Origin of the sequence: Achromobacter spanius, assembly GCF_039673305.1 — a bacterium.
In the GTDB taxonomy this organism is placed as follows: domain Bacteria; phylum Pseudomonadota; class Gammaproteobacteria; order Burkholderiales; family Burkholderiaceae_B; genus Achromobacter; species Achromobacter spanius_F.
In genome coordinates this window covers 111,677-156,215 of record NZ_JBDJLJ010000011.1, presented here as the reverse complement: position 1 = coordinate 156,215, position 44,539 = coordinate 111,677, and the positions used below count along the sequence as shown (strand labels likewise).

Annotated in this window: 41 protein-coding genes; 22 read left to right on the top strand and 19 right to left on the bottom strand. The window is 65.9% G+C overall.

The genetic code is table 11. The features are described 5' to 3' along the window. Positions 1–150 precede the first annotated feature (150 nt). Genes pgaA through pgaD form a run of 4 tightly spaced genes read left to right on the top strand, consistent with a single transcriptional unit; the run spans position 151 to position 6,452 of the window. The gene (gene pgaA / locus ABE485_RS12565; protein ID WP_346515625.1) at positions 151–2,622 is read left to right on the top strand and encodes a poly-beta-1,6 N-acetyl-D-glucosamine export porin PgaA; all 2,472 of its coding nucleotides are present in this window, start codon (positions 151–153) and stop codon (positions 2,620–2,622) included. A gap of 19 nt (positions 2,623–2,641) precedes the next feature. After that, on the top strand, positions 2,642–4,675 hold the full coding sequence (pgaB, locus tag ABE485_RS12560; protein WP_346515624.1) for a poly-beta-1,6-N-acetyl-D-glucosamine N-deacetylase PgaB: 2,034 nt from the start codon (positions 2,642–2,644) through the stop codon (positions 4,673–4,675). Then, the gene (gene pgaC, locus ABE485_RS12555; RefSeq protein WP_346515623.1) at positions 4,672–6,009 is read left to right on the top strand and encodes a poly-beta-1,6-N-acetyl-D-glucosamine synthase; all 1,338 of its coding nucleotides are present in this window, start codon (positions 4,672–4,674) and stop codon (positions 6,007–6,009) included. Before pgaB ends, pgaC begins: the two co-directional genes overlap by 4 nt. Next, a complete protein-coding gene (gene pgaD, locus ABE485_RS12550; RefSeq protein ID WP_346515622.1) occupies positions 6,006–6,452 on the top strand; it encodes a poly-beta-1,6-N-acetyl-D-glucosamine biosynthesis protein PgaD in 447 nt (148 codons plus the stop codon). Before pgaC ends, pgaD begins: the two co-directional genes overlap by 4 nt. On the opposite strand, the gene ABE485_RS12545 is transcribed toward pgaD, so the two are convergent. Beyond that, entirely contained in the window at positions 6,449–7,693 is a 1,245-nt protein-coding gene (locus tag ABE485_RS12545; RefSeq protein WP_346515621.1) for an MFS transporter, read from the bottom strand. The genes pgaD and ABE485_RS12545 overlap by 4 nt on opposite strands. Before the next feature lie 164 nt (positions 7,694–7,857). Between ABE485_RS12545 and ABE485_RS12540 the strand changes: the two genes are divergently transcribed. After that, a complete protein-coding gene (locus ABE485_RS12540) occupies positions 7,858–8,691 on the top strand; it encodes an AraC family transcriptional regulator (RefSeq protein ID WP_346515620.1) in 834 nt (277 codons plus the stop codon). 238 nt (positions 8,692–8,929) lie between these two features. Next, on the top strand, positions 8,930–11,521 hold the full coding sequence (locus ABE485_RS12535) for a penicillin-binding protein 1A (RefSeq protein WP_346515619.1): 2,592 nt from the start codon (positions 8,930–8,932) through the stop codon (positions 11,519–11,521). Positions 11,522–11,585: 64 nt separating this feature from the next. On the opposite strand, the gene ABE485_RS12530 is transcribed toward ABE485_RS12535, so the two are convergent. Further along, positions 11,586–12,299, bottom strand: a complete 714-nt coding sequence (locus tag ABE485_RS12530; protein WP_346515618.1) for a metallophosphoesterase — start codon at positions 12,297–12,299, stop codon at positions 11,586–11,588. Positions 12,300–12,486: 187 nt separating this feature from the next. On the opposite strand from ABE485_RS12530, the gene ABE485_RS12525 reads away from it, so the two are divergent. Together ABE485_RS12525 and ABE485_RS12520 are read left to right on the top strand one after the other, a co-directional pair. Beyond that, positions 12,487–13,662, top strand: coding sequence for a PepSY-associated TM helix domain-containing protein (locus ABE485_RS12525; protein ID WP_346515617.1), 1,176 nt, complete (start codon positions 12,487–12,489; stop codon positions 13,660–13,662). Next, entirely contained in the window at positions 13,659–13,856 is a 198-nt protein-coding gene (locus ABE485_RS12520) for a hypothetical protein (protein ID WP_346515616.1), read from the top strand. Before ABE485_RS12525 ends, ABE485_RS12520 begins: the two co-directional genes overlap by 4 nt. 57 nt (positions 13,857–13,913) lie before the next feature. Here the strand turns inward: ABE485_RS12520 and ABE485_RS12515 are convergent, their stop codons facing one another. Continuing rightward, positions 13,914–14,741, bottom strand: a complete 828-nt coding sequence (locus tag ABE485_RS12515; protein WP_346515615.1) for an aldo/keto reductase — start codon at positions 14,739–14,741, stop codon at positions 13,914–13,916. A 269-nt stretch (positions 14,742–15,010) separates the two neighbouring features. Here ABE485_RS12515 and ABE485_RS12510 point away from each other — a divergent pair, with 269 nt between their 5' ends. Together ABE485_RS12510 and ABE485_RS12505 are read left to right on the top strand one after the other, a co-directional pair. Next, positions 15,011–16,816 (top strand): ABCB family ABC transporter ATP-binding protein/permease, encoded by a 1,806-nt coding sequence (locus ABE485_RS12510; RefSeq protein WP_346515614.1) that lies wholly within the window; start codon positions 15,011–15,013, stop codon positions 16,814–16,816. 50 nt (positions 16,817–16,866) lie between these two features. Further along, the gene (locus ABE485_RS12505) at positions 16,867–17,250 is read left to right on the top strand and encodes a Rieske (2Fe-2S) protein (RefSeq protein ID WP_346515613.1); all 384 of its coding nucleotides are present in this window, start codon (positions 16,867–16,869) and stop codon (positions 17,248–17,250) included. A 19-nt stretch (positions 17,251–17,269) separates the two neighbouring features. Here ABE485_RS12505 and ABE485_RS12500 read toward each other — a convergent pair whose 3' ends face one another. Continuing rightward, positions 17,270–18,253 carry a bile acid:sodium symporter family protein gene (locus ABE485_RS12500; protein WP_346515612.1) on the bottom strand — a complete coding sequence of 328 codons (984 nt, stop codon included), beginning with the start codon at positions 18,251–18,253 and terminating at the stop codon, positions 17,270–17,272. Between the two features lie 110 nt (positions 18,254–18,363). On the opposite strand from ABE485_RS12500, the gene ABE485_RS12495 reads away from it, so the two are divergent. After that, positions 18,364–19,206 (top strand): LysR family transcriptional regulator, encoded by an 843-nt coding sequence (locus ABE485_RS12495; protein WP_346515611.1) that lies wholly within the window; start codon positions 18,364–18,366, stop codon positions 19,204–19,206. Positions 19,207–19,679: 473 nt separating this feature from the next. Continuing rightward, positions 19,680–21,986, top strand: a complete 2,307-nt coding sequence (locus ABE485_RS12490) for an autotransporter outer membrane beta-barrel domain-containing protein (RefSeq protein WP_346515610.1) — start codon at positions 19,680–19,682, stop codon at positions 21,984–21,986. 155 nt (positions 21,987–22,141) lie between these two features. Here ABE485_RS12490 and ABE485_RS12485 read toward each other — a convergent pair whose 3' ends face one another. The 3 genes from ABE485_RS12485 to ABE485_RS12475 all read right to left on the bottom strand — a co-directional run bounded on the left by ABE485_RS12485 (position 22,142) and on the right by ABE485_RS12475 (position 24,472). Continuing rightward, the gene (locus ABE485_RS12485; protein WP_346515609.1) at positions 22,142–22,441 is read right to left on the bottom strand and encodes a hypothetical protein; all 300 of its coding nucleotides are present in this window, start codon (positions 22,439–22,441) and stop codon (positions 22,142–22,144) included. A 160-nt stretch (positions 22,442–22,601) separates the two neighbouring features. Next, entirely contained in the window at positions 22,602–23,480 is an 879-nt protein-coding gene (locus ABE485_RS12480; RefSeq protein WP_346515608.1) for an N-formylglutamate amidohydrolase, read from the bottom strand. Positions 23,481–23,482: 2 nt separating this feature from the next. After that, positions 23,483–24,472, bottom strand: a complete 990-nt coding sequence (locus tag ABE485_RS12475; protein ID WP_346515607.1) for a Bug family tripartite tricarboxylate transporter substrate binding protein — start codon at positions 24,470–24,472, stop codon at positions 23,483–23,485. A gap of 112 nt (positions 24,473–24,584) precedes the next feature. Here ABE485_RS12475 and ABE485_RS12470 point away from each other — a divergent pair, with 112 nt between their 5' ends. After that, complete coding sequence (locus ABE485_RS12470; protein ID WP_346515606.1) at positions 24,585–25,520, top strand: LysR substrate-binding domain-containing protein; 936 nt, start codon at positions 24,585–24,587, stop codon at positions 25,518–25,520. A 93-nt stretch (positions 25,521–25,613) separates the two neighbouring features. Here the strand turns inward: ABE485_RS12470 and ABE485_RS12465 are convergent, their stop codons facing one another. The 6 genes from ABE485_RS12465 to ABE485_RS12440 all read right to left on the bottom strand — a co-directional run bounded on the left by ABE485_RS12465 (position 25,614) and on the right by ABE485_RS12440 (position 29,687). After that, a complete protein-coding gene (locus tag ABE485_RS12465) occupies positions 25,614–25,829 on the bottom strand; it encodes a hypothetical protein (RefSeq protein ID WP_006388022.1) in 216 nt (71 codons plus the stop codon). 99 nt (positions 25,830–25,928) lie between these two features. Continuing rightward, on the bottom strand, positions 25,929–27,035 hold the full coding sequence (locus ABE485_RS12460) for an AGE family epimerase/isomerase (RefSeq protein WP_346515626.1): 1,107 nt from the start codon (positions 27,033–27,035) through the stop codon (positions 25,929–25,931). A gap of 147 nt (positions 27,036–27,182) precedes the next feature. After that, positions 27,183–27,395, bottom strand: coding sequence for a hypothetical protein (locus tag ABE485_RS12455; protein WP_008159938.1), 213 nt, complete (start codon positions 27,393–27,395; stop codon positions 27,183–27,185). Between the two features lie 263 nt (positions 27,396–27,658). Then, positions 27,659–27,886, bottom strand: coding sequence for a hypothetical protein (locus ABE485_RS12450; protein ID WP_346515605.1), 228 nt, complete (start codon positions 27,884–27,886; stop codon positions 27,659–27,661). A 59-nt stretch (positions 27,887–27,945) separates the two neighbouring features. Then, positions 27,946–28,692: a sulfite exporter TauE/SafE family protein gene (locus ABE485_RS12445; RefSeq protein ID WP_346515604.1), complete on the bottom strand. Its 747-nt coding sequence runs from the start codon at positions 28,690–28,692 to the stop codon at positions 27,946–27,948. Positions 28,693–28,775: 83 nt separating this feature from the next. After that, positions 28,776–29,687 carry a DMT family transporter gene (locus tag ABE485_RS12440; protein WP_346515603.1) on the bottom strand — a complete coding sequence of 304 codons (912 nt, stop codon included), beginning with the start codon at positions 29,685–29,687 and terminating at the stop codon, positions 28,776–28,778. Between the two features lie 160 nt (positions 29,688–29,847). Here ABE485_RS12440 and ABE485_RS12435 point away from each other — a divergent pair, with 160 nt between their 5' ends. Together ABE485_RS12435 and ABE485_RS12430 are read left to right on the top strand one after the other, a co-directional pair. Continuing rightward, positions 29,848–30,318 (top strand): Lrp/AsnC family transcriptional regulator, encoded by a 471-nt coding sequence (locus tag ABE485_RS12435; RefSeq protein WP_006226939.1) that lies wholly within the window; start codon positions 29,848–29,850, stop codon positions 30,316–30,318. 120 nt (positions 30,319–30,438) lie between these two features. Next, positions 30,439–30,672, top strand: coding sequence for a hypothetical protein (locus tag ABE485_RS12430; protein ID WP_346515602.1), 234 nt, complete (start codon positions 30,439–30,441; stop codon positions 30,670–30,672). Between the two features lie 99 nt (positions 30,673–30,771). On the opposite strand, the gene ABE485_RS12425 is transcribed toward ABE485_RS12430, so the two are convergent. Then, complete coding sequence (locus ABE485_RS12425; RefSeq protein WP_346515601.1) at positions 30,772–31,368, bottom strand: BPSL1445 family SYLF domain-containing lipoprotein; 597 nt, start codon at positions 31,366–31,368, stop codon at positions 30,772–30,774. 139 nt (positions 31,369–31,507) lie between these two features. Then, positions 31,508–31,762, bottom strand: coding sequence for a hypothetical protein (locus ABE485_RS12420; protein ID WP_346515600.1), 255 nt, complete (start codon positions 31,760–31,762; stop codon positions 31,508–31,510). Between the two features lie 347 nt (positions 31,763–32,109). Between ABE485_RS12420 and ABE485_RS12415 the strand changes: the two genes are divergently transcribed. Next, positions 32,110–33,063 carry a succinylglutamate desuccinylase/aspartoacylase domain-containing protein gene (locus tag ABE485_RS12415; RefSeq protein ID WP_346515599.1) on the top strand — a complete coding sequence of 318 codons (954 nt, stop codon included), beginning with the start codon at positions 32,110–32,112 and terminating at the stop codon, positions 33,061–33,063. Positions 33,064–33,129: 66 nt separating this feature from the next. Here the strand turns inward: ABE485_RS12415 and ABE485_RS12410 are convergent, their stop codons facing one another. Together ABE485_RS12410 and ABE485_RS12405 are read right to left on the bottom strand one after the other, a co-directional pair. Next, entirely contained in the window at positions 33,130–33,564 is a 435-nt protein-coding gene (locus ABE485_RS12410; protein WP_346515598.1) for a GNAT family acetyltransferase, read from the bottom strand. A gap of 259 nt (positions 33,565–33,823) precedes the next feature. Next, positions 33,824–34,738 carry a PhzF family phenazine biosynthesis protein gene (locus ABE485_RS12405; RefSeq protein ID WP_346515597.1) on the bottom strand — a complete coding sequence of 305 codons (915 nt, stop codon included), beginning with the start codon at positions 34,736–34,738 and terminating at the stop codon, positions 33,824–33,826. Between the two features lie 251 nt (positions 34,739–34,989). Between ABE485_RS12405 and ABE485_RS12400 the strand changes: the two genes are divergently transcribed. From ABE485_RS12400 to ABE485_RS12380, 5 genes are all read left to right on the top strand, one after another. After that, positions 34,990–35,448: a type III secretion system chaperone gene (locus ABE485_RS12400; protein ID WP_346515596.1), complete on the top strand. Its 459-nt coding sequence runs from the start codon at positions 34,990–34,992 to the stop codon at positions 35,446–35,448. Between the two features lie 18 nt (positions 35,449–35,466). Continuing rightward, complete coding sequence (locus ABE485_RS12395; RefSeq protein ID WP_346515595.1) at positions 35,467–36,150, top strand: hypothetical protein; 684 nt, start codon at positions 35,467–35,469, stop codon at positions 36,148–36,150. A gap of 200 nt (positions 36,151–36,350) precedes the next feature. Then, complete coding sequence (locus ABE485_RS12390; RefSeq protein WP_346515594.1) at positions 36,351–36,593, top strand: CrpP-related protein; 243 nt, start codon at positions 36,351–36,353, stop codon at positions 36,591–36,593. A 149-nt stretch (positions 36,594–36,742) separates the two neighbouring features. Next, positions 36,743–37,000: a hypothetical protein gene (locus ABE485_RS12385; RefSeq protein ID WP_346515593.1), complete on the top strand. Its 258-nt coding sequence runs from the start codon at positions 36,743–36,745 to the stop codon at positions 36,998–37,000. Between the two features lie 594 nt (positions 37,001–37,594). Then, a complete protein-coding gene (locus ABE485_RS12380; RefSeq protein WP_346515592.1) occupies positions 37,595–40,501 on the top strand; it encodes an autotransporter outer membrane beta-barrel domain-containing protein in 2,907 nt (968 codons plus the stop codon). A gap of 36 nt (positions 40,502–40,537) precedes the next feature. Here the strand turns inward: ABE485_RS12380 and ABE485_RS12375 are convergent, their stop codons facing one another. Together ABE485_RS12375 and ABE485_RS12370 are read right to left on the bottom strand one after the other, a co-directional pair. Then, a complete protein-coding gene (locus ABE485_RS12375) occupies positions 40,538–40,717 on the bottom strand; it encodes a hypothetical protein (RefSeq protein ID WP_346515591.1) in 180 nt (59 codons plus the stop codon). Positions 40,718–40,997: 280 nt separating this feature from the next. After that, entirely contained in the window at positions 40,998–41,984 is a 987-nt protein-coding gene (locus tag ABE485_RS12370; protein ID WP_430795419.1) for a hypothetical protein, read from the bottom strand. Between the two features lie 300 nt (positions 41,985–42,284). Here ABE485_RS12370 and ABE485_RS12365 point away from each other — a divergent pair, with 300 nt between their 5' ends. Next, a complete protein-coding gene (locus ABE485_RS12365; protein WP_346515589.1) occupies positions 42,285–44,330 on the top strand; it encodes an alkyl/aryl-sulfatase in 2,046 nt (681 codons plus the stop codon). The last annotated feature ends 209 nt before the right edge of the window (positions 44,331–44,539 follow it).

Genomic DNA, 44,539 nt, shown 5'->3' with positions numbered 1-44,539 from the left:
GCGGCTCACTCCCACACACAATCCGTCCCGTCCCGTGTCACGGGCGCTTTTTGCGGGCCCGCGGCCGCAGCCGGCCAAGCCGGCGACGCCCCGCTCCCCTGGGCGGCGGGCTCATGGACGCCCCGAATCGCAACTGCGGAAGTGCTACAGATGCCAAACCTAGGACCGAAGCGGCCGCAAGCCGCCGGATCGAGACTGAACCTGATGGCGGCCTGCGCCGTACTGGCCCCGGCGCTGGCGCTGGCCGGACCGGCGGACGGCTACGACGCGCTGATCGAACGCGCCCGCGCCGGCGACTACGAACCCGCCCTGGCAATGCTGCGCCAGCAAGGTCCGGCGGCCGGCGAACGGTCCGTCCATGATCACATCCTCATCGCCGGCTGGGCCGGCAGGCCCGCCGAAGCCATCGCGGCCTACGAGACCCTGCCGGCGGACGCCCCCCTGCCTGCGTCCGTCCAGCTGGCCGTGGCCCGGGCCTACCGCGACGCGCACCGCTGGCCCGAGGCGCTGGAGCGCTACCGCAGCGGCCTGCACCGCCACCCGGCCCAATCCGCCTTCGCGGCCGGAGAAGTCATGACGCTGGCCGACGCGGGACAATTCGCCGCCGCCAGGCAGGCTGGTGAACGCTGGGTGAAACGCAGCCCCCGCGACGCCGACGCCCGCCTTGCGCTCAGCTACGTGTACGCGCGCCAGGGCCTGCCCTTCGAAGCGCTGCACCAGGCGGACCAGGCGCTGGCCAGCGCCCCCGGCACGCCCTACGTGCTGCGCGAGTACGTGCTTGCGCTGCAGGGCGCGCGGATGGCCGACGTCGCGCTGGAACTGGCGCGCCGCCACCCCGATCTGTTCGACGCCCGCCAGATGCGCGCCCTGGAGGCCGACGCCCTGGCCCAGCAGGCGCGGCTGGCGGGCATGCCGGCGCGCAGCGAGGCCGAACGCTACGCCATCGCCGACCGGGCGCTGGCCGGGTACGACACCGCGATCGCCGCCTGGAGCCAGTTGGGCGCCGAGGCCCGCGACGACGTGCTGCGCGCCCGCATCGACCGCCTGCACGCCCTGCACGCCCGCGTGCGCATGCAGGAGCTGACGCAAGCCTACGAGGCGCTGCTGGCGGAGGGCGTCCAGGTGCCCCGCTACGCGCTGAACGACGTGGCCTCCGCCTACCTGTACGTGCGACAGCCCGAGCGCGCCCGCGACATCTACCGGCAGGTGGCCGCCGACGACGCGTTGCGCGGCGACGATCCCGAACAGCGCCTGGCGACGCAGACCGGCCTGTACTACGCGCTCGCCGAAGGCGAACAGTACGCGGAGACCGGCGCCGTCACGGACGCGGTCGAGTCGGGCAATGCCCCCTGGCTTTACTACAAGGGCCAGGCCACGCGCATGCCCAACGACCTGAACCTGGAAAGCAGCCAGACGCTGGCCGCCGCCCGGCTCCAGGCCGACGACACCGTCGCCGCCCAAGAGCGCCTGGAACACATGGTCCAGAAGGCGCCCAACAACTCCGGACTGCGCGCCGATCTGGCCACCGTGTATCGCGCCCGGTCGCAGCCCCGCGCCGCCGAGATCGAACTGAAAATGGCCGAGACCCTGGCGCCCCGCGGCCTGGCCGTCGAGAACGGCCAGGGCTTCACCGCGCTGGACCTGCAGGAATGGCGGCAGGCAGAGGCGCTGTCCGCGGACACGCTGGCCCGCTCCCCCGAGAACCTGACCAGCCGCCGGCTGGCCCGCGAATGGGAAGTCCACCAGAAAGCCGAACTGGTGATCAGCGGCTACCGCGGCCTGGCCAACGACAGCCCGGTCACCGGCAACGGCGACTTCGGCATCGATGCCGTGCTGTATTCGTCGCCCATCGATTACAACTGGCGCGTCTTCGGCGGCGGCGGCTATGCGGCCGGCGATTTCGAGGAAGGCCGCGGCAACTACCGCTGGCTGCGCACCGGCGTGCAATGGCGCGGCCGCGACCTGACCGTGGAAGGCGAAGTCTCCACCAACGACTACGGCCATGGCGTCAAGCCGGGCGTGCGGCTGTCGGCCGCCTACGACCTGGACGACCACTGGCAGGTGGGCGGCTCGGCGGCCATCCTGTCGCGCGACACGCCGCTGCGCGCGCTGACCAACGACATTTCGTCCAACGCCCTGTCGGTCTACGTGCGCTGGCGCGCCAATGAGCGGCGCGAATGGACACTGTCGGCCGCCCCCTCCCATTTCAGCGACGGCAACAGCCGCTGGGAACTGGGCCTCACCGGACGCGAGCGCGTCTACACCGCGCCGCACCTGAAGGCCGACCTGGAGCTGGGCCTGTCGACCCAGCGCAATACGCGGGACGACGCGCCCTATTTCAACCCCAGCGCGGACTTCATGGCCCTGCCCGGCGTACGCGTGACGCACACGCTCTACCGCCGCTACGAAACCGCCTGGGAACAGATCGGCACGCTGGGCGCGGGCGCCTACAGCCAGCAAGGCTATGGCACGGGCGGCGTCATCGCCCTGGGCTACGGCCAGCGCTACCGCGCCAACGACGTCCTGGACATGGGCGCGATGGTCACCGGCACCAGCCGGCCCTACGACGGCGACCGCGAGCGCGAACTGCGCATCGTGTTCGACCTTGCCTACCGCTTCTGACCCCGGCCCCGGAACCGACATGATGCTCAAACTCCCCGTGCGGCTGGCCTTGGCCGGCCTGCTGCTCCTCCTCTTCCTGCTCCTGACCGCCTGCGCCAAGGACATCCCCGTCTACACGCCGCCCGCCGAGCGCCCCGTCGCGGCGGCCGAAAAGCCCTGGATCAAGGGCCAATTCCTGGCGCTGGCCTATCACGACGTCGAGGATGACGATCCCGATCAGGCCTTTCTCAGCGTGCGCACCGACAAGCTGGCCGAACAGCTCGCCTGGCTGCGCGCCAACGGCTACCAGGCCGTGTCGGTCGACCAGATCCTGGCCGCGCGCCAGGGCGGAAAGCCGCTGCCGGACCGCGCCGTGCTGCTGTCGTTCGACGACGGCTACCGCAGCTTCCACACCCGGGTGCTGCCCATCCTGAAGGCCTATGGCTGGCCGGCCTTGCTGGCCCCCGTGGGCGCCTGGATGGACACGCCGGCCAACCAGCCCGTGGATTTCGGTGGCAGCCCCGAAGCGCGCGACCGCTTCCTGAACTGGGACGAGATCCGCGAGATCTCCCACTCCGGCCTGGTGGAGATCGCGGCGCACACCGACGCCTCGCATTACGGCGCGCTGGCCAATCCCCAGGGCAACACCGAACCCGCGGCCGCCATCCGCGCCTACGACGCGCGGACGCGCCAGTACGAAACCGAGGCGCAGTTCGACGCCCGCATGGGCCGCGACGTCGCCGCCATCACGGAAAAGATCCGCGCCGCCACCGGCAAGAAGCCGCGCGTGTGGGTCTGGCCCTATGGCGCCGAGGGCGGGTCCACGCTGCGCATCACCGCCGAAAACGGCTATCAGCTTGCGCTGACGCTGGAAGACGGCCCCGGCCGCCTGGGCCGCCTGATGTCGACGCCGCGCCTGCTGCTGGCCAGCGATCCGGCGCTCAAGTCCTTCGCCAACAGCGTGGTCGGCATGGAGGCCGAGCCCTTCATGCGCGTGGCCCACATCGACCTGGACTACGTGTACGACCCGGACCCCGAGCAGACCGACCGCAACCTGGGCTTGCTGGTGCAGCGCATCCTGGACATGCAGATCAACACGGTCTTCCTGCAAGCCTACGCCGACCCGGAGGGCGACGGCCTGGTGAAGTCGGTGTACTTCCCCAACCGCTGGCTGCCGATGCGCGCCGACCTCTTCAACCGCGCCGCCTGGCAGCTCCACAACCGCGCCAACGTGATGGTGTACGCCTGGATGCCCGTGCTGGCCTTCGATCTGGACCCGTCCCTGCCGCGCGTCGCGCGCTGGGATCCGGATACCGGACAGGCGGCCCCCGACCCGGACCAGTACCGCCGCCTGTCGCCCTTCGACGCCACGGCGCGTGCGCGCATCGGCGACCTGTATGAAGACCTGGCCCGCTACGCGATCTTCGACGGCATCCTGTTCCACGACGACGCGCTGCTGTCGGACTTCGAAGACGCCAGCCCCGGCGCGCTGGCCGCCTACCGCGCGGCGGGACTGCCGGGCAACATCGCCGAACTGCGGGCGGATCCGGACACGATGCAGCGCTGGACCCGCTACAAGAGCCGCTACCTGGTGGACTTCACCGCCGCGCTGACCGAACGCGTGCGCGCCGTGCGCGGTCCCCAGATCAAGACGGCCCGCAACATCTACGCCCAACCGATCCTGAATCCCGACAGCGAGGCCTGGTTCGCGCAGAACCTGGACGACTTCCTGGGCGCCTATGACTGGACCGCGCCCATGGCCATGCCGCTGATGGAGAACGTGCCCAAGGGCAAGGAAAACGCGTGGCTGGATTCGATGGTCGACACCGTCGCCCGCCGCCCCGGCGCCCTGGCCCGCACCGTATTCGAACTGCAGAGCCGCGACTGGCGCACCGGCCCGGGCCAGCCCGACGCCACGCCCGTCGACACCGAGGTCCTGGCCGGCTGGATGCGGCGCCTGCAACTGCGCGGCGCCCGCAGCTTCGGCTACTACCCCGACGACTTCTCGCAAGACCAGCCCCGGCTGCAAGGCATCCGGCCCGCCATCTCCGAAGCGTGGTACCCCCTCCAATGACTGATCGACTGATTGCCCTGCTGATCCTCTGCGCGGTGCTCGGCGCGCCGTTCGGCTTCACCCTGATGCTGACCGGCGAAGCGCTCCTGGGCTTCGTGTTCTTCTACCCCCTGTTCATGTCCGGCATGTGGATGGCGGGCGGCATCTATTTCTGGTGGCACTGGGAACGGCGCTGGCCCTGGGGCGCCGACCGGCAGGCGCCGGCCCTGGCCGGCTCGCCGCTGGTGTCCATCCTGGTGCCCTGCTTCAACGAGGCGGACAACGGCGAGGAAACCCTGCTGGCCGCGCTGGGCCAGAACTATCCGCACATCGAAGTCATCGCCATCAACGACGGATCGACCGACGGCACCGGCCCGATGCTGGACCGGCTGGCGGGCGAGCACCCGCGCCTGCGCGTCGTGCACCTGGCCCAGAACCAGGGCAAGGCCATGGCGCTGCGCATGGGCGCCCTGGCTGCCCGCAGCGAATACCTGGTCTGCATCGACGGCGATGCGATGCTCGATCCCGATGCTGCCGCCTACCTGGTGGCGCCGCTGATCGACAACCCGCGCGTGGGCGCCGTCACCGGCAATCCGCGCATCCGCACCCGCTCCACCCTGATCGGGCGCATCCAGGTGGGCGAGTTTTCGTCGATCATCGGCCTCATCAAGCGCACCCAGCGCGTGTACGGCCAGGTCTTCACGGTATCGGGCGTGGTCGCCGCGTTCCGCCGCGCGGCGCTGGACCGCGCGGGCTACTGGAGCCTGGACATGATCACCGAAGACATCGACATCAGCTGGAAACTGCAGCGCGACCACTGGTCCATCTTCTACGAGCCGCGCGGCCTGTGCTGGATCCTGATGCCCGAAACCCTGCGGGGCCTGTGGAAGCAGCGGCTGCGCTGGGCCCAGGGCGGCGCCGAAGTGTTCCTGAAGAACCTGCGTTCGATCTGGGTCTGGCGCCATCGCCGCCTGTGGCCGCTGATGGCGGAATTCTGCCTGTCCACCGCCTGGGCCTTTGCCTTCGGCGTATCGGTGCTGCTCTGGCTCATCAGCCAGGTCGCGACGCTGCCCAACAACATGCAGATCGCCAGCCTGATGCCGCCCGCCTTCACCGGCATGATGCTGGCCGTGGTGTGCCTGCTGCAATTCGCCATCAGCATCCTGATCGACCGCCGCTATGAGCCGGGCCTGGCCCGCTCGCTGTACTGGGTCATCTGGTATCCGCTGGCCTACTGGATGGTGAGCCTGTTCACCACGCTGGTCAGTTTCCCCAAAGTCATGCTGCGCAAGCAGGCCGAGCGCGCGCGCTGGACCAGCCCCGACCGCGGCATCAAATCTCCGGACGCATCATGATCATCACCACGCAACGCTCGCGCGCGGGCTACCTGTTTGACCTTGCGCTCACCGCCATCGGCTGGTTCGCCTTCGTCTATCTGTTCGGCGCCGGCATCGTGGCGATCCTGCGCGGGGCCGCGGGCGGCCCCGACGCGCCGCTCCTGCCGGTCTTCCTGCCCACGGTGCACACCCTGTGGAGCTACGTGCTGCTGGCGGCGGCCAACGCCGCGGCGCTGGTGGCCTGGGCCGTCTACAACCACCGCCGCTTCGGCGGCAAGGACCGCCGCAAGCCGATCCGGCCGCTGCCCGACCAGCGCCTGGCCAAGAGCTTTGCCGTCAGCGCCGAGCAGCTGGCGCAGCTGCGGGCCGCGCGCATCGCCATCATCCACCACGGCGGCGCGGGAGACATCGACGGCATCGAACACCGCCTCCCCCGTTTGCAGTCACTGCGCGCGGGCTAGACCCTGCCCACCCTGGGCAGCAGGATGGCCACCACGCCCAGCAGCGGCAGATAGGCGCAGACCTGGTAGACGTAGCCGATGCTGGTGGCGTCGGCCAGCCTGCCCAGCGCCGCCGCGCCCAGGCCGCCCATCCCGAAGGCGAACCCGAAGAACAGCCCCGCGATCATGCCCACCTTGCCCGGCACGAGCTCCTGCGCATAGACCACGATGGCCGAAAATGCCGACGCCAGGACCATGCCGATGATCACCACCAGCACGCCGGTCCAGAACAGGTTGGCGTGCGGCAGCAGCAGCGTGAATGGCGCCACGCCCAGGATCGACACCCAGATCACGATCTTGCGGCCGATCCGGTCGCCGACCGGTCCGCCCACCACCGTGCCCACCGCCACGGCGGCCAGGAACAGGAACAGATAGAGCTGCGCCTCGCGCACCGACAGCGCGAACTTGTCGATCAGGTAGAAGGTGAAATAGCTGTTCAGGCTGGCCAGGTAGAAGTACTTGGAAAACACCAGCACCCCCAGCACGCCCAGGGCGCCCAGGACCTGGTTGCGCGACAGCCCGTTGCCCGCGGCCTCGCGCCGCACGCGCGGCTTGAGCAGGACGCGGTTGGCGCTGTACCAGCGCCCGATCCACACCAGCACCACGATGCCGAACATCGCCGCCAGCGAGAACCAGGCGACGCTGCCCTGTCCGTGCGGAATGATGAACAACGCCGCCAGCAGCGGCCCCAGCGCCGAGCCCACGTTGCCGCCCACCTGGAACAGCGACTGCGCCAGCCCGTGCCGCCCGCCCGAGGCCATGCGCGCCACGCGCGAGGATTCGGGGTGGAACACCGACGACCCCGTGCCCACCAGGACGGCCGCCACGAGCAGCCAGCCGAACGACGGCGCGATCGACAGCAGCAGCAGGCCCACGAGCGTGAATCCCATGCCCACGGGCAGCGAATACGGCTTGGGATGGCGGTCGGTGTAGAGGCCGATGAAGGGCTGCAGCAGCGACGCGGCCAGCTGGTAGACCAGCGTGATCAGCCCGATCTGCGTGAACGTCAGGCTGAACGAGTCCTTCAGCATGGGGTAGATGGCCAACAGGATCGACTGGATCATGTCGTTCATCAGGTGCGCCACGCTGATCGCGCCCAGCACCTTGAAGGCGGTGGAAGGATCGGACGACGCCGCGGGAGCCGCGGCGGGGGATGCGGGCGCGCCGGGGATGCCGGCGGCGGGATTCTGGGCGGAATTCATGGGTCGCACACGAAGAGAATGGGCCTGCCGGCCTGAAGCCGGAACCAGGAGACAGTGTAGGAATCCGCCGCCGGAGCCATCTGCCAATTTTCGTCGGGAAAGTGACAAAATAGGCCGACTCGGCTTTCATGCGCCGGTTCATCCTTTCGTCGGAAGTGACACCCATGCCCGTCCGCCCCGCCCCCGTGCGCGACCCGTCCCGCAGCATCGACGCCCAGGACTACCAGCACCGCCCCCGCGTGGTCACCGCCATGGCCAAGGATTTTGCCGCCGGCGCGCAGACCGGCGCCCACTCCCACCCCCGCGCCCAGCTCATCTACGCGGTCGAAGGCGTGATGCGCGTCACCACGCCCAGCGGGTTCTGGGCGCTGCCGCCGCTGCGCGCGCTGTGGGTGCCCGCGGGCGTGCCGCACGGCGTGGACATGGTGGGCGCCGTGTCCATGCGCTCGCTCTACATCCAGGCCGACGCGGCCCAGGGCTACTGGCCGCAATGCCAGGTGATCGAGGTCAGCGGGCTGCTGCGCGAACTGATCCTGGCCCTGACCGCCGAACCCATCGACTATCCCCTGGGCGGGCGGGTCGAACAGATCGCCGCCCTGATCCTGGCCGAGCTGTCCGCCGCCCGGATCGTGCCCATCCAGATCCCCTGGCCGCGCGACCGCCGCCTGCAGACCATCTGCGCGGCGATCCTGGACCAGCCCGGCCTGCAGCGCGGCATTGAAGACTGGGGCAGCGAAGTCGGCGCCAGCGCGCGCACGCTCATCCGCCTGTTCCAGTCCGAGCTGGGACTCAATTACCGGCAGTGGGTGCAGCAGGTGCGGCTGGCCGACGCCGTCTGCAGGCTGTCCCTGGGCGTGCCCGTGGCGCGGATCGCGTCCGACCTGGGCTATCGCAGCGCCAGCGCGTTCTCGGCCATGTTCCACCGCGCGCTGGGCGCCCCGCCCCAACGCTATCTTCAATCCGTCCCAGATTTCGCTCCCCCGCTGAACGCAAGCTGAAAACCCGGCTTTTCCCTGCAACGGGCCTTGCCGTTTGTGACGGCGCACAATACAGTTCAGGCTTCGCATCGGACGCACGCGCCCGCTGGCGGCGCCCAAGCGCCGCATCCGCGCCCCCCAGAGGCCGTCCCCCTTATTTCACTCGTAGATCGCCTCTTTCCGCCTTCCGCAGATTTGGTTACGGAAACCATATTGCGTGATGGGCGGTCTATAGCGTTCTGCCCTAGAATCGCCTGCAATGAGCACCCCCCAGCAATCCTCCGCCACCCCGGGCGGCAAATCGGGCCTTCCCTGGAAACGTCTCCTGGTCAAAGCGGGTATCGCCGCGGCCGGCGCAGCCGTGTGCGGCGCCGTCCTGCTCGGCCTGGCGCTGGCCCTGGCCTGGCCCAGCCTGCCCGACCTGCACGCCATGACCGACTACCGGCCGCGGGTGCCGCTGCGCATCTACACGGCGGACAAGGTGCTGATCGGCGAATACGGCGAAGAACACCGCAACGTGCTGCGCTTCGATGAAATCCCGCCGGTGATGCGCCAGGCGGTGCTGGCGGCCGAAGACGACCGCTTCTACAGCCACGGCGGCGTCGACTGGATGGGCGTGGCGCGCGCGGTGCTGACCAACATCGTCAAGGGCTCCAAGACGCAGGGCGGCAGCACGATCACCATGCAGGTCGCGCGCAACTTCTACCTGTCGTCGGAAAAGACCTACTCGCGCAAGTTCTACGAACTGCTGCTCACGTTCAAGATCGAATCCGAGCTCACCAAGGACCAGATCCTCGAGCTCTACATGAACCAGATCTACCTGGGCCACCGCGCCTACGGCTTCGCGGCCGCCTCGCGCACGTATTTCGGCAAGCCGCTGTCGGAAGTCACCCCGGCCGAGGCCGCCATGCTGGCGGGCATCCCCAAGGCCCCGTCGCGCTTCAACCCCATCACCAATTTCCCGCGGGCGGAAATCCGCCAGCACTACGTGCTGGGCCGCATGAAGACGCTGGGCTACCTGACGCCCGAACAGGCGGACGAAGCCCTGAAGGAACGCCTGACGGTCCGCGGCTCCGACGGCGCCAGCGCGCGCGGCTTCGCGGTGCACGGCGACTATCCGGCCGAGCTGGCCCGCCAGCTGATGTACGGCGTGTTCCAGGAAGACACCTATTCCAAGGGCATCGACGTCTACACCACGATCGACTCCAAGGCACAGGAAGCCGCCTACCGCGCGGTGCGCGACGGCGTCCTGGACTACACGCGCCGCGCGGTCTACCCGGGGCCGGAAGACCAGGTCGACCTGCCCGACGGCATTGAAAAGGACGCGCAGGCCCTGGACGAAATCCTGGACGGCGTGCAGGAAAAGACGCCCGACAGCGAAGACCTGCTTGCCGCGGTGGGGCTGGCCGCCAGCCCCACCGAAGTCACGGTGGCGCGCAGCGCCCGCGACGTCATCACCATTTCCGACAAGAAGGCGCTGGCCGTCGTCGCCCGGGCGCTCAACCCGAAGGCCGCCGACGGCAAACGCCTGCGCCGCGGCTCGGTGGTCTATATCCACAAGACTGGCGACAACTGGGAAATCATCAACATGCCCGCGCTGCAGGCGGCGCTGGTGTCGATGGCCCCGCAGGACGGCGCCATCCGCGCCATGATCGGCGGCTTCGACTACAACCGCGGCACCTTCAACCGGGTCACGCAGGCCTGGCGCCAGCCGGGTTCGAACATCAAGCCCTTCGTCTATGCGGCGGCGCTGGAACGCGGCCTGACCCCCGCCACGCAGATCTCGGACCAGCCCTTCATGCTGAGCGCGGAGCAGACCGGCTCCAAGGCCTGGCAGCCCAAGAACGACGGCAACCAGTACGAACCCATGCTGACCCTGCGCCAGGGCCTGTACCGGTCCAAGAACATGGTGTCGATCCGCATCCTGCAGGCCATCAGCCCGCAGTACGCCCAGGACTACCTCACCCGCTTCGGCTTCGACAAGTCGCGCTGGCCGGCCGTGCTGCCGCTGGCGCTGGGCGCCGGCGGGGCCACGCCGCTGCAGGTCGTCAACGGCTACAGCGTGTTCGCCAACGGCGGCTACCGCGTCACGCCCTACCTGGTCGACCACGTCACCGACCGCTCCGGCAAGGTGCTGATGCAGGCCCAGCCCGTCGTGGCCGGCGACGCCGCCGCGCGCGCCATCGACCCGCGCACCGCCTGGGTCATGGACGACATCCTGCGCGGCGTCACGGTCAACGGCACCGCCGCCCGCGCGCACCAGGTGCTCAAGCGCAACGACATCGGCGGCAAGACCGGCACCACCAACGACGCCGTCGACGTGTGGTTCTCGGGCTTTTCGGGCAACCTGGCCACCACCGTCTGGATGGGCTTCGACCAGCCCAAGTCGCTGGGCACCAACGAATTCGGCAGCGGCCTTGCGCTCAGCACCTGGCTGGACTACATGCAGCCGGTCCTGAAGGGCGTGCCCGAATCCAAGCCCGCGCCTCGCCCGGACGGCCTGCTGGTCGACAACGGCGAGTACTACTTCTCCGAATTCCCGCCAGGCCAGGCGGTGGCTTCGCTGGACCTGTCCTCCGGCGACGCGCTGACCGACTTCCTGAACAACAACCGCTCCACCGATGGCGTGGACACCTCGGTGAAGCCGCTGACGCCCGGCGGCGCTGCGGCCCCGACCGACAGCCCGGTTCAGCCGCCCCTGATGCCGATCCCCGTGCCGCACGCCGACAACACGCCGGCCGGCGGCCCGCAGGCGCCGGCCGTGGCCGCGCCCGTCGCGGACCCCGATGCAGCCGGCGCGCGCGCCAGCGCCGTCAACAGCCCCGGCACGGTGACCGCCCGGCCGCTGTAAAACAGCTGCGCACAACGCAGAACGGGCGCCGCAAGGCGCCCGTTTCGCTATTCGTTCGGCCCACCTACCCGGCGGCCGCAGCCTCGGTCACGACCTGGCGCGGCCACGCCTGCAGGGATTCAAGGTCCAGGAAGGTGAAGTAGCCCGCATTCCAGCCCTCGGTATCGATGTGATAGACGTTGCCCAGCACCAGCGGCGACGCCACCGGCGTATGTCCCGCCACCACCGCCCGCACGCCCAGGATGCCGGTGCGGTCCATCTGCCGCAGGCGGTCGCGCGACCACTGGCAGGCGGCGCTGGTGCGCTTGTAGCGGTCCTGCAGGGCCGATTCCAGGCGCGGCCAGAACAGCACGGGGCAGTCGGCGTGCAGCAGCCCCACCGCGCCCGCCGAGGTTTCAACCTCGATGGCGATGGGCAGCTTCGTGAAGGCTTCGGCAAAGACCTGCTGGCGCTCGACGGGCAGGTCCAGGAACCAGCCGCCGCCGTAGCCGCGCCAGTTCATCACGTCGACCTGGCCGGTGCGCACGTGGCGGATCGCGTAGTCCTCGTGGTTGCCCTGGACGGCATGGAACCAGGGCTGCGCCAGCCAGTCCAGCGCGGCCTCGCTCTCCGGGCCGCGGTCGACCAGGTCGCCGACGGAAAAGAGCCGGTCCCGCGCGGGATCGAATCCAAGCTCATCCAGGCTTTGCTGCAGGCGGGAAAAATGTCCGTGCACGTCCCCCACCGCGTAGTCGCGGCCGGATTCATTGCGCGGAACCTTCAGGAAACGCTGCTCCATGTTTGCTCAAGACTGCGAAAAGGAAAAACCGACCCTTCTTTTTAACCCGCTTGCTCCGTCCCCGTCTGTCGACGGGCTGAAAGCAGAGGCAAATAGCGTTACGAGAATCGCTCTTGTTCGTGATAATGTGGCCTCTTTCCCAGACTTGCCTTGAAGGGGCCGCGCAAGCCGCTCCCCCGCCGTCGCCATGACCGCCGCGTCCACCATCAAAACCTGGTATCTGGTCCATAAATGGACCAGCCTGGTCTGCACGATCTTCCTGCTCATCATCTGTCTTACCGGCCTGCCGCTCGTGTTCCACCACGAGATCGAGCATTGGCTGGATGACGCCAAGCCGCTGTCGGACGTGCCCGCCAACACCCCGCCGGCAAACCTGGACAAGCTGGTGGACAGCGCGCGGGCGATGTACCCCGGCGAAGTCGTCGATTACCTGTTCTTCGACCCCGACGAGCCCCAGGTGTTCGTGGGCATGGCCAAGAAGCCGGGCGACGGCCAGGTTTCCGGCCACGCCGTGCGCATGGACGCCCGCACGGGCGACGTGCTGCTCGACGGTCCGCTCTACACCGAAGACAAGTTCTCCTTCATGGGCATCATGCTGGCCCTGCACGTGGATCTGTTCGCGGGCCTGACAGGCGAGCTGTTCCTGGGCTTCATGGGCCTGCTGTTCTGCGTGGCCATCGTGTCGGGCGTCGTGCTCTACGGCCCCTTCATGAAGAAGCTGGAGTTCGGCACCGTGCGGGCGGACCGGTCGCCCCGCCTGAAATGGCTGGACCTGCACAACCTGCTGGGCATCGTGACGCTGGTGTGGGCGTTCGTGGTGGGCTTCACCGGCGTCATCAACGAACTGTCGACGCCGCTGTTCCGCCTGTGGCAATCGACCGAACTGCCGCGCATCCTGGAACCCTACAAGGGCCAGTCCGTGCCTGCCGACCTGGCCTCGGCGCAGCTGGCCGCCGACACCGCGAAAAAGGCCATGCCCGGCAACGAGGTCTCGTTCATCTCCTTCCCCGGCAATGCCTTTGGCAGCCCCCATCATTACATCGCATGGATGCGCGGCGACTCGCCCCTGACCTCCAAGCTGAACACGCCCGTGCTCGTGGACGGCAGGACCGGCGAACTCACGACGGTGGCCCGGATGCCCTGGTACCTGACGGCGCTGGAAGTCTCGCGCCCGCTGCATTTCGGCGACTACGGCGGCCTGCCGCTGAAGATCATCTGGGCCGTGCTGGACCTTGTCACCATCGTGGTCCTGGTCAGCGGACTCTATCTGTGGCTGGCGCGCCGCCGCGCCACCGAAGCGCGCATCAACGAACTCATCAGAAAGCACCAGGCCGCCGCCGCCCCGCAAAGGAATCCCGCATGAGCCACACCCAAAGCAAGCGCGGCCGGGGCTTCTTCTTCGTCTGGGGCGCGCCCATCCTGCTGGGCGCGCTGAGCGTCTTCGGGCTGCTGGCCGCCCTGCTCGGCACCGGCGCCTGGCACTGGGCGTCCTGGACCGCGCTGACCATCCTGCTCGTGGTCATCGTGCGCTACTGGGCGTTTCCGATCCAGCAATAGCCCGGGCCGTCCGGCTGGCCGCGCCCCCCGCGCCGCAGCAGCCGCCGGCCTTGCGCCCTATGCGCCGAACTTCTCCGGATCGGGCCCCAGCCGGGCCCCTTCCTTGATCCCGTCGATCGCGGCCATGTCCTCCTTGGACAGCTCGAAATCGAACACGTCGATGTTCTCGCGGATGCGGGCGGGCGTCACCGACTTCGGGATCACGACCAGGTCATTCTGCAGGTGCCAGCGCAGCGTCACCTGGGCAGGCGACTTTCCGTGCTTCTTCGCCAGGTCCAGGATGACCTTTTCCTTGGTGATGTTGCCTTGCGCCAGGGGACTCCAGGATTCGGTCGCGATGCCGTGCCTGGCATGAAAGGACCGCAGTCCGTCCTGCGTGAACCCCGGATGCAGTTCGATCTGGTTGACGGCGGGCGTCACGCCCGACGCATCGATCAGGCGTTCCAGATTGGCCTGCGTGAAGTTGGATACGCCGATCGAACGCGCGCGGCCGTCTTCCTTCATTTCGACCATGGCGCGCCAGGCGTCCAGGAACTTCTCGCTGCCCGCCACCGGCCAATGGATCAGGTACAGATCCACATAGGCCAGGCCCAGGTTTTCCAGGCTGGCGTCGATCGCCTTGTGCGCGTCGTCGTAGCCATGCCTGTCGTTCCAGAGCTTGGTCGTGATGAACAGGTCCTTGCGCGCCACGCCGGCCGAACGCAGGCCCGCGCCCACGCCCTTCTCGTTGCCGTAGATGGCCGCGGTGTCCACCGAGCGGTAACCGGCCGCCAGCGCTTCCTTCACACTGGCGGCCGCCTGGTCGTCCGGCACCTGCCAGACGCCCAGGCCCAACTGCGGGATCTTTCCTCCGTCATTCAATTTCACTGCGGGTACCTTCGCCATAAGACCCTCCGTAGCAAGCAACACGATGCTGGCGCGGCGAAAACGCGCCTGCTCGCGCAGCCAAGGGGGCAGCCGGACGACCCTTGGCTGGAAGAGAAAAAAACGGGCCCGACGCGCTGCGCCCGTGCCGCAATACCTACACTGGCCCCCGGTCAAAGATCGGTCCATCCCAGGGGTTATCCCTCAAATAGTACCGCTGGTGCCCGATAATGCCGTCCAAACGGCCTACAGCCTCCGGCGCAGGCCAGCCTCAACCACGGCATCCGACCATGAATTCTCCCGACGCGCGGCCCGGCAAGGGCGGCGGCCTTTCCGCCCTTCGCACCCTGTTCCCCTACCTCTGGCCGCCCGGCAAGACCGGCCTGAAGGCGCGGGTCGTGGCGGCGCTGCTGTGCCTGTTCGCGGCGAAGGCGGCCACGGTCTACGTGCCCCTGCTGTACAAACAGGCCATCGACGAACTGGGCAAGGGCGCGCCCGGCGCCGTGACGGTGCCGCTGGGGCTGATCCTGGCCTACGGCGCCGCGCGCGTGCTGTCGCTGCTGTTCTCGGAACTGCGCGACGCCATCTTCGCGCGCGTCGGCCAACATGCGATCCGCGCGGTCGGGCTGCAGATATTCCGCCACTTGCACTCCCTGGCCCTGCGCTTTCACCTGGCGCGCCAGACCGGCGGCCTGAACCGCGCCATCGAACGCGGCACCAAGGGCATCCAGACCCTGCTGTCGTTCCTGCTCTTCAACATCCTGCCGACCTTCTTCGAGATCGGCCTGGTCTGCATCGTGCTGTGGAAAATGTTCGACGGCTGGCTGGCGCTGGCCACCGGCGCCACCGTCACGCTCTACATCGCCTACACCCTCGTGGTCACGGAATGGCGCACCCGGTTCCGGCGCCAGATGAACGAAACCGACTCCGAGGCCAACACCAAGGCCATCGAAAGCCTGCTGAACTACGAGACCGTCAAGTACTTCGGCAACGAAGAGCACGAAGCCCGGCGCTACGACGCGTCCCTGATGCGCTACGAGCGCGCCGCCGTGCGCAGCCAGGTCAGCCTGTCGATCCTGAACATCGGCCAGGCCGCCATCATCTCGGTCGGACTGACGCTGGTGATGTGGATGGCCGCCACCGGCATCGCCGAGGGCCGCTACACGCTGGGCGACTTCGTCCTGGTGAACACCTACCTGCTGCAGCTCTACACCCCGCTCAGCTTCTTCGGCTTCATCTACCGCGAGATCAAGCAGGCCCTCATCGACATGGAACGCATGTTCGAACTGCTGGGCCAGGACCGCGAGGTGGCGGACCGCCCGGACGCGCAGCCGCTGCGGGTGGCGGGCGGCCAGGTCGAGTTCCGCGACGTGCATTTCGGCTATGACGCGCGCCGCCCCATCCTGAAGGGCGTGAGCTTCGCCATACCGGCCGGCAAGACCCTGGCCGTGGTGGGCACGTCTGGCGCCGGCAAGTCGACGATCGCCCGGCTGCTGTTCCGCTTCTATGACGCCGACGGCGGCGCGATCCTGATCGACGGACAGGACGTGCGCGACGTGACGCAAGCCAGCGTGCGGGCCGCGATCGGCGTCGTTCCCCAGGATACGGTGCTGTTCAACGACACCATCCGCTACAACATCGGCTACGGCCGCCCCGGCGCCGGCGATGCCGAGATCGAGGCCGCGGCCCGGCTGGCCCACATCCACGACCTGATCCTGACCATGCCCGACGGCTACCAGACCATGGTGGGCGAGCGCGGCCTGAAACTGTCGGGCGGAGAAAAGCAGCGCGTGGCCATCGCCCGCACCATCCTCAAGAACCCGGCCATCTTCCTGTTCGACGAGGCCACCAGCGCCCTGGACACCCACACCGAACGCGAGATCCAGGCCAACCTGCGCGAAGTCAGCCAGGGCCGCAGCACGCTGATCATCGCCCACCGCCTGTCCACCGTGGCCGACGCCGACGAGATCATCGTGCTGGCCGACGGCCGCATCGTCGAGCGCGGTCGCCATCCGGCGCTGCTGGCCCAGGGCGGCATCTACGCCGGCATGTGGGCGCGCCAGCAGGAAAGCGCCCGGGCCGCGCCGGCGGATTGACAAGCCTTGCCCCCTGTCCGAACATCCCCTCTTTGATTTGCAGGCTTCCCATGCAGGACTCTTCTTTACCCGAAGTGCGCGTCTGCGCCACGGCCGATCTCGTCAATGGGGGGCTTGGCGTGAAAGTGCCCGTGGCCGACGGCGCCGGCCAGACCACCGCCTTCTTCGTGCGCTACCAGGACCGCGTGCACGGCTACCTGAACCGCTGCGCCCACGTGGGCGTCGAACTCGACTGGGAAGGCAGCTTCTTCACCCGCGCGGGCGACCTGATCATGTGCGCGCGCCACGGCGCCACCTACCAGCCCGACACCGGGCTGTGCGTGGGCGGCCCCTGTAAGAACGGGCGCCTCACCGCCCTGGCGGTGGATGAACGCGACGGCAGCGTGTATTGGCAACCCGCGGGCAAGATCCGTCCGCTGGAAGCGGCCGGCTGAGTCCGCCGGCCCCGCGGGCCTACGCCCTGGCCGGCACCGCTTCGGCCGGTTCCCCGCGTTCCGCATAGCGGCGCGCCAGCACCGCGCACACCATCAGCTGCATCTGGTGGAAGATCATCAGCGGCAGCACCACCACGCCCATCTGCGCGGTGCCGAACAGCACCGTGGCCAGCGGAATGCCCGACGCCAGGGACTTCTTCGAGCCGCAGAACACCAGGGTGATCTCGTTCTCCTTGGACAGCCCCAGCTTGCGGCTGCCCCAGGTCGTGATCAGCAGCACCGACCCCAGCAGCAAGGCGTTCACCAGCACCATCGTGGCCAGATCGATCGCCGGAAAGGCGTGCCAGATGCCCTGCGCGACGGCTTCGCTGAACGCGGTGTAGACCGCCAGCAGGATGGAACTGCGGTCGACTTTCGACAACGTGCGGCTATTGCGTTGCGCCCAGGCGCCGATCCACGGCCGCAGCAGGCTGCCCACCGCGAACGGCAGCAGCAGCTGCAGCAGGATGCGGCCGGCATCGGCCAGGCCATGCCCGCCGCCCTGGCGATGCAGCAGCACCGCCACCAGCAGCGGCGTCAGCACCGTGCCCAGCAGGTTCGACGCGGTCGCCGCGCAGATCGCGCCCGGCACGTTGCCGCGCGCCATCGACGTGAACGCGATCGACGACTGCACCGTGGACGACAGCGTGCAGACGAACAGCACGCCCAGCCACAGCGACGGCGTCAACAGATTCGGAAACAGCGCGCGCAGGCCCAGGCCCAACGCCGGGAACAGCAGGAAGGTGCAGGCCAGGATCAGCGCGTGCAGCCGCACATCCTTCACGCCCGCCACGATGGCGTCCGTGGACAGCCGCGCCCCGTGCAGGAAGAACAGCAGCGAAATGGCCACGTTGCTGGCCACCATCATGAACGTGGCGCCCTTGCCCACCGCCGGAAAGAAACTGGCGAAGACGACGGTGGCAATCAGGATGAGCGTGAATTGGTCAGGCAGGAAGCGGCGCATGGCAAGGGAAGTTCCAAGGATTTGCGCAAACTATAGGCGCGCCCCTTGCCATCGTGAAGGCCACTGAGTACTTTAACTGTCATCGGAATATCCTATGACTGCTGTCCGCCATGCTCAACCCCTTGTGGCTCAAGACCTTCGCCGCGGCCGCCGCCGCGCCCAGCTTCACCGAAGCGGCCCGACGGCTCGGCCTGACCCAGCCGACCGTCAGCGAACACATCCGGCAGCTGGAACAGGCCGTTAACCGGCGCCTGTTCCAACGCGACACGCATTCCCTGGCGCTGACCAGCGACGGCCGCAGCCTGCTGGTGCATGCGGAAATCATCCTCGCCGCCCACGAAAAGGCCGAACGCCTGTTCGACGCGCCGCGCCTGCGCGGACGCATCCGGCTGGGCACTTCCGACGATCTGGCGATGGGTCCGTTGCCCGACGTCCTGGCCGCGTTCCGGCTGGCCCATCCCGAAGTCGAGCTGGACCTGACCATCGGCGTCACCAGCGATCTCTACAAACTGCTGGAGGACGACAGGCTGGACGTGATGATCGGCAAGCGCCGCCGCGGCGACCGGCGCGGCCAGACCCTGCACAAAGAGGCCCTGCTGTGGCGGGCCAAGGAAGGGCTGCGCATCGTGCCCGACGAGCCCCTGCCGCTCATCCTGCTGCGCGAGCCCAGCGTGACCCGCACCCTGGCGCTCGACGCGCTGGCGCGGGCCGGTCGCAGCTGGCAGATCGTCTGCACCAGCACCAGCTACGCGGGCTGCCAGGCCGCCGCCCGCGCCGGCCTGGGCATCACCGTGCAGCCGTCGCACCTGTCCACGGCGGGGCTGGCCGCGCCTGCTGGCGCGGCGCTCCTGCCCGCCCTGCCCCAGGTGGAATTCATCGTCATCTCGGCCCCGGCGCCCAACAAGCCCACGCGCGCCCTGACCGAAATCCTGATGCGCAGCACCCTGACCTGACGGCGACACGATGTGCGCCGTCGTTCCGTTGGAAGCGGATTCGGTGAGCGCCGCGAACCAGTGCTTGGCGGAACCGTCGTCCCGGAAAAATTATGTGGTTCGTTGCAATTAAGAAGTGACGATCACATTCCGTTACCTGTACTGCCCCCTGTCGCGGACCGCTTGCCGCCTTTGCCCTGGCCTGACACTTTTTCCGTACGCAGTGACAGCCGCGACAAGGATTGACGTTCCCGCCGTTAACCCCCTAACCCCTGCTCACAATGACCCCATCGCACCCGACCGGATTCAAACTTACGCTGCTCGCAGCCGCCTTGACCCTGCTTCCGTTGACGAGCTTCGCCGCTGGCTTGGGAGGAGGGTTCGATGGAGGGGCTTCTTACGCAGGGTCCGCCGGCCTCGGCAATGGCGGCTCCCTGGGCAATATCCCCACTGCAGGTACGAATAATGGCTCTGCCGGGCTAAACGGCGTGTCCATGCTCGATACGTCCAGCTCAGGCACCAATGGCGCCGAGAGCGGCGAGGCTGGACTCGTCAGCCTTGGGGCAGGCGACATAAGAATCGGCGGCGGGGGCGGGGGCGCCGGGTCGCTAACCATCCTCAACAACCCGAGCGCGGTGGCCCTGGGCGGTCACGGCGGCAAAGGCGCGACCTTTTCCCAAAGCGTGCCCAGTTCCAATGCCGGCGTGATCGTCGGCGGCGGCGGCGGCGCGGCGGGAAGCATCGACTGGCATATTGGCTCGCCCAACGGCGCGGGATTCGCGGCGTCGGTTCGGGGAGGAGATGGCGGTACCGGTGCCGAATTGACAGGCGCCAATATGGTCTTCGCCAATAGCGGCATCATCTGGGGCGGCGGCGGCGGTGCACCGAGCATGTTGTTCGATAACGCAAATCTGACGTTTGCCCTGGGAACCAGCGGTTCCGGCGGCGCCGGCCTGATCGTGACCAGCAACGGCGCCGCCGTCACCAACACGGGCACCATTCATGGCGGCAACGCCGGCCTCGGTGGCGGCGCCCCGGGCCTCGGTGGCAATGGCGTACTCGTGAGCGGCAATCTCGGCAGCATCATCCAGGCCGGCACCATAGCAGGCGGGTTGGACAACAGCAGCCTCACCCGGCGCGAAGCAGTACTGATCAATGGCCAAGGCAATACCCTCACACTGCATCCGACGTCGACCACCACCGGCAACGTGATCTTCAACGGCGCCGACAACCGGTTGCAGATTGGCAGCGGCAGCGCGGCGACGGCGGCCATCGACGGCTCGGTATCGCTCGGCTCGGGTGGCGTGTTTCGCGTCCGCGCCACGCCAGCCGCCTTCGACCGCCTCAACGTCACGGGCAACGCCGTGGTCAACCAGGCCAGGGTCGACGTTCAGGCGGCCCAGGGCGCCTACAGCGAAACTTTCAGCCAGGTCATTCTCCACGCCGACGGCACCTTGACGGGCACCCGGTTCACCGGCGTCACCAGCAACCTTGCCTACCTGACGCCCACGCTCAGCTACTCCGCTGACGACCGCGACGTGACCCTGATGCTCACGCGCGCGCCCTCGCCGGTCACGCCGCCCGTCACGCCAGAAGCCCCGCCCGTCACGTCGCCCAGCACCCCGCCGGCCCCGCCCGCCAAGATCCGCTTTGCCGACCTGGTCAACGGCGGCAACGCCCGGGCGGTCGCGGACGCCGCCGAAACCCTGGGCGCCGGCCACGCCGTCTACGATGCCGCCATCGGCCTGCCGCAAGGCGCGCCGCAAGACTTTTTCGCCGGCCTGTCCGGCGAGATGCATGCGGGTGTGAGTTCGGGCCTGTCGAATCTGTCGTCCACCGTGCGCAACGTGCCGCTCAACCAGTTGCGCGGCAATCTGAATGCCGGCTTCGCGCCGGGCGCGCCCACGGCTGCCGCGGGCGCCAGCGACGCGACGCCCTCGGCAGCGGCCCTGCCCTCGTCCCTCGCCCGTCCGGCCTGGGCCCAGATCGTCGGCAACTGGCAGCGCATCGGCGCCACCGGCGATACGTCGGCCTTGCGGCAACACACTGGCGGCGTGTTCGTGGGCGCCGACCACGGTGTGGGCAATGGCTGGCGTCTGGGCGGCGCGCTGGGCTACACCGACTCGAAGCAGCGCGTCGACGACCTGGCCAGCAAGGCCGATGTGTCGAGCTACAGCGCCGTGCTCTATGGCGGCAAAGCCATCGCGCTGGGCGCAGGCAAGCTCAACGTGATGGCAGGCGCGTCGTACACCTGGCACGACATTGCCACCGAACGCCGCATCGACGCCGGCGGCCTGAATCAAACCCTGGATTCGAACTACGGCGGCAACACCACGCAGCTGTTCACCGAAGTGGGCTACGCCTTCGCGGCCGCACGCGGCCTCACGCTTGAGCCCTATGCCGGCCTTGCCTGGGCCGGCCAGCGCACGCGCGGTTTCAGCGAAGCCGGCGGCAGCGCCGCGCTGTCGGGCGACTCGACCCGCAACAACATCACCACCACCACGCTGGGCCTGCGTGCCGCCCAGCAAGTGACCCTGGGCACCCTGGCGGGCGCCGTGTCCGGCGGCCTGAGCTGGCGCCACGCCTTCGGCGACCTGCGGCCTGAAAGCCGGCTGGCGTTCAATGCCGGCGAATCCTTTACCGTAACGGGCGCACCCATCGCGCAAGACGCGGCTCTGGTGGAGGCGGGCTTGGACGCCCAGATCTCGCGTACCGCAACGCTGGGGCTCGCTTATGCCGGGCAGTTTGGCGGAGGCAATCGGGACCAGACGGCTTCGGTTAATTTGCGCTGGGCGTTCTGAACGCGGCAGGCGTTAACAAGCCGATGCGGGGCGGGGTCTGCGTGTCGAGTTGGAGCAACTTCCCGATCTGGTTCAACAGCGCGACACCGCAGGTTCCGTCCGGAGCCTGCTTCCCCGCGACTACTCCAGGACGCTTGCGCGCCGTCCGTTGCGCGTTACTCCGGCAGCGGGTCGGGCACGCCGTCCGCGTCCACGGACTTGACGCGGTCCAGCGCGTTGCGCGCCGCCGACATGGCTTCGATCGTGCTGCGAAAACGCCGGGAGAGGAAGATCTCGAACGCCTGGCTTTCGGGTTCCTGCTCAGCCTCTTGCGCGTTATCGGCAGCAGCATCCTGCGCCGCCTCTGCCTTCACGGGCAGGCGTCTCGTCTCGAGAAACGCCCGCGGGGGGATGCGCCCCTCAGGCTGCGTCGCATATGCGACCACTGAAAATCCGTTGATGATCTTCTCAGGCATTCCGGTTTCCTATGCGCGCGTTCGAATGGGACGCGCGCCGATATGATCGACAACGGCCCAGCGCACGAAAACTTAAGCGCAAGCGGCCATCCAGGCATTGATCCGCATCAATGCCCGGACCGCCTCGCGCAACGATGCAAACGCGGATATGCAGGCGATTCTATTTTGTCGACGAAATGGCGTTCATGCGGGCGCGCACATAGGCCGCCACCTGCTCCAGCACATGCGCCAGATCCGCACGCAGGGACTCGAAGCCGGCATTGCGTTCGCGCGTCGCCTCGTCCATGTACAGCGGGCGGCGGATCTCCACCTGCAGGCTGTGCCGGTTCAAGGCGGGCTGGCCGATCTGCGCGATCAGCTGCACGCCTTTGTAGGGGTCGTTGCGCGCCACGGTGTATCCCTTGCCGCGCAGCGCCGTCTCGATCAGCGCGATGAACTCCGGCTCGCAGGTCGTGCCATCGCGATCGCCCAGCACGAAATCCGCCAGCGGATGTTCGCTGCGCACGCCCAGCCGGTCGTAGGCGTCGTTGGGCATGGAATGCAGGTTCAGGTGCCAGACCGCGCCAAAGCGCTGCTCCACCTGCCGGATCGCATGCGACAGCGCCGCATGGTACGGCTGGTAGTAGGCCTGGATGCGGTGCCGCACCTGCGCCAGCGTCAGCTTGCGGTCGTAGATCGGCGTGGACCTGTCCATCCTGCGCCAGATCAGGCCCTTGCCCAGGCGCGTCTTTTCGCCGGGATTCAGCGGCTCGGGCCACGGCTCGGCCAGCAGCTCCGGATCCAGGTCTTGCAGAGTGCGGTTCGGATCGATGTACACGCGCGGGAAATTCGCCGCGATCAGGGTGGCGCCCAATGCGGGGGCCGCCGACCACAACGCGTCCACATGCGTGTCCTCGCCCTGGCGCAATTGCGCCAGCGTCGCGGCGGCGCCGAAGTCCTCGGGATAGCGCTCGCCGCTATGCGGCGAATCACAGACCAGGGGCAAGGCCGGGCCGGAGGGCTCATGCACGGAAACAGCGGGAAAGTCGGCGGTCGTCATCGTCAGTCAGCCTGGATGTTGGCGGTCTTGGCCACTTTGGCGTAGCGGGCCAGCGCCTGGTCGATCTGCGCCTTGAATTCTTGCGGCGTCGTGGGCATCAGCGTACCACCCACCTCTTCGGCCTTCTTGCGGAATTCCGGATCTTCCATGGCGGCGCGGACCGCCTTGTTCAACCGGTCCACCACAGCCGGCGGGGTGCCGGCCGGCGCCACCAGGCCGAACCAGCCGCCGGTGCCCATGTCGGGATAACCCAGTTCGATGTAGGTCGGCACGTCGGGCAGCAAGGGCGAACGCTCGGCGCCCAGCACGGCCAGCGGACGAAGCTTGCCGCCAAGCACCTGCGGCAGCGTCGACGACAGGTTGTCGGTGATCGCGTCCACCTGCCCGCCCATGACGTCATTCAAGGCCGGACCCGCGCCGCGGTACGGCACGTGCAGCAGCTTGATGCCGGACAGCATCATGAAGTTCTCGATGTTCACGTGGCCCAGCGAACCCACGCCGGGCGAGGCGAAGCTGTAGCGCTCCGGCGCGCCCTTGGCCAGCGCGACGAATTCGGCCATGTTCTTGGCCGGAACCTTCGGATTGATCGCGAAGATGCTGGGCACGGCCAGCACATTGGCCACGGGCGCGAAGTCCTTGACCGGGTCGTAGTTCATCTTGCGGAACACCGCCGGGTTGGAGCCGTGCGTGCTCATCGTCGCCATGCCGATCGTGTAGCCGTCGGGCGTGGCGCGCGCCACCTGCTCCATGCCGAGCGAACCGCCCGCGCCGGCCTTGTTCTCGACCACGATGGTCTGCTTCAGGTCGCGGCCGGCATACTCCGCCACCAGGCGCGCCACGATGTCGGTCGAGCCGCCCGCGGCGAACGGCACCACCAGCTTGATGGGGCGCGCAGGATAGTCGGCGGCATGCGCGATGCCGGCAAAGGACAGCGTTGCGAACATGCCGGCAAGCGCGAAGCGCGCGGAGCGGCCGAAAAGGCGGCGGGACATGAAGGGGACTCCGATGGTGGATGGTCTATCGACAAGGCCGCCAGTGTCCAAACTTTACGGTTCCCTTTCAAACGACTATATTGCACTCCTTCATTACCAAAGGTCATGCTGAATGCGCCTGCACTCGCCCTCCATGTCAGAGCTGCACGCTTTCGTGACCGCCGCGCGGCTGGGCAGCTTCACCCAGGCGGCCGAGGTGCTGTGCGTCACCCAGGGCGCCATCAGCCGCGCCATCGCCCGGCTGGAGGCGCACTTCGGCCAGCCCCTCATGCATCGCAATGCCCACGGGCTGACCCTGACCGAAACCGGCCGCAAGCTGCTTGACGGCGCCCAGGCGCCACTGCAGGCCATTGAAACCCTCAGCGCCGGACTGCGTGCCGACGACCGGCGGCTTCGCCTGACCCTGTCCACGGTGCCCACGCTGGCCAGCGCCTGGCTGGTGCCGCGGCTGCCCGACTTCCATCAGCGCCATCCGGACATCCAGCTGGGCTTTGCGGCCTACCGCCGCAACGAGGACTTCTCCGGCGCCACACCCGACGCCAGCATCCTGTCCGGCACGCCCGACCAATGGCCCGGCTGGCAGGCGGACTACGTGATCGGCCGCGAGATGGTCGTGATCTGCCACCCGGACCGCCTGGCGAAACGCCAGGCGCAGGGACGATGGACCACGCCTCACGGCCTGCTGGGCGAACCCTTGCTCTACCACACCAACGGCATGGATAACTGGGCGCAGTGGCTCACCGCCGCAGGCGTGCCGCGCGACACCGTCGCGCTGTCCAATGGATTCGACCAGGTGTCGATCCTGATCCGCGCGGTCATGGCCGACATGGGCATCGCCGTCCTGCAGCGCTGCCTGGTGCGGGACGAACTGCTGGCGGGCAGGGTCGCCGCGCCCTTTCCCGACCTGCCCATCCGCATCGCCCGCGGCTATCACCTGTGCGCGCCGGCGCAACGCCGCGACCACTACGCGCTGGCCTGTTTCCGCCAGTGGCTGCTGGACACGGCCAGCCGCGATCCCGACGTCATGGCGGCCGGCGCCGCAACCTGATTGCAGCCGGACGAGGATTATCCGGTTCTCCGCAAATGAAAATGGGCTTCCATCCTGGAAGCCCATTTTCCTGCGAACGCGGTGAATATCGAATCAAGGCGCGAGCTTGAAACCCAGGTCAACGCCCCATTTATCGGTTTCACGCAGCCATTTTGCGCCGCAATTCAGGCAACGAAAATGGTCTTCACGGCTTTCCTCGCGACCCTTCTGCGTTGGGTTGGTAAATCCTTGATGCCCCAGGTGCGAATGCGGCGCAACGCCAGCAAGTCCCGGATTAATGCGTTGGCAAGCCAAGCACATAACGCTCATTGATGCTTCCCCACAAACAGTGTTAGCAAATTGTAAGGGATTTCACCAATACTTTTCTATCAAATAATGCTCATAAAAGGACAAAAATTGTTAACGAGATCACAAAACAACGTTTTGTAACGCCGCCAGACAGGTTGCCAGGTGATATGGCGACGTCGAAGGCATGTCATGGCGGGTCACGGCGCCCTGCGCATCCAGGCATTCATGCCAACCGCCCGCATGCAGGAAACGGGCGCGGAAATGGGTCAGCCCGGCGTCCAGCGCCGGCAGGTCGCCCACGACGGCCAGCACGCGCAGGTATTCCGTCTGCGCCCAGATCCGGCGGGTATCGTCGACGACGCGGCCTGATTCGTCCAGGGATGCCATAACCCCTGCGGCGTCCACGCCGTGCGCGCGCGACCACTGCACCGCGCGCGGCAGCGATTCGACAAGGTCCAGGCCTTCAAATACCTGCGCCGACTCATGCACGAGCGACAGCCATTCAAACTGGTGGCCTGGCTCAAGGCGATTTCCGGCGCTGCCCTGCACCGCTTCGGAAACGCATTGCGTCGGCGCATGCACGAAGAACTGGCTGATTCCCTGCGCCAGCCCGCGCAGATGCTGCGCAAACGAGGTGGGTTCGGCGACCTGAGCCGCCGCCAGATAGGCCTCGGTCAAATGCATCATGGGATTCTGGGCGGGCGGCCGCAGCGGCTGCGAAAAATCCGCGCTGAGCGCAGCGTGATACAGGGAATCCGGAGTTTTGAATCGCGCCTCGATGGTGCGCGCCGTGGCCAGCATCAGCTTGCGTGCGGACGCATTCCGGCTGCGCTGAAAATAGGCCGCACACGCCAGCACGATGAACGCGTGGGTATAAAGATCCTGGGTATCGTCCAGCGGACGGGCCTGCCCGTCCACGCTATAGCGCCAGCCGCCGCGGTCATCGCGAAACACCCGCTGCAGCGAATCGAAAAGGCGGTCGGCGTGCTGGCCGGCGGCCACGCCTGGCGCCTGCGCAAACACGTACAACTGGCGCGCACAAGCCATCGCGCGATAACGCGCCGCGGGCAGCGCCGCGCCAGTGGCCGAATCCAGTGATTCAAAGGGAAGACCGAGCGAGTCGTTGAAGCCGGGCCCGATCCACAGGGGCAGCACGACCGAATCAAAATGCTCGCGCAGAGCGCGGATATTATCCGCAAGAGAGGAGTTGGTCTGTGCGGCAGTCATTTTTGAACGACGCATACCCGACAAGGGCCCCATGTTTTGGAGCAGCAACGATAACCGAAATCGCCGTCGCAATCTTTCGAGTATCCGCCATTGGTTCATGCACACACAGACCGGTCCTGCCGATCAGCTCCGTCCAGGGCCGAAGCCCTATCGGAAGATGTTTTCCTCGACCCAGTTTTGCGCGAACACTTCCGCGCGGTCACGTGCTTCGTCCAACGAAGCGCAGTTGCCCAAGTGGGAAAACGCGGCATCCACTTCGGTGCCGCCCTCGGCCGTTACCGTCAGCAATACGCCATATCCGCCGGTATCCATGGCCGCTGTGGAAACGTCGATCAGTACTTCCTGGTCACGATGCTGCATGTGCTACCTCCCAGTCGGTTACCTAAACGCGCGAACCACGCGTGGCGTTTGCGCAAGCCAGAATTTCTCGCGCAAATGAATAGACCCATAAACGTCACGCAAGTTCATCTTACTGGCGCCTTGACCGGCGGGATACGTCCGAAAGATGTCAAATCGCACATTCCGTCTCAGGAAAATCCCTACGCCATACGGCGGAGGCGGCGCGCGCGAAATACTGCGAAAACATTCGCAACCTTGCGGTAATTCGGGGGTCGGAAAACCCGTCAGCGCAGGTGAATTGCGCCCGGTTCTTCCATGCGCAGGGCAAGTCTGCCCTTGTCGGTGATGCGCCAGGAACCATCGGCGCCGGAGGATTCGATGCAGCGCAGGGTTTGCAGCGCCGTCGCCACTTCTGCGGGCACGTCAGTCTGGACAGCGCCGGGCTCGCCATTGTCCGCCACGATGCGTAGCCAATGACCCAGTTCGCCCTTCTGGAAACGATGCAATGCCATGCGTAGATCTCTTATGAATGCCTCAACGATAGCATGCCGCCGCACCCGCGCCCGCACGCCTAGGCCAGCAGCCGCGGCAACGACGAAGCCAGCAAGGCGATGCCCGACACGGTCAGCAAACCCAACACCACCCGGCGAAAAGCCACGTCGCTGATGCCCACGTAGACGCGCGTGCCCCACAGCGTCGGCACCAGCATGGCGGGCACGATCATCGCAAACAACGGCAGCATGTCCGTGGTCACCACGCCCGTCAGCACATAGCTGACCATCGTCACCATCAGCATCGACAGATTGAAGTTCTGGATCACCGCGCGCTGCACGTCGCGGTCAAAGCCGCGCAAGGTGCACCACAGCGTCGGTATCACGCCCGTGAAGCCGCCAAGTCCGCCCATGACGCCACCGATCGCGCCGGCCACGCCATCGGCCACCTTGCCTCCCACCGTGATGCGCGGGATGCGCGCCGCGAACAGCATGATGGGGCACCAGACCGCGAGCAGGCCGCCGATGAAGGCCTTGAACATCAGCGGATCAAGATGCGGCAGCAGCTTCACGCCCAGCGGGATGCCGAGCAGCCCGCCGGCGATGAACGGCAGCAGATGGGCGGCTGCGAATCCCCGGCGCACGGTGAACGCCGCCAGCAGTTGCCCGGTCAATGCGCCGAACACGGCCATTGCGGCCGCCAGCCTGGGGTCCACGGTCCAGGCCCAGAACGACATGGCCACCATGCCGAAGCCGAAACCCGACAGCCCCTGCACGAAGCCCGCGGCCATGGCGCCCACCACGACCACTATGTATAAGGAATCCATCTCTGCTGAACGCCTGCGTGACATGCCGGGCCCTTCCCGGCGCACGCCATTCTAGAGCTTCCCGTGCGCAGTCCCACAGCGCACTAGGAAGGGCGCAGCGCCAGCGGCCGCTTCAGGCGCGTGGCCAGCGCCGAAGCCGCCACGCTTGCGCCGATCAACGCAAGGCCCAGCGCCAGGTCCGCGGAGATGTGCTCATGGAACACCACCGAGGACACGATCAGCCCGATCACGGGCACGCAGAGCATCGCGATGGACGTGGCCGCCGGCGGAAGTTTCTGCGTCATTCCCAGCACCACGATGAACGTCAACGCGGTGGCCAGGGGCCCGGTATAGAGGATCAGGGGCCACGCATCCGGCGTGCCCAGGAACGTCGGCGCGCCGTCGCGCATCCATGCCAGCGCGGCCAGCGGAATCGTGGCGATCGCGGTCTGCCACGGGATCATGTCCGCGCCCAGCCGCACATGGCGGTTGCCGCGCAACTGGATGATGTTGCAGGCCCACGCGAACGAGGCGCCCAGCAGCATCGCAAGGCCGATCACGGTATGCGACTGCCATGGGCTGAACGCGGGCGCCACGATCACGCCGATGCCGCCATAGCTCAACGCCGTCGCGACCCATTGCCCTGCCGACAGGCGCTCTTTCAGGACCAGCGACGATAGCGGGATCACCCAGATGGATGTGGCGTAAGCGATGACCGAGGCGCGGCCCGGCGCCACGTACTGCAAGGCCCACAACGCCAGCGCGGTGAACGCGCCCATCTGCAGCAGCGCCACGCCCGCCACCAGCGGCCATTCCTGGCGCGTGGGGAGCCGCAGGCGGCCCAGCGCCCCCAACACCAGCAGGCTGATCAGGGCAGCCGATCCGAAGCGGCTGGCGGCGAGCCACAGCGGACTCATGTGCGCCAGGCCCAGCTTCATGACCGGCCAATTTCCGCCCCAGATGAGCACCGCCCCCGCCAGCGGCAAGAACGTGCGAAAGCTGCTTTGCTGATTCATTACTGCCTGATCTACCGCTTGATTATTCTGTGCTTCGGCCAAATGACCGAACGACGGAATAGTCTATAGGGTAAACCCCAGCATTTTTAACCTCAATCTTCGGGAATACACGGCATACTCAGCACAGATGAACTGCCAATGCGCAATCCCTAGGTGACTTATGCCGGAAATCAACTTGGATGCGACCGACATCCGCATCCTGAACGAACTTCAACGCGACGCCAGGCTCACGAATGTGGAACTGGCCGCCCGCGTGAACCTGTCCGCGTCGCCGTGCCTTGCCCGCGTGCGGCGCCTGGAAACCGAAGGCCTCATCGACCGCCGGGTCACGCTGCTGAACGCCCGCAAGCTCGGCCTGAAGGTCAACGTGTTCATCCAGATATCGCTGGACAAGCAGCGCAAGGCCGCCCTGGACGTGTTCGAACGCGAGATCGCCGTACTGCCCGAAATCATGGAGTGCTACCTGATGTCGGGCGACGCCGACTATCTGATCCGCGCCCTGGTGCCCGACGTCGACGCCCTCGAACGCCTGATCGTCGAACACATCACGCGCATTCCGGGCGTGGCCAGCATACGCTCCAGCTTTGCGCTCAAGCAGGTGCTGTACACCACCGCCGTTCCCCTGGCGTAGCGCGTCGGCGCTGCTTCCCTCCCCTTGCGGGATCGCCGGCGCAAGCCCACAATGAAAGCGCTTGGCGCTTGCCCCGCGCGGGCGCCGGCATCCCTCCCATCGCTTAGCAAGGAGACAACCATGCCCGAAACCGAATGGTTCCCCGGCAGCACGCTACCCGATCGTCAGGGCTACTTTGAAGTGGAGTTCGACACAGGCGAAACCGAAATCACGCGCTATGGCATGCTGGGCTGGGAGCCCGAGCAAGAGCGCGGCGGCATCGTGCGCTGGCGCGGCCTGGATCCCAAAATCGAAGAAGCCGAAATCACGCGCGAAACCGCGGTCCGCAAAAACAGCGACAACGTCATCGGCTAGCCGGCCGGTGCAATCCGCGCGGGGCATGCCATCCCTGCCCCGCTCCAGACAAAAACGCCGCGGAAACTCTCCGCGGCGTTTTGCATGGGCCTGCGTGGATCAAGGTTCAAGCTTCGAGATCTTCGTGCCCGCCAGCGACACGCCCGCCATCAGGCCGCCGTTGTTCATCACAAAACCCACGATCGGCTGCTGCGCCGTGTTGGTGTCGATGCGCCCGTTGGCGCCGATGTTGACGACGGCCACCGTGGCATCCGCCCCCACGGTCCAGCCGCTGCTGGCGCGGAACTTGGCCAGGGATTCATCCGTCATGAACAGGAGAATCATTGCCTTCGATTGGGCGCCGGCCTGGAAGCCGATCGAACCCGCCGTCGTGCTGTAGTAGCCGGCATTCGCGCCGCCGACCCGCAGCACGCCCTTGCCGTGCTCGGCGCCGACGATGAAGCTGCCGCTCAGCACGTCGGGGAAAATCAGCACGCCCTTCGCGCGCGCCACCAGGTCCTTGGACTGGGGAGAGGCCTCATACAGCCTGCTGAGCGTGGCGTTGGCCGCGCTGTTCATCGACTGGCGCTGCTCCGTCGTCGACGCGGCTGACGATTTGCTGGGGGTGGTGGTGGTGCAGCCCGCGAACAGCAGGCCCGCGACGCCGATCGCGGCGGCGACGCCGGTGCGGCGCAAGACAGGAAAAGTGTCAAACATGGAACTCTCCTTTTTTGTTGTCGTGCGCTCATACTGTACCGGCCAAACCCTTCCTGGGAAGGCACACGAATGTGATAAACGAAACAAAAGCTAGCACAGGCCAGGGCCGGCGCCGCGCTCTCGTCGTGTCAGAAAGGCCTTAGAGGATGCCGTAACGCGGTTCGCCGGTGGATGCATCCACCGACACGATGCCCGACAGGACAAGTTCCGCGTGGCGCCTTGCCGTGACGGGGTCCTCGAAGGTCACGAACCTGGGCAGCGACCAGCGCTGTTCGAACCCGCCATTGCCGGTCCGGCAAACCGTCACTTCGATGGCCATCACCCCGATGTCCAGATTGACGACCTCGCATTGCACTTGAAAACCATCGATATGACGCTGTGGCCACGCGCCCATGCCGCACTCCAGAAATCTGCCCGTCCGGCCGCAATATGCCAAAAACAAACAGGCTTGGAAAGCAATGTTTTCAAGGGGTTAGGCAATACTAGACGGGGGGGTGCAAGTGCATCTTGCCGATTCGAAAAACACCCTCCGCAGAGCCTGTTTTCAGGCCTTGCACGCAGTTCGGGATCGTCCGGTGAAACGGCGACGACGAACAGGCGCCGCACACGAAACCGCCAGGCGGACCGACGCACCGGCGCATGAAAACCAGACCGAACAGCCGTTCGCGGCCATAATGTCCGGCGCAGCCTGTCAGCCTGCTCGGCCACGCCGGCAACCGTCCCAACCCGCCCCTGAACCCCATGACGAATCCCGCCTTCGAACCCGATACCGCTCCGCTCGAGATCCTGCCTCGCGACCTGTCTGCCTATCGCCAGGGCAACACCGGCATTCCGTACGTGCACCGCTTCGACTCGGGCAAGCCCGGTCCGCACGTGCTGATCAACGCCATCACGCACGGCAACGAAATCTGTGGCATGGTCGCCGCCACTCACCTGCTGGATACCGGCGTGCGGCCCAGGATCGGCACGCTGACTGTCAGCTTCGCCCACGTCGAGGCCTACGAGGCCTTTGATATCGACCGGCCCTACGACAACCGCCAGCTCGTCCACAACCTGAACCGCATCTGGTCGGCCGCCATGCTGGACGGCCCCGAAGACAGCCCGGAATTGCGCCGAGCCCGCGAAATGCGCCCGGTGCTGGATGCGGCCGACTTCGTGCTGGACATCCATTCCACGCGCGCGCCCGTGCAGCCCTTCTGGGTCTACAACGAGATGGACCGCAACACCGCGCTGGCGTCGGCCGTGGGCGCCCCGCAAGTGCACCTGGTCATGCCGCAGGACAAGTTCCCGGGCACCGGCGTCATGGGCTATGGCCGCCACGGCGATCCCATGTCCGACAGCGGCGGCGCGCTGGTCGTCGAATGCGGCCAGCATTTCGCGCGGTCCGCGGCCGAACTGGCCACCGACGTGACGCTGCGCTTCCTGGCGCACCTGGGCCTGATCGACCAGCCGGCCGACGCCGCGCCGCCGCCCGCGCCGCAGCGCTACCGCCTGCTGGAGGTCCACATGGTCAAGTCCGAGGACTTTCGCTTCTCGCGCCCTGTCATCGGCTTCGAGACGTTCGACAAGGGCGAGCTGATCGCCATGAACGGCCCCGAGGAAATCCGCTCTCCGTGCGATCACTGCACCATCTTCATGCCCACCCGCATGCCCATCGTCGGACGCGAAGCCGTCTACCTCACGCAGGCGATCTGAAGCCGCGGCCCGCCAGGGCTTCCGGCACATCCGCCGGAATGCCTGGCCGCGGCGTCCACGCCGGGTTCAGTCATCCGGAATCAGGCGCTTTCCCAGGCTGATCACTTCGTCCTGGTGAAAGCCCAGGCTTTCGTAGAAGCCCTTCACCGCGGCATTGCCGGCGCGAATCAGCAGATTGATCTTCGGGCATCCCATCTCCAGCAGCTTGCGCTCCACCGCCCGCATCAGCGCCGTGGCGTACTTGCGCCGCTGATGGGCGGGCGACACCGCCAGGTAATTGATCCATCCGCGGTGGCCGTCGTAGCCGCCCATGAGCGTCGCGACGATGACGCCGTCGATCTCGCCGACCAGGAACAGGTCGGATTGCACGCTCAGCTTGCGGGCGATGTCCTTGCGCGGATCATTCCATGGCCGGGTGAGGCCGCAGGCCTGCCACAGCGCAATGATGGCCGACTCGTCGGAAGGATGGAAAGCCCGGATGGCGAGGTCTTGATGGGTCATGCTTCATTCCTTTGCAAAAGAAACGAAGGCCATGCGGTACGCCTCGGAAGCGGGAAGACACTGCAGACAAGAAAGGCCACGAGGGTATCGTGGCCTTCTGTGAAAGGCGCTGAGGATTCAGCGCCCGGACGCGGCTAGCCACTCAACGTAGACGTCGAGTGATTCGTCGGTTATCGGCCCGGCATGCCGGGACGGGATGCGATGCATTCATGCGCGAAAGCATACACGACGCCCCGCAAGGCCGGCAATGCCGGTCGCCTCAATGCGCCGCGGGCGCGGGCAAGGTGCCTTCCATCACCACTACCGCCTGCCCGGCCACGCCCGCCCACACGCCGTCCGCCCGGCGCTCCGCGTGCGCCAGCAGCAAGCTGGCGCGCCCCATGTCCACGCCCTGGCCCACGCGCAGCCGCAGCCGTCCTTCGGGCAGCAGGGATGCGCGCAACGCCGTGACCGCTGCCGTAGCGCTGCCCGTGGCCGGATCCTCGGTCATGCGTCCGGTCAGCATGCGCGCCTGGATATCGGTGGGTGCGTCCGTCGTGTCGCTTCCGGTGTCGGTGGTGTAGAGATAGATCGACTTCGCGCCAAGCTTCGGCATCAGCGCCGCGTAGCCGCTTGCGTCCGGCATCGCGCGGCGCAGGGCATCGCGATTGGCAACCTGGACCACCAGGAACGGCAAGCCGACCGAAACCACCTGGGGCGCATGCAGCGACACGTCGATGTCCGCCGGTTCTAGCTTCAAAGCCCTTGCCACCGCGGCTACCTGAGCCTCGCTGCCGCGCGACAGCGGCTGCGGGGCGAGCAATTCGGCGCCCGCCAAACCATGCGCGTCGTAAGACAGCGCAATCCGCACCAACCCCGCCTCTTCCTCGAACACAAAGGCTTCCGGAGCCGGCAGACCGGCAGCGACCTGCTCGCGCGCGAGCACCCAGGCCGTACCGACATTGGGATGCCCGGCGAACGGCACCTCGCGATCCGGCGTGAAGATACGAACCCAGGCGGTATGCGCCGGATCTTTCGCCGGCAGCACAAAGCTGGTTTCCGAATAATTGAATTCGCGGGCAATCCGCTGCATCTGGACCGTGCTAAGCCCCTGGGAATCCAGTATGACAGCCAGCGGATTGCCTTGGTAAGCATGGCCGGTAAACACGTCGGCGGTGACATAGCGGTAGCGCATGAAAACATCCTCACAAGCCGCCGGGACATGGCGGTGAAGACAAGATTGTGCGGATTGGAACCGGTTCGCGAAAGGCACAGAGACGGAAGAAACCGCTCATAACAGATGCCGCGACACGCGACGGCCGCGCCTGCTCGCATTGATAGCCTTCATCCTATGAAGCACCATCTGTTGTTAGTAAAAATCTTACGAACTATCGCAGCGCTGAGGTTACTCAAAGAACGATCCGTCGTTCTATGGAGGCCACTGACATGGATGCCGTAAGCCTGATCTCGCAGTTCCAGAGCATTACAGACGCCACGTTCGAATTCGAACCCGGCGGCCAGGTCACCCTTGAGTTCGCCGATGGCGTCGAAGTCTCGCTGCAGCACGACATCGAGCTCGACCTGTTGTATATCCATCGCACCATCGGAACGATGCCGACCGACATTCTCGCCCGCTATCTGATGCTGGAACGGGTGTTATTGGCCAACGGCTTCGACCCCAGCACACGCGCCGCCTCCATCGCCTATGACCCCGAAGTTCGCCACCTGATCATGATCGCCAAGCTGGAAGTGCGTTGGGCGACTGCGGAGCAACTGGTGGAACGTGTGACGCAGTTGCTGGAAGACTCGACCGCCGTGACGAATTCGCTAGCCTCGGTACTCATCAAGGGCAGGGAATCCTCCCGCGAGAACGATGCGCCTCCTGTTTTCCCCGCCACGGTCTGACGCGAAGGAGATGCAGCCATGATGAATCCGGCCCGCTCGGGATTGCAAACCGCCCTGCGTACCGTCATCGGCGACGGCGTGGCGTCGGGCGCAGGCAAAGTCAACAGCTCACGTTTGTACACGCCGCGCCAGGGAACGGTACAAACACAGAAACGCCAGTATTACGTGGTCTCCCAAAAAACGACCTTCGACAAGAAGGGAGGTGTCCAGGATCCTGGACACATTCAACTCCGGACAAAACCGGAAGAACAGGAAAAATATGGCGTGCGGCCGACGTACGGGCATTTCCGCGACAAAACGCAGCCCAAGAGCCGAGACCACCCAGTCGAAGGCAAGCTTCACGCCACACTCGCCAACGGCCAGGAATTCTCCGTGAAGGGCTTCGTGGCCCCCGCCCTCAAGGCTTCCGACGACCCCGAAAGGACCAGGAACATCGAAGTGATAGACATGGGCGAACTCACACTTGAAGAGGCCGAGCGGCTGAATCAATTCACGGATCGCCAGGTGTTCCCCGACTACGAAGTGTCGGGAGACCTTGGCATGAACTGCGTCCACGGACTCAAATTTATCCTCGAGACCGTGCACCAGATTTCGCTCGACCTGCACAAGCATGAAATGCCGCAAGATGCGGCGACCAAGCTCCACGAGCAAATCACCCGGGCACGTCAGCATGGCGGTGCTGACGACAAGAGCACGCTTTAAACGGCCCCGCTGTTCCACTCTCCAGACCCGATTGGTCGCACAGGCGCGATCCGCCAGCGCGCTCCCAAAGAGGCGATCGCAGAGTCCGTGGCGATGCGGGGCTCCCGCACCCTACGCGGTAGTATCGCGGCACCATTGTGGATACCCGTTGACTGCGCAATACTTTGCTTCCCGACCACTTACTTTTGGAGGATATTGCAATGCAACGCGACGACATCCAAAAGCTGGGCGCTCAAGCCGCCCGCGACGGATTGACCTTGTGGGATTGCCCCTACTATCGCGCCGCAGCCATGCCCGGCCACACCGGCGAATCGATAGCGGAATGGCGCAGCAAAGTCGAAGCCTGGGAAGCCGGATGGATGGAGGTTACGGGATCCGGACAGCCCCCGCCCGGCGGGCCAGTCCGTTACGTGCCGCGCGGCACCGCGCGTCACCGCAATTGATTCCTCCAAAGCGCCCCTCATCCGGGGCGCTTTTATTTTGGCCCCTTCCTTGTCTTCGGAGAGCAAGAGCGATGTGCCTGACCTTATGGCACTGCCGGGCACGCGGTGTTAGCGTAGAAACTCCCCAACGGTAGTCATTGGAGGCCATCATGCCCGAGTTCATCGAAGCGAACCTTGACACGCTGTTCACCCACGCCCAGACCCGCGCGGAGAGCTACCTGCGAACCGCGGAAACCCAGATAGACGCGATCTTCGGCGCGGGCTACGCCAAAGCGCATCCGGAACTGATCGCCGCATTCATGAAGACGGCGTCTGACGAGTTCACTCGCCTCACCACCGCGAAGGTCCTGCAGAACATGGGATATGCGCTGGATTCGATTGCCGACGCGTTGCGCAAGCCTGACTGATCGCAATGGGGAAAGGCCGTCGGTGGTTGTCAGCACTGACGGCATCGAACAGGTGGACGTGAGGCCCCAAGCCGAACGCTCGGCCAGCTAGCCAACCAGCTGACATAACCACTTCCCATCGTCCACCTTCCTGACCCGATCAGGCCAAGGCCTGACCTGCCTACGATATCTGGCAAAGTACGGCCTTAATAAAAGTCAATTTATTGCATTGAAAATGTCGGTTTATGTCATTCTGTCTCACCACTGAGACCTACTCGCCAGCAGCTGCAACCCAGACGCATGCCCCGCACCGACATGTTTCGCACCAGCTTTGCACCCACCGGAGGCTCCGTTCCCGGCTTGACCAAAAACGTTCCGGCGCCCGCGTCTTCCTCCTTATGACGCGCCGTACGCGCTAACGACCGCCCTTACCCGTTTTCCGTCCCTCTCGCGCTGCGCGCCGTCACGCGGCAGCGTCAGGCTTCTTGCGCCTGCGAACAGCGGGAGGGACACGAATTCAATCCCCGAGTCCCCATCCTTTCCGGACGCCGGCAACAAGCTGTCCGAGCCCGGAAAGGATGCCGGCCTCTGTTCAACAGAGAGAGAGAAGCTGCCATGTCCATGACATTCAAGACGTCCCTTCCCCATCGTCCCAATCCCATGCTGCGCCCCCGGGCCCTCGTGCTGGCGCTCACGACCGTGTTATCCGCGACGGCATGGGCAGGCAACGGCGGAACCGGCGGAACCCGTTTGGCAGCCGATGCGCTGGGCGGCGGCGCGGCCGGCGCCAATGGCGCCTCGCCTGACGGCGGCAGTGCGCCTTTGACCGGCGCCTATCGAAAAGGCGGCGGCGGCGGGGCCACCGATCTCACCACCGGATTTGGCGGATCGGGCGGCATGAGCGTCAGCGCGACCAACGATCCCACGCTGGTCGCCCCCGGCAGCACGGGCGCCGCCGGCGCGGTGGGCGTATCGGTTGTCGATCAGTCGATCACAGGCGGAGCCGGAATTGCTGGCGTCACGGGAAGCACCTCGGCGGACAATTCCGGCGGCGGCGGCGGCGGAGGCGTAGGGATCACCGCCGGGGTCAACCTGCTGGTGCAAGACGGCGTCACAGTGACCGGCGGGGCCGGAGGAGCAACCACCGGGTCCCTGGTGAGCGACACGGGCGGCGGTGGCGGCGGTGGTGGCGGCGCAGGCATCTTTTCTTCCGCCAGCGTGATCATCCAGTCCGGCGCCATCATCAGAGGCGGCAATGGAGGCGCCGCTACCGGCTCTGTCGGTGGCGGCGGTGGCGGAGGTGTGGCGCTCATCCTGAGCGGTTCCGGAACCGTGACCAACTCGGGAACCGTCACTGGCGGCAACGGCGGACGCGCCAACGGCTCGTTCGCCGGGCAGTCAGGCCAGGCGGGCTCCGGCGGGGAAGGCATATGGATATCGAATGGCGGCACGCTCATCAACACAACAGAAGGCACAATCAGCGGCGGCAACGCGTCGCAGTTCACGCAGCTCAACGCTGCCTACGCCAGGCCCGTTGGCGGCGTCGGCGTGGTCGGTGAAAACGCTGCCATTGTCAACGCGGGCACGATTTCCGGAGGGAACAATTGGGTAGCCTCGGCGGGAATCGCCAACGCAATTCGGTTCATCGGTGGCGTGAATTCGCTGGAGCTCCAGGCTGGCTCCACCATCAACGGGGATGTGGTGGCTTACAGTTCAGCGGACACGCTGAAGCTGGGCGGAACCACCGACGCCAGCTTCGACGTATCGACGATCGGCGCGGCAGCCCAGTATCAAGGCTTCGGCAAATTCGAGAAGACCGGCCTGGGCGCCTGGACCCTGACCGGCTCGTCCACCGAAGCCATGCCGTGGACGATCCAGCAGGGCACGCTGCTGCTCGACAGCGCGGTCTCGCTGACCAGTACCTGGTTCGCGATCAATAACGCCGGCACGCTGCAGGTCAATGGCTCCAACACACCTTCCGCCATCGCCATCAACGCGGGCGGCACGCTGCGCGGCGTCGGCGCCGTGGGCGCCACGACCGTGCGGGCGGGAGGCGTGGTCGCGCCCGGCAACAGCATCGGCACCCTGAACGTGAACGGCGCCTATGTTCAGGAAGCAGGCGGCATCTATCAGGTCGAGGTCGACCCCTCTTCTTCCGCGTCGGATCGCATTGCCGTCACGGGCACTGCAACCATCCAGGACGGGGCGGTGCTCAATGTCGCCCGCACGACCGCGGCGCCCTACGTGCTGGGCGCCCGGTACACGGTATTGACGGCGACAAACGGCGTCACCGGAACCTTCGACGTCACCGGCGACAGCGCACTGACCGCCTTCTACGGCCTGGCGTCGGAGTCCGACGCCAACGGCTCCTATCTCGAAGTCAAGCAAACCAAGACCATCGCGGACGTCGCGGCAACGGGCAACCAGGCCGCCGTCGCACAGGGCCTGGACTCGACCGGCGCCGGCAGCGCGGCAGCCGCGCCGGTGTTGAACCAGCAGACCACGGACGACGCGCGGATGGCGCTCAATCAGCTGTCGGGCGAAGTCTACGCGTCGGTGCAAAGCGCAATGCTGGAAAGCAGCCGCATCACTCGCGATGCGATGAGCGACAGACTGTCCGACACGTTCGCCTGCGCCGCGCACGATGGCAAAGGTTCGTTGAATGGACAGGCCGGCTCGGTCTGCGGCGCCTCACCCAGCCGCCCCACCGGATGGGCGCGCTTCTACGGCAACTGGGGGCATCTTGATGGCGACGGCAACGCCAGCCGCCTGGACACCTCGCTGAGCGGCGTCTTCATCGGCGCCGACATGCCTGCCTTCAACGATTGGCGCATGGGTGTATTGGCCGGCTACAGCCATGGCCGATACGACATGCGGGGCAGCAACGCCTCGGCCAAGAGCGATGACTATCACCTGGGCCTGTATGGCGGCAAGCAATGGGGCGCGCTGGGACTGCGTTCGGGCATGTCCTACACATGGCACGACATCAAAGCCGACCGCAACCTGGCCGTGCCCGGCTTCTCCGATCGCCTGAGCTCGAGCTACGACGCCACAACGGCGCAAGTGTTCGGCGAACTGGGCTACCGCCTCGACATCGGCCGCTCGTCCGTCGAGCCGTTCCTCAACATCGCCTACGTCCACCAGCGCGCGGACGGCTTCGATGAAAGCGGCGGCGCGGATGCGCTGCATGTCCGCAGCCAGGACATGGACACAGGCTTCAGCACCCTGGGCCTCAGGGGCAAGACCACGTTCACCTTCAACGGCATGGACATGATCGCCAAGGGCACCGTGGGCTGGCGCTACGCGGTCGGCGACGTGCGTCCCACCGTCACGCAGTCGTTCGCGGGCGGCTTGGCGTTCGACATCTCGGGCGCCCCCATTGCCCGCAATCAAGCCGTGGTCGACCTGGGCGTGGGCGCGCGTATTTCGCGCAATACCACCATCAGCCTTTCGTACAACGGCCAGTTCGCCTCGGGCGTGACTGATCAGGGGGTGCTGGGTTCCGTGAGCATCGCGTTTTGATGCTTAAGAGAGGACGCCAGCATCTGTCCGGCGTCCTCATTTCCATCGATCGGCTTTTTGCTTAGAGAGCGCCCTGCGGGACGCTCTTTTTTCTATCGACAGAAATTTCTCGCCCACTTTGCTTTCCACAAGAATGCGGCAGGCTTTCATGGCAGCCGCAATGCGGCGTATGAGCTTCACATGTATGAAATTCACATGCATGAGCTTCACATGCATGAGCTTCACACACCAACATAAACCGTCCGGAAATGAGAAAGGCCGTTAGTGATTTTCATCACTAACGGCCTTGGAACTGCTGGTCGGGACGGCGGGATTCGAACTCGCGACCCCTTGCACCCCATGCAAAGCAGCCAATCGGGATTCTTTATTTTTCAACAACTTACGTTGTCGCTCGCTGCAAACCGTGCGCAACAGTGGTTATCGACGGGTCACGATGTCCCCACAAAGTCCCCACCGTGCCGCGTCAGGCACTCGACTATTCTTGGCAGGATAAAAATCAGAAACTGACAGCAAGCCCAACCGAGAAGCCGGACACATTCGTGCCAAACACATATCGACCGACCAAGCGGGTTCGCGTGATGAAAACGTCATAGGCACTCGAGTCCAGTTCCAGGCCGGCGCCGAGAGCGGTAAGCCGATCAAAACCAAGCGCGCCGCGCTGTTCACCCAAAAACTCGGAATGCGTCAGCTCAAGCACGTAGCGCAACGGGCGCTGCAGCAGACTGAACCCCGTTGGTGCCCGGTAGCGCGCCCACAAGTTGGCAGACTGCGCCACCGCATTCCCCTGCACCGCCGAGGAACTGTCGAAGCTCTTGAGCCTGATGTCGGAATAGCGCAGTTCCACATCTACCTCATAGCCCGGCCGGTAATGCTCGTAATCCAGCATCAGCGACCCGCCAAGCCCATAGGCGTTCAGGGATCCTCGATCCAGGAAGTCCACGTCCCTGCCCGTCCTCTGCCCCACATACCAGCTTGCCGCCCGCAGGTCGCTGGTGACATTGCCCAGGGCAAAGTTGAAAATCGGACGCAGTTTCAGTTCATCGGTCAGCTTGAAATCCCAACCGATGCCGCCGGTGGCCGAGACACTGTTCCATTTGGTCGGGATGCGACGTTGCTCAGCGCCTTGGCTCGCAATGAAGGTAGGATCGTAGCGGCTGGCGGCCACCACTCCCTCGAGGTAGATCGGTACCGAATCTGACACGGTGTCGCCACCGCCCAGCTGCGTCATGAAGAACTCGGTGGAGCCGGAGGTAGAAGCGCCAGCGCTGCCTATGGACAGGGAACTGGTCGTTATGTCAGGCACGATGGAGAAAGACATAAGGGCCAACACACCGTTGGCACGCTTCTGTAAATCATCGTGACTCAAGCGAATGGTCGGTTGTGCCGTTGCACCCGACACCATGACGAAGGCTAGCGCCCAGGCCAAGCCCCGCCATGGCGGCCGAGCGGCATATCGCGACCTGAATGCTCGCGGGTGAACCATGCTGGATCTCCACTGGTAAGCGTCGAACGCCGCCTTGCCATATGCCCGAATTTGTTTGACTATCGGATAAATGGTGAGAATCGCAAAGTCGCGTGAAGCGACCTACAGGCCTCCGTTGTTCATGCGCAACAAGCCAACAACGATGCGTCCATGCGACACGCTGGTCCAGCCACCAGGGACGCCGTATCCCTCCGTCCAGCTCCCGACAGGAAATCCGAACTACTGCGCTACCTACTTCCGCTTTTTCCCTGGTGCGCGCCCTTGGCGTGGATCTTTCTTAGTACATGGAGAGAAGTCGTTATGAAGCTCATTTCCAGTATGAAACACCTCTCAGATCCTTCGGCAGTACGAGGACGGTCCACCAGAGGAATAAGCGGCGAACATTGGAGGGTGCGCGCGATCGCGACCGCGATCACACTGGCACTTGCGCAACCGGCCTGGGCAGCAACCACCCCCAAAGCGGCGGAGCAGGCCACGAAGGATGCCAACACGGCGCTGCTGAAGGAATTGCCCTTTTCTGACAAGACGTCATTTGATCTTGCCCACAAGGGATTCATCGCCCCGCTGCCCTCCGGAATGATCAAAGGCGAACAGGGCAATCTTGTTTGGGATCCGACCAAGTATGAATTCATCAAGGAAGGCGCGCCCGCGCCGGACACAGTTAATCCGAGCCTGTGGCGTCAATCGCAACTGCTGAACATTTCGGGCCTGTTCCAGGTCACGGACGGCATATACCAAGTCCGAAATTTCGACCTCTCCAACATGACGATCGTCGAAGGCAAGGAAGGCCTGACGATCATGGATCCGCTCATTTCCACCGAAACCGCCAAGGCAGCATTGGACCTCTACTACCAGCACCGGCCGAAAAAGCCGGTGGTCGCGGTGATTTATACACACAGCCACGTGGATCACTATGGCGGCGTGCGAGGTGTAGTGGACGAGGCTGACGTCAAAACCGGCAAGGTAAAAATCTACGCGCCGCTCGGGTTCCTCGAGCATGCAGTAGCGGAAAACGTTATGGCCGGCACCGCGATGAGCCGTCGCGCCAGTTACATGTACGGCAACCTGCTGCCACCAAGCGCCACAGGCCAAGTGGGCGCCGGCTTGGGCACCACGACGTCGGCCGGCACGGTCACCCTCATCCCGCCCACAGACATCATCGAAAAGACGGGCGAAACGCGCACCATCGACGGACTCACCTACGAGTTCCTGTACGCCCCGGGCAGCGAGGCGCCGGCGGAGATGCTGTATTACATCAAGGAGAAAAAGGCGCTCAATACGGCCGAAGACTCCACCCACACGCTACACAACACCTATTCTCTGCGCGGCGCCAAGATCCGCGACCCGCTGGCTTGGTCGAAGTACCTGAACGAGGCGCTGGCCCTGTGGGGCGACGACGTCGAAGTCATGTACGCCATGCACCACTGGCCAGTGTGGGGCAAAAAGGAGGTTCAGGAGCAGCTGGGCCTTCAGCGGGACATGTACCGCTACATCAATGACGAGACGCTGCGCCTGGCCAACATGGGCTACAACAAGGAAGAGATCGCGGAGCAGGTCAAGCTGCCGGAGGCCATCGCAACGAAGTTTTCGAATCGCGGCTACTACGGCTCGGTGAACCACAACGTACGCGCGACGTATGTCCTGTATCTGGGCTGGTTCAACGGCAACCCGGCGACGCTGCACACGCTGCCAGTCCAGGAAGCCTCCAAGCGCTACGTTGACATGATGGGCGGCGTTCCGGCCATCCTTTCCAAGGCGCGCGAGTATTACAAGAAGGGCGATTACCGCTGGGTAGCCGAAGTTGTGAACTACGCCGTCTTTGCCGAGCCCGACAACCAGGAAGCCAAGAACCTGCAGGCCGACGCCCTGGAGCAGATGGGCTACCAAGCCGAGAGCGGTCCATGGCGCAATTTCTACCTGACCGGCGCCAAGGAATTGCGCGAAGGCGTGCAGAAGCTGCCGGTGCCGGATACCGCCAGCCCCGACACCGTGCGCGCCATGACGCTGGACATGCTGTTCGACTACTTCGCGGTGCGTCTGAATCGCGAAAAGGCTGCGGGCAAGCATGTGGTGCTAAACCTGGACTTCACCGACACCAACCAGAAATACACGTTGGAAATGGTGAACAGCGTGCTGAACCACACCGAGGGCAAGCAGGCCAAGGAGCCGACGGCGAGCATGACGCTCAGCCGCGAAACTCTCAACCGCATGATGCTCAAGGAAACCACGCTCAAAGACGCGCTCGCCAAGGGCGACGTCAAGGTCAATGGCGATCAGCAACAGATCACTGACATGTTCGCTTCGCTCGACAACTTCGAGTTCTGGTTCAACATCGTGACGCCCTAAATCAATACCTGAAAAAGGCCGACGCGGCATCGCGTCGGCCTAGCAGCTTTCCGAAGGATCTGGTGCATTCATCAGCACTCATAACGGTCTTCTTTTGGCACCTGTCGGGCGCAAATGCAGTCCAGCAGCTGGTCGAGGTGCGCGGGCTTCGTGAGCCAAGCGTCTACCCCCGACGGCAGGGGAAATTCGGATCGGCTTCTTGGACGCTG

Excerpts from the sequence above, each read along its gene's own strand:
- ABE485_RS12400 (WP_346515596.1), top strand. The coding sequence starts at position 34,990 with ATGGATGCCGTAAGCCTGATCTCGCAGTTCCAGAGCATTACAGACGCC.
- ABE485_RS12520 (WP_346515616.1), top strand. The coding sequence starts at position 13,659 with ATGAGCCACACCCAAAGCAAGCGCGGCCGGGGCTTCTTCTTCGTCTGG.
- ABE485_RS12450 (WP_346515605.1), bottom strand. The coding sequence starts at position 27,886 with ATGGCATTGCATCGTTTCCAGAAGGGCGAACTGGGTCATTGGCTACGC.
- ABE485_RS12475 (WP_346515607.1), bottom strand. The coding sequence starts at position 24,472 with ATGTCCCGCCGCCTTTTCGGCCGCTCCGCGCGCTTCGCGCTTGCCGGC.
- ABE485_RS12545 (WP_346515621.1), bottom strand. The coding sequence starts at position 7,693 with ATGAATTCCGCCCAGAATCCCGCCGCCGGCATCCCCGGCGCGCCCGCA.
- ABE485_RS12495 (WP_346515611.1), top strand. The coding sequence starts at position 18,364 with ATGCTCAACCCCTTGTGGCTCAAGACCTTCGCCGCGGCCGCCGCCGCG.
- ABE485_RS12385 (WP_346515593.1), top strand. The coding sequence starts at position 36,743 with ATGCCCGAGTTCATCGAAGCGAACCTTGACACGCTGTTCACCCACGCC.
- ABE485_RS12420 (WP_346515600.1), bottom strand. The coding sequence starts at position 31,762 with ATGGGCGCGTGGCCACAGCGTCATATCGATGGTTTTCAAGTGCAATGC.
- ABE485_RS12480 (WP_346515608.1), bottom strand. The coding sequence starts at position 23,480 with ATGACGACCGCCGACTTTCCCGCTGTTTCCGTGCATGAGCCCTCCGGC.
- ABE485_RS12490 (WP_346515610.1), top strand. The coding sequence starts at position 19,680 with ATGCTCGATACGTCCAGCTCAGGCACCAATGGCGCCGAGAGCGGCGAG.
- ABE485_RS12440 (WP_346515603.1), bottom strand. The coding sequence starts at position 29,687 with ATGAATCAGCAAAGCAGCTTTCGCACGTTCTTGCCGCTGGCGGGGGCG.
- ABE485_RS12435 (WP_006226939.1), top strand. The coding sequence starts at position 29,848 with ATGCCGGAAATCAACTTGGATGCGACCGACATCCGCATCCTGAACGAA.
- ABE485_RS12470 (WP_346515606.1), top strand. The coding sequence starts at position 24,585 with ATGCGCCTGCACTCGCCCTCCATGTCAGAGCTGCACGCTTTCGTGACC.
- ABE485_RS12405 (WP_346515597.1), bottom strand. The coding sequence starts at position 34,738 with ATGCGCTACCGCTATGTCACCGCCGACGTGTTTACCGGCCATGCTTAC.
- ABE485_RS12375 (WP_346515591.1), bottom strand. The coding sequence starts at position 40,717 with ATGCATGTGAAGCTCATGCATGTGAATTTCATACATGTGAAGCTCATA.
- ABE485_RS12365 (WP_346515589.1), top strand. The coding sequence starts at position 42,285 with ATGAAGCTCATTTCCAGTATGAAACACCTCTCAGATCCTTCGGCAGTA.
- ABE485_RS12430 (WP_346515602.1), top strand. The coding sequence starts at position 30,439 with ATGCCCGAAACCGAATGGTTCCCCGGCAGCACGCTACCCGATCGTCAG.
- ABE485_RS12390 (WP_346515594.1), top strand. The coding sequence starts at position 36,351 with ATGCAACGCGACGACATCCAAAAGCTGGGCGCTCAAGCCGCCCGCGAC.
- ABE485_RS12380 (WP_346515592.1), top strand. The coding sequence starts at position 37,595 with ATGTCCATGACATTCAAGACGTCCCTTCCCCATCGTCCCAATCCCATG.
- ABE485_RS12395 (WP_346515595.1), top strand. The coding sequence starts at position 35,467 with ATGATGAATCCGGCCCGCTCGGGATTGCAAACCGCCCTGCGTACCGTC.
- ABE485_RS12445 (WP_346515604.1), bottom strand. The coding sequence starts at position 28,692 with ATGGATTCCTTATACATAGTGGTCGTGGTGGGCGCCATGGCCGCGGGC.
- ABE485_RS12465 (WP_006388022.1), bottom strand. The coding sequence starts at position 25,829 with ATGAGCGTTATGTGCTTGGCTTGCCAACGCATTAATCCGGGACTTGCT.
- ABE485_RS12425 (WP_346515601.1), bottom strand. The coding sequence starts at position 31,368 with ATGTTTGACACTTTTCCTGTCTTGCGCCGCACCGGCGTCGCCGCCGCG.
- pgaC (WP_346515623.1), top strand. The coding sequence starts at position 4,672 with ATGACTGATCGACTGATTGCCCTGCTGATCCTCTGCGCGGTGCTCGGC.
- ABE485_RS12525 (WP_346515617.1), top strand. The coding sequence starts at position 12,487 with ATGACCGCCGCGTCCACCATCAAAACCTGGTATCTGGTCCATAAATGG.
- ABE485_RS12370 (WP_430795419.1), bottom strand. The coding sequence starts at position 41,984 with ATGGTTCACCCGCGAGCATTCAGGTCGCGATATGCCGCTCGGCCGCCA.
- ABE485_RS12410 (WP_346515598.1), bottom strand. The coding sequence starts at position 33,564 with ATGACCCATCAAGACCTCGCCATCCGGGCTTTCCATCCTTCCGACGAG.
- ABE485_RS12530 (WP_346515618.1), bottom strand. The coding sequence starts at position 12,299 with ATGGAGCAGCGTTTCCTGAAGGTTCCGCGCAATGAATCCGGCCGCGAC.
- ABE485_RS12510 (WP_346515614.1), top strand. The coding sequence starts at position 15,011 with ATGAATTCTCCCGACGCGCGGCCCGGCAAGGGCGGCGGCCTTTCCGCC.
- ABE485_RS12485 (WP_346515609.1), bottom strand. The coding sequence starts at position 22,441 with ATGCCTGAGAAGATCATCAACGGATTTTCAGTGGTCGCATATGCGACG.
- ABE485_RS12415 (WP_346515599.1), top strand. The coding sequence starts at position 32,110 with ATGACGAATCCCGCCTTCGAACCCGATACCGCTCCGCTCGAGATCCTG.
- ABE485_RS12500 (WP_346515612.1), bottom strand. The coding sequence starts at position 18,253 with ATGCGCCGCTTCCTGCCTGACCAATTCACGCTCATCCTGATTGCCACC.
- pgaB (WP_346515624.1), top strand. The coding sequence starts at position 2,642 with ATGATGCTCAAACTCCCCGTGCGGCTGGCCTTGGCCGGCCTGCTGCTC.
- ABE485_RS12515 (WP_346515615.1), bottom strand. The coding sequence starts at position 14,741 with ATGGCGAAGGTACCCGCAGTGAAATTGAATGACGGAGGAAAGATCCCG.
- ABE485_RS12455 (WP_008159938.1), bottom strand. The coding sequence starts at position 27,395 with ATGCAGCATCGTGACCAGGAAGTACTGATCGACGTTTCCACAGCGGCC.
- ABE485_RS12535 (WP_346515619.1), top strand. The coding sequence starts at position 8,930 with ATGAGCACCCCCCAGCAATCCTCCGCCACCCCGGGCGGCAAATCGGGC.
- pgaA (WP_346515625.1), top strand. The coding sequence starts at position 151 with ATGCCAAACCTAGGACCGAAGCGGCCGCAAGCCGCCGGATCGAGACTG.
- ABE485_RS12540 (WP_346515620.1), top strand. The coding sequence starts at position 7,858 with ATGCCCGTCCGCCCCGCCCCCGTGCGCGACCCGTCCCGCAGCATCGAC.
- ABE485_RS12460 (WP_346515626.1), bottom strand. The coding sequence starts at position 27,035 with ATGACTGCCGCACAGACCAACTCCTCTCTTGCGGATAATATCCGCGCT.
- pgaD (WP_346515622.1), top strand. The coding sequence starts at position 6,006 with ATGATCATCACCACGCAACGCTCGCGCGCGGGCTACCTGTTTGACCTT.
- ABE485_RS12505 (WP_346515613.1), top strand. The coding sequence starts at position 16,867 with ATGCAGGACTCTTCTTTACCCGAAGTGCGCGTCTGCGCCACGGCCGAT.